Source organism: Pseudomonas sp. WS 5027 (assembly GCF_012985695.1).
GTDB lineage: Bacteria > Pseudomonadota > Gammaproteobacteria > Pseudomonadales > Pseudomonadaceae > Aquipseudomonas > Aquipseudomonas hygromyciniae.
In genome coordinates, this window is record NZ_JAAQWU010000005.1 from 230,687 (window position 1) to 288,357 (window position 57,671).

51 protein-coding genes (2 of these 51 running past the window's edge) are annotated in these 57,671 nt (G+C 60.9%); 37 read left to right on the forward strand and 14 right to left on the reverse strand.

The window, feature by feature from the left end:
• The 12 genes from gspG to HBO09_RS09085 all read left to right on the forward strand — a co-directional run.
• Positions 1-5, forward strand: partial view of a type II secretion system major pseudopilin GspG gene (gspG, locus tag HBO09_RS09030; RefSeq protein ID WP_169992908.1) — the final stretch only. It extends 439 nt beyond the left edge of the window; the window shows 5 of its 444 coding nt (coding positions 440-444); the start codon falls outside the window, past its left edge; its stop codon occupies positions 3-5.
• Positions 6-7: 2 nt separating this feature from the next.
• Positions 8-457, forward strand: coding sequence for a type II secretion system minor pseudopilin GspH (gene gspH / locus HBO09_RS09035; protein ID WP_169992906.1), 450 nt, complete (start codon positions 8-10; stop codon positions 455-457).
• Positions 454-819 (forward strand): type II secretion system protein, encoded by a 366-nt coding sequence (locus HBO09_RS09040; protein ID WP_169992904.1) that lies wholly within the window; start codon positions 454-456, stop codon positions 817-819. Before gspH ends, HBO09_RS09040 begins: the two co-directional genes overlap by 4 nt.
• Complete coding sequence (locus tag HBO09_RS09045; RefSeq protein ID WP_169992902.1) at positions 816-1,406, forward strand: prepilin-type N-terminal cleavage/methylation domain-containing protein; 591 nt, start codon at positions 816-818, stop codon at positions 1,404-1,406. The genes HBO09_RS09040 and HBO09_RS09045 overlap by 4 nt, the downstream gene beginning before the upstream one ends.
• A gap of 14 nt (positions 1,407-1,420) precedes the next feature.
• Positions 1,421-2,530 (forward strand): type II secretion system protein GspL, encoded by a 1,110-nt coding sequence (locus tag HBO09_RS09050; RefSeq protein WP_169992900.1) that lies wholly within the window; start codon positions 1,421-1,423, stop codon positions 2,528-2,530.
• A complete protein-coding gene (gspM, locus tag HBO09_RS09055; RefSeq protein ID WP_169992898.1) occupies positions 2,527-2,958 on the forward strand; it encodes a type II secretion system protein GspM in 432 nt (143 codons plus the stop codon). Before HBO09_RS09050 ends, gspM begins: the two co-directional genes overlap by 4 nt.
• Positions 2,955-3,617, forward strand: a complete 663-nt coding sequence (locus HBO09_RS09060) for a general secretion pathway protein GspN (protein ID WP_169992896.1) — start codon at positions 2,955-2,957, stop codon at positions 3,615-3,617. The genes gspM and HBO09_RS09060 overlap by 4 nt, the downstream gene beginning before the upstream one ends.
• Before the next feature lie 355 nt (positions 3,618-3,972).
• Positions 3,973-5,874: an acyl-CoA synthetase gene (locus HBO09_RS09065; protein WP_169992894.1), complete on the forward strand. Its 1,902-nt coding sequence runs from the start codon at positions 3,973-3,975 to the stop codon at positions 5,872-5,874.
• A 125-nt stretch (positions 5,875-5,999) separates the two neighbouring features.
• On the forward strand, positions 6,000-8,564 hold the full coding sequence (locus HBO09_RS09070; protein WP_169992892.1) for an EAL domain-containing protein: 2,565 nt from the start codon (positions 6,000-6,002) through the stop codon (positions 8,562-8,564).
• A gap of 80 nt (positions 8,565-8,644) precedes the next feature.
• Positions 8,645-9,586, forward strand: coding sequence for a transcriptional regulator FeaR (feaR, locus tag HBO09_RS09075; protein ID WP_169992890.1), 942 nt, complete (start codon positions 8,645-8,647; stop codon positions 9,584-9,586).
• 113 nt (positions 9,587-9,699) lie between these two features.
• Positions 9,700-11,799, forward strand: a complete 2,100-nt coding sequence (locus tag HBO09_RS09080; protein ID WP_170060909.1) for a PQQ-dependent dehydrogenase, methanol/ethanol family — start codon at positions 9,700-9,702, stop codon at positions 11,797-11,799.
• 86 nt (positions 11,800-11,885) lie between these two features.
• On the forward strand, positions 11,886-12,740 hold the full coding sequence (locus tag HBO09_RS09085; RefSeq protein WP_169992886.1) for a transporter: 855 nt from the start codon (positions 11,886-11,888) through the stop codon (positions 12,738-12,740).
• 18 nt (positions 12,741-12,758) lie between these two features.
• Here the strand turns inward: HBO09_RS09085 and HBO09_RS09090 are convergent, their stop codons facing one another.
• Entirely contained in the window at positions 12,759-13,094 is a 336-nt protein-coding gene (locus tag HBO09_RS09090) for a helix-turn-helix domain-containing protein (protein WP_169992884.1), read from the reverse strand.
• Between the two features lie 58 nt (positions 13,095-13,152).
• Here HBO09_RS09090 and HBO09_RS09095 point away from each other — a divergent pair, with 58 nt between their 5' ends.
• The 3 genes from HBO09_RS09095 (at position 13,153) to HBO09_RS09105 (ending at position 16,797) form a co-directional block, all read left to right on the forward strand.
• Positions 13,153-14,244, forward strand: a complete 1,092-nt coding sequence (locus tag HBO09_RS09095) for an NADH:flavin oxidoreductase/NADH oxidase (RefSeq protein ID WP_169992882.1) — start codon at positions 13,153-13,155, stop codon at positions 14,242-14,244.
• 378 nt (positions 14,245-14,622) lie between these two features.
• Positions 14,623-15,792, forward strand: a complete 1,170-nt coding sequence (locus tag HBO09_RS09100; protein WP_169992880.1) for a p-hydroxyphenylacetate 3-hydroxylase oxygenase component — start codon at positions 14,623-14,625, stop codon at positions 15,790-15,792.
• A 63-nt stretch (positions 15,793-15,855) separates the two neighbouring features.
• Complete coding sequence (locus HBO09_RS09105; RefSeq protein WP_169992878.1) at positions 15,856-16,797, forward strand: p-hydroxyphenylacetate 3-hydroxylase reductase component; 942 nt, start codon at positions 15,856-15,858, stop codon at positions 16,795-16,797.
• A gap of 156 nt (positions 16,798-16,953) precedes the next feature.
• On the opposite strand, the gene nfsB is transcribed toward HBO09_RS09105, so the two are convergent.
• The 3 genes from nfsB to HBO09_RS09120 form a co-directional block, all read right to left on the reverse strand.
• Positions 16,954-17,607: an oxygen-insensitive NAD(P)H nitroreductase gene (gene nfsB / locus HBO09_RS09110; protein WP_169992876.1), complete on the reverse strand. Its 654-nt coding sequence runs from the start codon at positions 17,605-17,607 to the stop codon at positions 16,954-16,956.
• A gap of 145 nt (positions 17,608-17,752) precedes the next feature.
• On the reverse strand, positions 17,753-18,646 hold the full coding sequence (locus HBO09_RS09115; protein ID WP_169992874.1) for a glycine betaine ABC transporter substrate-binding protein: 894 nt from the start codon (positions 18,644-18,646) through the stop codon (positions 17,753-17,755).
• 57 nt (positions 18,647-18,703) lie between these two features.
• Positions 18,704-19,867, reverse strand: coding sequence for an L-dopachrome tautomerase-related protein (locus HBO09_RS09120; protein ID WP_169992872.1), 1,164 nt, complete (start codon positions 19,865-19,867; stop codon positions 18,704-18,706).
• A gap of 402 nt (positions 19,868-20,269) precedes the next feature.
• On the opposite strand from HBO09_RS09120, the gene HBO09_RS09125 reads away from it, so the two are divergent.
• Positions 20,270-21,691 carry an FAD/NAD(P)-binding protein gene (locus HBO09_RS09125; protein WP_169992870.1) on the forward strand — a complete coding sequence of 474 codons (1,422 nt, stop codon included), beginning with the start codon at positions 20,270-20,272 and terminating at the stop codon, positions 21,689-21,691.
• 15 nt (positions 21,692-21,706) lie between these two features.
• Here the strand turns inward: HBO09_RS09125 and HBO09_RS09130 are convergent, their stop codons facing one another.
• The 4 genes from HBO09_RS09130 to HBO09_RS09145 are packed head-to-tail and all read right to left on the reverse strand — an operon-like array spanning position 21,707 to position 26,342.
• Positions 21,707-22,975 (reverse strand): HlyD family efflux transporter periplasmic adaptor subunit, encoded by a 1,269-nt coding sequence (locus HBO09_RS09130; RefSeq protein ID WP_169992868.1) that lies wholly within the window; start codon positions 22,973-22,975, stop codon positions 21,707-21,709.
• Positions 22,965-24,446 carry a TolC family protein gene (locus HBO09_RS09135; RefSeq protein WP_169992866.1) on the reverse strand — a complete coding sequence of 494 codons (1,482 nt, stop codon included), beginning with the start codon at positions 24,444-24,446 and terminating at the stop codon, positions 22,965-22,967. Before HBO09_RS09135 ends, HBO09_RS09130 begins: the two co-directional genes overlap by 11 nt.
• Positions 24,439-25,638: an ABC transporter permease gene (locus tag HBO09_RS09140; RefSeq protein ID WP_169993232.1), complete on the reverse strand. Its 1,200-nt coding sequence runs from the start codon at positions 25,636-25,638 to the stop codon at positions 24,439-24,441. Before HBO09_RS09140 ends, HBO09_RS09135 begins: the two co-directional genes overlap by 8 nt.
• Entirely contained in the window at positions 25,635-26,342 is a 708-nt protein-coding gene (locus tag HBO09_RS09145) for an ABC transporter ATP-binding protein (RefSeq protein ID WP_169992864.1), read from the reverse strand. The genes HBO09_RS09140 and HBO09_RS09145 overlap by 4 nt, the downstream gene beginning before the upstream one ends.
• 355 nt (positions 26,343-26,697) lie before the next feature.
• Here HBO09_RS09145 and HBO09_RS09150 point away from each other — a divergent pair, with 355 nt between their 5' ends.
• Both HBO09_RS09150 and HBO09_RS09155 read left to right on the forward strand, forming a co-directional pair.
• A complete protein-coding gene (locus HBO09_RS09150) occupies positions 26,698-27,453 on the forward strand; it encodes a TetR/AcrR family transcriptional regulator (protein WP_169992862.1) in 756 nt (251 codons plus the stop codon).
• A 615-nt stretch (positions 27,454-28,068) separates the two neighbouring features.
• Complete coding sequence (locus HBO09_RS09155; protein WP_178120228.1) at positions 28,069-31,914, forward strand: hypothetical protein; 3,846 nt, start codon at positions 28,069-28,071, stop codon at positions 31,912-31,914.
• Between the two features lie 96 nt (positions 31,915-32,010).
• Here the strand turns inward: HBO09_RS09155 and HBO09_RS09160 are convergent, their stop codons facing one another.
• Together HBO09_RS09160 and HBO09_RS09165 are read right to left on the reverse strand one after the other, a co-directional pair.
• On the reverse strand, positions 32,011-33,072 hold the full coding sequence (locus HBO09_RS09160; RefSeq protein ID WP_169993228.1) for an FUSC family protein: 1,062 nt from the start codon (positions 33,070-33,072) through the stop codon (positions 32,011-32,013).
• Between the two features lie 87 nt (positions 33,073-33,159).
• The gene (locus tag HBO09_RS09165) at positions 33,160-34,785 is read right to left on the reverse strand and encodes an NADP-dependent glyceraldehyde-3-phosphate dehydrogenase (protein WP_169992860.1); all 1,626 of its coding nucleotides are present in this window, start codon (positions 34,783-34,785) and stop codon (positions 33,160-33,162) included.
• A 140-nt stretch (positions 34,786-34,925) separates the two neighbouring features.
• Between HBO09_RS09165 and HBO09_RS09170 the strand changes: the two genes are divergently transcribed.
• Entirely contained in the window at positions 34,926-35,792 is an 867-nt protein-coding gene (locus tag HBO09_RS09170) for a Dyp-type peroxidase (RefSeq protein WP_169992858.1), read from the forward strand.
• A gap of 72 nt (positions 35,793-35,864) precedes the next feature.
• Here HBO09_RS09170 and HBO09_RS09175 read toward each other — a convergent pair whose 3' ends face one another.
• A complete protein-coding gene (locus tag HBO09_RS09175; protein ID WP_169992856.1) occupies positions 35,865-36,386 on the reverse strand; it encodes a DUF3087 domain-containing protein in 522 nt (173 codons plus the stop codon).
• Between the two features lie 150 nt (positions 36,387-36,536).
• On the opposite strand from HBO09_RS09175, the gene HBO09_RS09180 reads away from it, so the two are divergent.
• A complete protein-coding gene (locus HBO09_RS09180; RefSeq protein ID WP_308936072.1) occupies positions 36,537-36,743 on the forward strand; it encodes a DUF6021 family protein in 207 nt (68 codons plus the stop codon).
• A gap of 42 nt (positions 36,744-36,785) precedes the next feature.
• On the opposite strand, the gene HBO09_RS09185 is transcribed toward HBO09_RS09180, so the two are convergent.
• A complete protein-coding gene (locus tag HBO09_RS09185) occupies positions 36,786-37,028 on the reverse strand; it encodes a DUF6555 family protein (protein WP_169992854.1) in 243 nt (80 codons plus the stop codon).
• Positions 37,029-37,188: 160 nt separating this feature from the next.
• Here HBO09_RS09185 and HBO09_RS09190 point away from each other — a divergent pair, with 160 nt between their 5' ends.
• The 5 genes from HBO09_RS09190 (at position 37,189) to HBO09_RS09210 (ending at position 42,116) form a co-directional block, all read left to right on the forward strand.
• Positions 37,189-38,022: an arylamine N-acetyltransferase gene (locus tag HBO09_RS09190; protein WP_169992852.1), complete on the forward strand. Its 834-nt coding sequence runs from the start codon at positions 37,189-37,191 to the stop codon at positions 38,020-38,022.
• 147 nt (positions 38,023-38,169) lie between these two features.
• A complete protein-coding gene (locus HBO09_RS09195; RefSeq protein WP_169992850.1) occupies positions 38,170-38,922 on the forward strand; it encodes an outer membrane beta-barrel protein in 753 nt (250 codons plus the stop codon).
• Positions 38,923-39,076: 154 nt separating this feature from the next.
• Positions 39,077-39,433, forward strand: a complete 357-nt coding sequence (locus HBO09_RS09200) for a c-type cytochrome (protein WP_169992848.1) — start codon at positions 39,077-39,079, stop codon at positions 39,431-39,433.
• A 74-nt stretch (positions 39,434-39,507) separates the two neighbouring features.
• Complete coding sequence (locus tag HBO09_RS09205; protein ID WP_169993224.1) at positions 39,508-40,836, forward strand: D-arabinono-1,4-lactone oxidase; 1,329 nt, start codon at positions 39,508-39,510, stop codon at positions 40,834-40,836.
• Positions 40,837-40,904: 68 nt separating this feature from the next.
• Entirely contained in the window at positions 40,905-42,116 is a 1,212-nt protein-coding gene (locus HBO09_RS09210; protein WP_169993221.1) for a DSD1 family PLP-dependent enzyme, read from the forward strand.
• A gap of 77 nt (positions 42,117-42,193) precedes the next feature.
• Here the strand turns inward: HBO09_RS09210 and HBO09_RS09215 are convergent, their stop codons facing one another.
• A complete protein-coding gene (locus HBO09_RS09215) occupies positions 42,194-43,132 on the reverse strand; it encodes a transporter (RefSeq protein ID WP_169992846.1) in 939 nt (312 codons plus the stop codon).
• 225 nt (positions 43,133-43,357) lie between these two features.
• Between HBO09_RS09215 and HBO09_RS09220 the strand changes: the two genes are divergently transcribed.
• Positions 43,358-44,383 carry an AraC family transcriptional regulator gene (locus HBO09_RS09220; protein WP_169992844.1) on the forward strand — a complete coding sequence of 342 codons (1,026 nt, stop codon included), beginning with the start codon at positions 43,358-43,360 and terminating at the stop codon, positions 44,381-44,383.
• Between the two features lie 87 nt (positions 44,384-44,470).
• A complete protein-coding gene (locus HBO09_RS09225) occupies positions 44,471-45,292 on the forward strand; it encodes an aldo/keto reductase (RefSeq protein WP_169992842.1) in 822 nt (273 codons plus the stop codon).
• A 55-nt stretch (positions 45,293-45,347) separates the two neighbouring features.
• Here HBO09_RS09225 and HBO09_RS09230 read toward each other — a convergent pair whose 3' ends face one another.
• Complete coding sequence (locus HBO09_RS09230) at positions 45,348-45,863, reverse strand: Hcp family type VI secretion system effector (RefSeq protein WP_169992840.1); 516 nt, start codon at positions 45,861-45,863, stop codon at positions 45,348-45,350.
• Between the two features lie 546 nt (positions 45,864-46,409).
• On the opposite strand from HBO09_RS09230, the gene tssA reads away from it, so the two are divergent.
• The 10 genes in view from tssA to tagH are tightly spaced (at most 41 nt apart) and all read left to right on the forward strand, a layout consistent with a single transcriptional unit that may run on beyond the window.
• Positions 46,410-47,954 carry a type VI secretion system protein TssA gene (gene tssA, locus HBO09_RS09235; protein WP_169992838.1) on the forward strand — a complete coding sequence of 515 codons (1,545 nt, stop codon included), beginning with the start codon at positions 46,410-46,412 and terminating at the stop codon, positions 47,952-47,954.
• A gap of 32 nt (positions 47,955-47,986) precedes the next feature.
• Positions 47,987-48,484: a type VI secretion system contractile sheath small subunit gene (gene tssB / locus HBO09_RS09240; RefSeq protein WP_169992836.1), complete on the forward strand. Its 498-nt coding sequence runs from the start codon at positions 47,987-47,989 to the stop codon at positions 48,482-48,484.
• A gap of 28 nt (positions 48,485-48,512) precedes the next feature.
• Entirely contained in the window at positions 48,513-49,988 is a 1,476-nt protein-coding gene (gene tssC, locus HBO09_RS09245) for a type VI secretion system contractile sheath large subunit (protein WP_169992834.1), read from the forward strand.
• 14 nt (positions 49,989-50,002) lie between these two features.
• Complete coding sequence (gene tssE, locus HBO09_RS09250) at positions 50,003-50,422, forward strand: type VI secretion system baseplate subunit TssE (protein WP_169992833.1); 420 nt, start codon at positions 50,003-50,005, stop codon at positions 50,420-50,422.
• Positions 50,412-52,181 carry a type VI secretion system baseplate subunit TssF gene (gene tssF / locus HBO09_RS09255; protein WP_169992832.1) on the forward strand — a complete coding sequence of 590 codons (1,770 nt, stop codon included), beginning with the start codon at positions 50,412-50,414 and terminating at the stop codon, positions 52,179-52,181. The genes tssE and tssF overlap by 11 nt, the downstream gene beginning before the upstream one ends.
• The gene (gene tssG, locus HBO09_RS09260; RefSeq protein WP_169992831.1) at positions 52,145-53,161 is read left to right on the forward strand and encodes a type VI secretion system baseplate subunit TssG; all 1,017 of its coding nucleotides are present in this window, start codon (positions 52,145-52,147) and stop codon (positions 53,159-53,161) included. The genes tssF and tssG overlap by 37 nt, the downstream gene beginning before the upstream one ends.
• Before the next feature lie 2 nt (positions 53,162-53,163).
• Positions 53,164-55,737, forward strand: coding sequence for a type VI secretion system ATPase TssH (gene tssH, locus HBO09_RS09265; RefSeq protein WP_169993218.1), 2,574 nt, complete (start codon positions 53,164-53,166; stop codon positions 55,735-55,737).
• Positions 55,737-57,260, forward strand: coding sequence for a sigma 54-interacting transcriptional regulator (locus HBO09_RS09270; RefSeq protein ID WP_169993216.1), 1,524 nt, complete (start codon positions 55,737-55,739; stop codon positions 57,258-57,260). The genes tssH and HBO09_RS09270 overlap by 1 nt, the downstream gene beginning before the upstream one ends.
• Before the next feature lie 41 nt (positions 57,261-57,301).
• Positions 57,302-57,439, forward strand: coding sequence for a type VI secretion protein TagU (locus tag HBO09_RS28875; RefSeq protein ID WP_262381203.1), 138 nt, complete (start codon positions 57,302-57,304; stop codon positions 57,437-57,439).
• A gap of 15 nt (positions 57,440-57,454) precedes the next feature.
• Positions 57,455-57,671 carry the 5' end (the start) of a type VI secretion system-associated FHA domain protein TagH gene (gene tagH / locus HBO09_RS09275; RefSeq protein WP_169992830.1) on the forward strand. 911 nt of this gene lie beyond the right edge of the window, so only the first 217 of its 1,128 coding nucleotides appear in the window; the start codon lies at positions 57,455-57,457; its stop codon lies off the right edge, out of view.

Here is a 57,671-nt window from a genome sequence, read left to right on the forward strand (position 1 = left end):
TCTAGGCATGCAGCGCAGTCGCGGGTTTTCGCTCCTGGAAATGCTGGTGGTGTTGCTGATCGTCGGCTTGTTCAGCGCCCTGGGGGTGGCGTTCCTCGATGCCGGCCAGGCGCCGATGCGCCAGGCCCTGGCCCAACTGGCCAACGAGGCGCGCAGCCAGGCCGCCCAAGCCCGGCATGCCGGGCAGTTGCTGGGCTTGCGCTGGAATGGCCGCAGCCCCGAGTTCGTGCGCTGGCAGGTCGGGCGGGGTGCGCCTGGGTGGCAGGTCGAACCGTCGCGCAGCGCGCCCTGGCCGACTGGTCTGCAACCTGACTGGCCGGTGAGCAGCGAGCCCCAAGTGATGTTTACCCCATCGGGATTGGCCCGCCCGGTGTCATTGACCTGGCGTTGGGCCGAGGGCCGCCAGCGCTGGCAATGGCAAGCGGACAACACCCTGCATATCGCGACCCTGCCATGAAGCGCCAACGAGGTTTTACCTTGCTCGAAGTCATGGTCGCCCTGGGGATTGCCGCGCTGATGGCGGTGATGGTCAGCCAGTTGTTGCGCCAGCGCATCGCTACCCACCAGGCCGTCGCGCAACATCGCCTGGGCAGTTTGTGCGCACGGGAACTGGAGACGCGGTTCGGCGTGGAGCAGTACTGGCCGCAGATCAATGCGGTGAGCGGCGAGCTGCGCCAGGGGCACGCCACCTGTCACTGGCAACTGACCTTGGGCAATACCGGGGTCAATCGCTTGCGCCGAGGTGAGTTGACGCTGTTTGCCGACCCTGGGCAGCGCCAGCCCCTGGGCCAGTTCAGCCTGTTTCTGGTGCGCCCATGAAGGCTGCGCAGCGTGGCTTGACCCTGGTCGAGTTGTTGGTGGCGATGGCGCTCACGGCAGTGGTCGGGGTGTTGTTGGCCGCCCTGGTCAATGGCTGGGTCAAGGTGCGTGAGCGTTTGGAAGAGCCCGGCGGCGAGCCCCAGGTATTGGAATGGTGCATGGCCCTGGAGCGCCGCTTCGATGCCCTGGTGTTGCGCCAGTTGTACGAGCAGCGCTTGCCCCTGGACTTGTCGTGGCTGGAGTGGCAGCCGAGTCTGGGGCAATTGCAGTGGGTGGCCCTGGCCGCCTGGCCGCCCGCCGACGGCGCATCACGCGTGCAACGCCAGCGCCTGTTGTTCGATGCGCGCCAGCAGCGCCTGGAGCTATGGGTCTCGGCCGACCTGTACGCCGCCGACAAGCCACGCTGGACGCTCAAGGAGTCATTGGCGCCGGTCTCTCGCGCCACCTTCAGTTTTTATCAGGGCACGCGTTGGCTGGCCTTTCCTTCTACTGCTGCCGCCCAGCCCAATCGCGGCGTGCGGATCGAGTTCGAGCATCATGGAGCCCCTTATGTCTGCACCTTCGCCTTGCCCGATACCCAGCCGTGAGTGGGAGCATCGGTATGTTTGAGCGTCTGCGGGCCAAACCCCGGGAATGGTTGCTGGTGCGCCCGCCAGCCACCGCCGAGGGGCCTTGGCAGTGGCTGCACTACAGCGCACAACAGGCTTGCGCAAGCGGCGTCTGGCCGCCACCGCACGCTCTGCTGCAACTGCCGGGCGCCTTGATTATTCCGGCGCTGGATTGCAGCCATTTCTGCCTGCCGGCGCCGCCGGGGCTCAAGCGCCATGAGTGGCCGCAATTGTTTGAAGAGTATGCGCAGCAGCCCGCCGAAGCGTTGCTGGTCAGTTGCCTGTCCCGCGAAGCCGGGCAGTTGGAGTTGTTGGTCATGCAGCGCGAGCAGGTGCAGCACTGGCTGGCCGAGTGTGCCGCACTTGGCGTGCAGATCACCCACGGTTGGGCAGAGGTGCAGTTGTTGCCGAACGCCGAGCCGGGGCACGCGGTGCGTTGGCAGCGCGAACAACTGCTGTGCCTGAAGGCCCACTCCCGGCAATGGTTGGTGTGGCCATCGGTATTGGGTGAGCGCTTGCCCCAGGCCTGGCGCGATCTGCCTGGCGAGACGCTTGCGGGCGACTGGCCGTCGCGCCTGGCGCGCCTGGAGCAACTGCCCAGTGTGCTGGAAGGCTCGCGGCCGACGCGTGTCCGTGCACAGCGAGCCCCTCTGATGAACCGCTTACAGCGGCACTTGCTGTTGGGGTGTGTGGTGTTGGCGACCTGTTGGAGTGCGGTGTATCTGCTGCAGAGCTTGCGCCAGATCGACGTTTGGAAAACCCAGGTCCGGGCGGTGGCCGGGCCCGCCAGCAATCCGCAACAGGCCCGTACGGCGTTGGCGCGGGTGCAAGGCGAGGCGACCGAATGGCAGGTGCGCCAGCAAAAAATCGTGGCCCTGGAGCAGGGACTCTCGGCCTGGTTGCAACAGCAGCCGGGGTGGTCGGTGATGAGTATGGCGTTCGACGGCAAGCATTGGCGCCTCGGCCTGCGCGGTAATGGTCCGCGGCCGGAGCCGGCGCAATGGCAGGCCATTGCCCAACTCGCGGGCGCCCAATGGACCGATGAGGCGCAAGGGGTCGGCGGGCAACTGCACCTGAGTTTTGATCTGGGAGAACAACCATGAAAGCCCGGATGCACGCGTACCTGGCCCATTTCAACCAACTGCCGCCCAAGCGCCGCTATAGCCTGCTGGCCGGCTGGTCCACCGTTGCGCTGTTGCTGCTGGTGTTGCTGACACGGCCGCTACTGGCAGCCTGGCAGGAGGCGCGCCAGTGGCAGGCACTGGCGCAACAGGCCGGTGCGCTGATCCCGCCGGCAGCGTTTTCCAACGAGCAATGGCAGGCGCTGGCGGTGTCGCGCCAATGGGTGTTGACCCGTGTCGAGCAGCAGGGCGATCGCTGGCAATTGCAAGGCGAACTGCCCGGGCCCCAAGCCCTGCAGCAACTGCTGCGCACCGTGCAGGAACAGGGGGCGCGGCCGCTGCAATGGAGCCTTGAGCAGGGTGGCGGCCAGGGGTATGCCTTTAGCCTGGAAGTGGCGGCGCGGCCATGAGTCGCGGGGTCATCACATGGGCCATTCTGGTGTTTGCCCTGACCTTGCTGTTGGAGCTGCCCGCCACCTTTGTCGCCCGCCAAGTGCCATGGCCGGCTGGCTGGCAACCCATCGGTGTCGCAGGCAGTGTGTGGAATGGCCACGCGACGCGGGTTGGCGCCCTGGGCCCGGTGGAGTGGAACCTGCGGCCATGGAGGATGCATGTGAACCTGGGCTTTCAACAACGCTTCTGGGCGTTGTCGGTTCAGGGCTGGCCGTGGAATTGGCAGGCGCAGTTGGCGCCGCGTGCGGTCAACGCCTTGCCGGCACCGATGTTCGTGCTGGACGGCCATTGGGAAGGGCGATTGCAGGTCGATGGCGCCGGAACGGGGTGCCGTAAAACGCAAGGGGAGTTGTTGGGGCAGGACCTTGCCGTGTTGAGCCCATGGCTGGTCAAACTGGGAAACGCTCGGATAGCGCTACAGTGCCGCGATGGGCTGCGGCTATTGGCCGACCTGCAACTGGCTGCCGAACACCACTTCAAGATCGAAGCGGACCCACGGCGCTTGCAGGTGGACGGGCAGATTGAACCGGGTGCCGCTGTGACCCCACTACTGGTCCAGGCACGCTGGTTACAGCCGGCGGCGCAAAGCTTCAGCAAGGTGTTGGGCAGGCCCTGACCCCTGTGGGAACATCGGTATCTACACAACGTTCAGACACTGACGACCCCCCCTGTGGCAAGCCCGCTCGCCACACGACCACCGTGGGCGTTGGCGATGATTGAGTCCACCGCCTGCTGGGCAATCGGTGAGAGTGTGCGTCCGGCCTGGCACAAGTGACCCACTGGAGTTGTTCAAAACCGTGGTCTACGCTGGGGCCATGGATCTGGCCGCGCAACTGAGCAGCGAGTAGAAGGGGTTGCTGGATCCGGGGCTGCTGCGTTTTACCGAGCAGTGCCAGTACACGACGCTGGCGCATTTCCCAGCCCCCATCCCCTGGCGCCCTTTGTAAAAACCACGGAAGAACAATAAACCCATGAACAGTCCTGTTTCCCTTGCCCGGTTGAGCGATATCCAAGCCCTGGAGCAACACTGTCCGTTGGCCCAGCGTGACTTGCCGGGCAGTACCTATGAGTTGTTGCAGCGTGCCGCCGAACGCTTTGCCGATCTGCCGGCCTTGTGTTTCCTGCCAACGGGCAGCATCGAGGATCAGCCTTGGCGCATCAGTTATGCCGAGCTTTTTGCCAAGGTCACGCAAACCGCCAACGCCTTGCATCGCCTAGGGTTGCGCCCCGGCCAGGCCGTCTCTTTCCTGTTGCCTAACCTGCCGCAGACGCACTTTGTGATTTGGGGCGGTGAGGCGGCGGGGATCGTCAATGCGATCAATCCGTTGCTCGAACCTGAGCACATTGCAGAGTTGATCCGGGCTTCCAATACCTCGGTGCTGGTCACACTGGCACCGTTCCCCGGTACCGAGCTGTGGCAGAAAGTGGCGGCCCTGGCAGACTTTTTGCCACAGATGCCCACGATTGTGACGGTCGACCTCGCCAACCGGTTGCCGGAGCCGCAACGCAGCGCCGTAAAGGCCCAGCGGCCAGCGATGCCGGCAGGCGTCCTGGACTTCGATGAAGTACTTGCAGCCGCCCCGGCCGATCATCTGGAAAGCGGGCGGGTTATCCAGCCTGACGATATCGCCTCCTACTTTCACACCGGCGGCACCACGGGCACCCCGAAACTGGCCCCTCACACCCACTTCAACGAAGTGGCGATGGCCGAGATCATTGGCCTGCATGGGCGCTATGTACCGGACGATGTGCTGCTCTGCGGGCTACCGCTGTTTCACGTCAACGGGGTGATGGTCACCGGGCTTGCCGCGTTTCATAACGGCGCGCAGGTGCTGCTCGCCGGGCCCCAGGGTTACCGCAACCCGGCATTGATCAAGGACTTCTGGAGGCTGGTGGAGCGCTACCGGGTCAGCAGTTTCAGTGGGGTGCCCACCATCTATGCGGCACTGCTGCAGATCCCCAATGACGGTATCGACGTCTCCAGTCTGCGCTTTGCGCTCTGCGGTGCAGCGCCAATGCCGGTGGAACTCATCCGCCAGTTCGAAGCCCGCACGGGGCTGCGCATCATCGAAGGTTACGGCTTGACCGAAGGCACCTGTGCCACCGCCTGCAATCCCTATGAGGGCGAGCGTCGTCCCGGTTCCATCGGCCTGCGCCTGCCGTATTGCGAGGTCAAGATTGCGGTACTCGACAGCGATGGCAATTACTTGCGTGATGCCGCCACGGACGAGCCTGGCTCCCTGTGCCTGCGTGGTCCGACGGTGTTCAAGGGGTATCTGCAAGCGGACAAAAACGCCGGCATCTGGCTTGATGGTGACTGGTTCAATACCGGCGACCTGGGGCGTATCGATGCCGATGGCTACATCTGGCTGACCGGTCGCAGCAAGGATCTGATTATTCGCGGTGGCCATAATATCGACCCGCAGATGATCGAAGAGGCGTTGCATCGTCATCCGTGCGTAGCGTTGGCCGCCGCAGTGGGCAAGCCGGATACCAGGGCCGGGGAACTGCCGGTGGTGTACGTGCAGCTCAAGGCCGGCGAGCATGCCAGCGAGGCCCAGTTGCTGGAGCACGCCATGCAGCACATCCACGAACGTGCGGCGGTGCCCAAGAACATCTGGTTGGTAGAGCAGATTCCGTTGACCGCTGTGGGCAAGACCTTCAAGCCCGCCTTGCGCCTGGATGCGATCCGCCGGGTGTTCGAGGAGGAGGTGTGGCAGGTCGCGGCGGCAAGCCGGGTGGAGGTCCACAGTGACGAGCGCCACGGGCAGCGCGTGGATATTCATGTGTCGCAGCTTAGCGCGGTCCAACGTGAGCAATTGGATCAGCGCCTGAGCGGGTTTGCCGTGCGTTATGTGGTGCATTGCGCATAAGGCGGTTTTCGGGCTGTTCGAAGCGTAAAAGTTGTCTATCGTCTATGGGCAGGCAGTCGCGCAGCTGTGTGTGCGTGGTGTGATTTTCGGTGCGGGTGGTTAGGGCGCCTGGCGCCTGGAGCACTATGGAAAAGCTCAAGGTTGATCCAACGTCGTCGCCGGAAGGCAAAGTCTCCAATCTCTCTACCGCAAGGGCTTATCTGCTTGCCTGTTCGTTGCTGTTACTGGCCATGTTTCTGTTGGTCGGGGTGCTGCTGGTTTCGATTGCCGATCACCTGAATCACGATGCCGGCGAGCACAGTCGGATCGATATCGAAAACGCCTTACTGTCTGTGGAGCGTGTCGCTGGCTCTACGGTCAAGGACTATGCGTTTTGGGGCGACGCCTACGTACACCTGCATCAGCAGGTGGATGTGGACTGGGCGTTTGGCCGGCAAAACCTGGGCTCGACGCTATTTGCCGATCTGGGCTTCGAAGGGGTCTTTGTTGTCGATCCCACAGGCCGTACGGTGTATTCGGTGATTGATGGCCAGTTGCAGACCGTTGCCGTACAGGACTGGCTGCACATCCCGATCGAGCCACTGTTGGCCCAGGCCCGGGAGGCCGCCGTCAACAGCCAATCGGTGAGCCGCCTGGTACAGGCCGACGGGGCGCCGGCGGTGCTGGCCGCTGCGGCGCTGACGCCGGGCACTGACCCGAGTGTGAAGGCCGATAGCGGGCCCGCCTCGGTGTTGATCTTCATTGCCAAGCTTGCGCCGCAACGGCTGGCTGCGTTGGGGGCGGACTTTGGTGTGCAAGGCCTGCGGATCGCGCCGCCTGGCGGGACGGCGGCGGACGTCCCGAGCCTGCGCCTCAGGGACAATGCCGGCGTGGTGCAATGGGACTCCGAGGACCCGGGGCACCAGTTGCTGGTGTTGGTCGTGCCTCTGGTCACGGTCGCCGGCGTGATCTTTGCCCTGATGGCCTGGGTGATCCAGCGCCGCAGCACTGCCGCCGCGCGGATCATGGACAGTCACTACGCCATCCTGCAAGCCAGCCGCGCCGCGCTGCTGGTCAGCGAGGCGCGCTTTCGTGATGTGGCCGAGGCGGCATCCGACTGGATCTGGGAGTTGGACACCCAGCTGCGTTTTACCTACTTGTCGGAGCGTTTCGATGTGATCACCGGCCTCCAAGGGGCCAAATGCCTGGGGCTGGCGGCGGACGACCTGCTGGCCTCGGATCAGGGCCTATTGTCCAACTGGTTCAAGGACCACGCCCATCGCCCGAATGCCATCGTGCACTGCAACTACCTGTCTGGCGACGGTGAGCCACGGATCTGCCGGTTGTCGGTGCGCGAGATACCAGGGCAGGGCTATCGGGGCACCGCCAGTGACATCACCGAAGAGGTGCACGCCCGGCGACGCATTGAGTACCTGTCGCAACACGATGCCTTGACGGGGCTGGCCAACCGTACGCGCATGCAGGAGTTCCTCGAAGGCAAGCTCAAGGCGGTGCCGACCCTGGAACAGCCACTGGTGATGCTCAGTATCGATCTTGATCGCTTCAAACCGGTCAATGACCTGCTGGGGCACGCCGCCGGCGATGACGTACTCAATCAGGTGTCGCGGCGCTTGCAGGGCTGCCTGCGCGGTGACGACCTGGTGGCGCGCATGGGCGGCGACGAGTTTATGTTGGTGGTGGCGGGCATGAGCTCGCCGTTGGAGGTCGAAGGCCTGTGCCGGCGGCTGATCGACTGTATCGAGCAGCCGTTTTACATCACTGAGCATGAAGTGTTCATCAGCGCCAGCATTGGTATTGCCATGGCGCCGGCGGACGCGATCCTGGCCGACGAGCTGCTGCGCTACGCCGATATCGCGCTCTATGAAGCCAAGGAAGGCGGGCGCAATACCTGGCGTTTTTATGCGGGCGACATGAACGCGCGGATCATTGAACGGCGCCAACTTGAAGCCGATTTGCGCCACGCGATCAAGAACGGCGAACTGCGCCTGGATTTCCAGCCGCGCTACCGTATCGAAGGCAAGCGCCTGGCCGGCGCCGAGGCCTTGGTGCGTTGGGAGCATCCACGACGCGGGTTGCTGGGCCCTGACGTATTCATCCCGATTGCCGAAGAAACCGGGCTGATCCTGCCGTTGAGCAATTGGGTACTGCACGCGGCTTGCCAGACGGCCGCTGGCTGGCCTGACGACGTGATGATCTCGGTCAACTTGTCTTCTACCGAGTTCCAGCGCGGGCACCTGGTGGCGCGGGTCAAGGCAGTGCTGGTCGATACGGGTTTGAACCCCGCGCGACTGGAGCTGGAGTTGACCGAGAGTGTGATGCTCAACGACGAGAAAGTTGCCTTGAACATCATGCAAGGCCTCAAGGCCCTGGGTGTGCGCTTGCTGATGGATGACTTTGGCACTGGCTATTCGTCACTGAGTTATCTGCGCTCATTCCCCTTCGACGGGCTGAAGATCGACCGCAGTTTTGTCGGTGGGCTGACCGCCAGCGGCGGCGATCAGTCGATCATCCAGGCGATTGTCGGCCTGGGCCGGGCGCTCTCGCTGACGGTGACCGCCGAAGGCGTGGAAACCCTCGACCAGCTCAAGGCGCTGAAGGATGTGCAGTGCGATGAGGCGCAGGGGTTTTACCTCAGCGTGCCGGTGAATGCCCAGGCGATCAGTGAGTTGATCACGGGCCGGACTGGTTAGTCGCTCCATACCACGCTTGCGCTGACCCTATATAGATAATATGTTAACAATATAACTATAAATGGTCTGTGGGAGGGGGTATGCCTGCCTTGTTGAACCCTTGCGTTGAGTTCGCCAATTGGAATCGTGATTTGCGTGCGGTGTGCGGCAATTTCAGCACCGCGCGCTCAGATCGACACAGCCTGTTTATCGGCAGCGTCCATGGCCAGGATGTGTGTGGCCTGGAGTTGGCCCACATCCGTACCAATGCCGGGCTGATCAGCCGCCACCACACCCACGGCGATGGCGACGATGACCGCCACTGCTTTCTGATCCTGCAGGGCAGCGGCCATCAGCGCATCCGCCAGCAGCACCGGGTGATCGATCTGGGGCCGGACGATATCGCCCTGGTGGACTCGGCCCAGGCCTTCGAGATCGAGCCCCAGGGGCTGGTGCAGAACACCTCGGTGCACCTGTCACGCGCCGAGGTTACCCGCCAGCTCGGCCAGCAGCGCTTGTTTGGCAAGCTGGCGCGCAACAGCGTCGCCACCCATATGATTCGTGCACTGGTGCGCTCCCTGGAGGAGGCGCAACTGAGTGAAGGTTATGGCGGCGAGAACGATGGCTCGGCCGTGGAGCAGGCCTTGATCGGCCTGGCGGCTGCCGGCCTGGACGAGCGTGCCGAGGGCCAGCCGGGTTTTGCCTGTGTGGGTCATGATGATATTTACGGCCTGGCCACGCGCCTGGTGGAAGCCTCCCTGCAAGAAACCGACCTTGGCCCTGAGTACCTGGCGCGGCACCTGAATGTCTCGGTGCGTCAGCTGTACCGGCTGTTCGAGCAGCGCCATGAAAGCATTGCGCGCTATATCCAGCAGCGCCGCCTGGAGCGGGTGGCGCAGGACCTGCGCGCCCGCGATTTGCGGCATGAGTCGATCACCCAGATCGCCTTTAAGTGGGGGTTTGTCGACGCTGCGCATTTCAGTCGGGCCTTCAAGCGGCATTTCCAACATGCGCCCCGGGACTTTCGTCAGCAGCCGGTTTAGGCAGCGCTTTGGCAGGGAATGCCAAGGGCTTTGGCAGCCTCAGTCAAGTGGTCGCGGGTGGCAGGCCCTCTAATAGCGTGGCCAGAACCGATTAATGTTGGAGAACAATAACAATGAATACACGGAGCCTGCTGTTGGGCACGCCTCTGCTATTGACCGCGTTTGCCACGCTGGCCTTGGCCGGGCCCGCCCAGGTCGATGGGGCGCGGATCATCGCCGCCGACCAGGAGCCCGGTAACTGGATGAGCCATGGCCGCACCTACGATGAGCAACGCTACAGCCCCCTGGACAGTGTGAATGCCGGCAACGTCGGGCAGTTGGGCATGGTCTGGACCACCAAGCTGGATATCGACAGCGGCACCGAAGCCACGCCACTGGTGGTCGATGGGGTGATGTACACCACCGGCGCCTTCAGCATCGTCTATGCGATCAATGCGGCCACCGGCCAGTTGCTGTGGAAATACGACCCGAAAGTGCCCGCCGAAAACCTCAGCCAGGGCTGCTGCGGCCCGGTCAATCGCGGCGTGGCGGTGTGGCAGGGCAAAGTCTACGTGGGCAGTTTTGATGGGCGCTTGATTGCGCTGGATGCGGGCACTGGCGAGCCGGTGTGGAGCGTCGACACCATCATTGATCGCAGCAAAAGCTACTCCATCACCGGTGCGCCGCGCATCGTCAAAGGCAAGGTGTTGATCGGCAACGGCGGCGCCGAATTCGGAGTGCGCGGTTACGTCACCGCCTATGACGCCGACACCGGCAAGCAAGTGTGGCGCTTCTACACCGTGCCGGGTGACCCCAAGCTGCCAGCGGAAAACGCCGCGATGGCCAAGGCCATGAAAACCTGGGATGGCGACGGCTGGGTCAAGTGGGGCGGCGGCGGCACCGTGTGGGACTCGATGGCCTACGACCCGCAACTGGACCTGCTCTACGTGGGCACCGGCAACGGCTCGCCGTGGAATTACCGGTTCCGCAGCAATGGCAAGGGCGACAACCTGTATGTGTCGTCGATCCTCGCGCTGCGCCCGGACACCGGCGAATACGTCTGGCACTACCAGATCACGCCCCAGGACCAGTGGGACTTCACCGCGACTCAACACATGATCCTCGCCGATATCAAGATTGATGGCAGCGTGCGCAAGGTCATCATGCAGGCGCCGAAAAACGGCTTCTTCTATGTGCTGGATCGCACCAACGGCAAACTGCTGTCAGCGAACAACTTCGTGCCAGTGAACTGGGCCAGTGGCATCGACCTGCAGACCGGGCGGCCGATCCTCACCGGCGCGGCGGACTATTCCAAGGAGCCGAAGGTGGTGCAGCCGAGTTTCCTCGGCGGGCACAACTGGCACCCCATGTCCTACAGCCCGCAGACCGGCTACGTGTACATACCGGCGCAGTACACCCTAGCCGAATTGAAGGCGGCCAAGGCCCCGCAGTTCCTGGCGAACAAATCAGTGGTCAACTTTGGCCTGGATGTGCCGGACCTGCCGGAGGACCCGAAAGTGCTCAACCAGATCCGTGACGCCTGGAGCGGTGAGTTGATCGCCTGGGACCCGGTGACGCAGAAAGCCGCCTGGAAACAACCCTACGTCAGTGCCGGCAACGGCGGCACCCTCGCCACGGCCGGCAACCTGGTGTTCCAGGGCACCGCCGACGGGCGGGTGGTGGCCTATCGCGCCGATACCGGCAAGCCACTGTGGGAGCACCGGGCCAATTCCGGCGTGATGGCGGGGCCGGTCACTTATACGGTCAACGGCGAGCAGTACGTGGCGTTTTCGGTGGGGTGGGGCGGGATCCTGCCGCTGTTGACGGGCCCGCTGACCAATAAGGGCAAGGTGCGGGCCGAGTCGCGGGTGATTGCCTTCAAGCTCGGCGCCACCGGCGAGCTGCCACCGCCCAAGGCCGCGCCGTTGTTGCCGACGACCCGCCAGGTACTCTCGGCGACACCCGAGCAACTGGCCCAGGCGCGTGACATGTTCAACGGCCTGTGCGCCGGTTGCCATGGCTTGAACGCGATCAGCGGTGGGGTGGTGCCAGACCTGCGCTATCTGGACGACAACAAGCACGCGGCATTTCCAGCCTTTGTCAGTGGGGCGTTGATCAATAAAGGCATGCCCAACTTCTCTGACATTCTGCAGCGCGAAGACATGGAGCTGCTGCGCCAATACCTGGTCAAGCGGACCCAGGACTTGCAGGCCGATCTCAAGACGCTCCACTGACCCCTCGTTGAAACCTACGTCTGGCGACTCTCCGTGGAGTCGTCACGGCGAAGCTTTGCCTCCAATAACAATAAGATGGACTCGCCATGAAAACACTTAGCACGTTGACCCTCAGTACACTTTTCGCAAGCCTGGCGCCATTGGCCCATGCCGACGTCAAACCCGATCCCGGCGACTACACGGCCTTGCCCCAGGGCACTGATGTGGTGGTGCTGTACCAGCAGAACCCGCGAGGCGACAAGGTGTACTCCGGCGGCAAGAAAGTCGCCGACAACCTTGACCTGGACATGACCGTTGGCGTGTTGCGCCTGATCCACTTCACCGAGTTCTTCAACACCGGGCTGACCTGGGATCCGCAGATCGTCATTCCTTTCGGCTACCAGAAGATCGGTGCCAGCGACAGCAACCACTCGGGGTTGGGCGACATCACGTTTGGCGGCACGGTGTGGACCATTGCGGATCTGGCCAACAACCAGCATCTGGGTTGGTCGGCGTTTGTCACCGCGCCCACGGGCAGCGACAAAAACCAGGGTTTTGCCCTGAGCAGCAACCGCTGGGCCCTGGATTTCCAGGTGGGCTATATCAAGGGGCTGACCGACAAAATCACCTGGGATGTGATTGCCGAGACCGAGTTCTACGGCGAACAGCGCGCCACCGATGCCAAGAAAGATCCGCTGCTGCAACTGCACAACCACCTGCGCTACAACTTCACCCCAGAGACTTACGCGGCGGTCTCCTATCGCCACAATTGGGGCGCCCGCGAGACGCTCGACCATGAAACCCTGGCCACCAGCCGCAGCAATGGCACGCTGGGCTTTACCGTGGCCACGATGTTGGGCAAGCAGGTGCAGGTATTGGGGCAGTTGATGCATGACACATCGGTGCGCGAAGGGGTGAAGATCGATAATTCGCTGCAGTTTCGCCTGGCGTATTTCTACTGACGAAATCTAGGAGCTGTCTCAATGTTGGGAAAGGATACTCTCGAGCAACCCCGGAAATCGCTCGGCCAACACATCGGCCCGTAACGAGTTCATATGGGTCGTGCCAACGCTGCGCGTATGCACCAGCCCGGCATCACGTAAAACCCGGAAGTGGTGGGACATGCTGGACTTCGGACGCCCGCCGTCCAGCTCGCCACAACTGGCTTCTTCCACCCCGGCCAGGCAACGCACGATGTCCAGGCGCACGGGGTCACTCAACGCATAGAGCAGGCGTTCGAGGGTCAGGTCTTCGGGGGAGGGGTGTTTGAAGGCTCGCATGGCGCGAATGATAACAGGGCTGGCATTGATTACCATAGTTCGATTAAGATCGAACTATCGAATCAGACGTAACCCTCGTTTCAGGAGCATTACCATGGCTGCATTGTTCGAACCCTTTACGCTCAAAGACGTTACGTTGCGCAATCGCATCGCTATCCCGCCGATGTGCCAGTACATGGCCGAAGACGGCATGGTCAATGACTGGCATCACGTCCATCTCGCCAGCCTGGCCCGTGGTGGCGCCGGCCTGGTGGTGGTAGAAGCGACCGCCGTGGCCCCTGAAGGCCGGATCACCCCCGGTTGTACCGGCATCTGGAGCGATGCCCATGCGCAAGCCTTCGTACCCATGGTGCAAGCGATCAAGGCAGCAGGCTCGGTGCCCGGTATCCAGATCGCCCACGCCGGGCGCAAGGCCAGCGCCAACCGTCCATGGGAAGGTGATGACCATATCCCCGCCGACGACGCCCGTGGCTGGCAAACCCTGGCACCCTCGGCGATCGCGTTTGGTGCGAACCTGCCGAAAGTCCCCCAGGCCATGACCCTGGAAGACATCGCCCGTGTGCAGCAGGATTTCGTCGATGCCGCGCGCCGTGCCCGCGACGCGGGCTTTGAGTGGATCGAACTGCATTTCGCCCACGGTTACCTGGGCCAGAGCTTTTTCTCCGAGCACTCCAACCAGCGCACCGATGCCTACGGTGGCAGCTTCGACAACCGCAGCCGTTTCCTGCTGGAAACCCTCGCCGCCGTGCGTGAAGTCTGGCCGGAAAACCTGCCGCTGACCGCGCGTTTCGGCGTTATCGAATATGACGGGCGCGACGAACAGACTCTGGAGGAATCCATTGAACTGGCCCGTCGCTTCAAGGACGGCGGTTTGGATTTGTTGAGCGTGAGCGTTGGCTTCACCATCCCCGACACCAATATCCCTTGGGGCCCGGCGTTCATGGGGCCTATTGCCGAGCGTGTGCGTCGCGAAGCCGGTCTGCCGGTCACGTCGGCCTGGGGTTTCGGCACGCCGCAACTGGCCGAAGGGGCACTGCAGGCCGGTCATCTGGACCTGGTTTCCGTGGGCCGCGCACACCTGGCCGACCCGCACTGGGCGTACTTCGCCGCCAAGGAACTGGGCGTGGACAAGGCCTCCTGGACCCTGCCGGCGCCTTATGCGCATTGGCTTGAGCGCTATCGCTGAGGCACACGACGCTATCGCAGGCAAGCCAGCTCCCACCTTGAGCGCATTCCAACCCGGTCAAGTGTGGGAGCGGGCTTGCCCGCGATAGCGGTGGTTCAGGCGCTACTTTTCCGCCAGGTACACACAGCTATCGCAGACAAGCCAGCGCCCATTGGATCTTGTTCCACCCCGGCCGAGCCGTCGCAGTTTCTGCGACGGCTTTTTTGTGGGCCATGGAAAGTACAATCTTCCATCTGGAACGTGCATTTTGCGCTGCGACCAAGCGCCACATACTGGTCGCGTCATTACGAACGTTCCCGGTTGTTTTACTCTGCCTTTGGCTTGAACAGGGCGCAGGCGCACCAGGAATGGGGATATCCAATAATAAAGAGACAACCCATGAAAAAGCCAAACCCTCTGCTGGAAGACCTCAAGTCAGTCCTGCCGATCATTGCTGCCAATGCCTTCGCCGCCGAGCAAGACCGTAGCGTGCCAGCCGAGAACATCGCGCTGCTCAAGGGCATCGGCATGCACCGGGCGTTTCTGCCGAAAAAGTACGGCGGCATGGAAATCTCCCTGCCGCAATTTGCCCAGTGCATCGCCCTGTTGGCGGGCTCGTGCGCAAGTACCGCTTGGGCCATGAGCCTGCTGTGTACTCACAGCCATCAGATGGCAATGTTTCCGTCAAAGCTGCAGGACGAGGTCTGGGGCACCGATCCGGACGCCACCGCCAGCAGCAGCATCGCGCCTTTCGGGCGTACCGAAGAAGTGCCCGGTGGCGTGACCTTCAGCGGTGAGATGGGCTGGAGCTCAGGCTGCGATCATGCCGAATGGGCGATCATGGGCTTTCGCCGCAAAAACACCGAAGGCACCCAGGATTATTGCTTCGCCGTGCTGCCGCGCAGTGACTACACGATTCGTGACGACTGGTTTGCCGTGGGCATGCGCGGCAGTGGCAGCAAGACCTTGATCGTCGACCAGGCCTTCGTTCCCGAGCACCGCATCCAGAAGGCCAAGGACATGATGGAAGGCAAGTCGGCGGGCTTTGGCTTGTACCCCGACAGCAAGATTTTCTTCGCGCCGTACCGTCCGTATTTTGCCAGTGGTTTCTCCACCGTCAGCCTGGGGATTGCCGAGCGCATGCTCGACGTCTTCCGCGAAAAAACCAAAAACCGTGTACGGGCCTACACCGGTGCGGCAGTCGGCGCTGCGACGCCAGCGCTGATGCGCCTGGCCGAGTCCACTCACCAAGTGGCTGCCGCACGGGCGTTGCTGGAAAAGAGCTGGGATGAGATCGCCGAGCACAGCGAGCGCCATGAATACCCCAGTCGCGGCACCCTGGCGTTCTGGCGGACCAACCAGGGCTACGCCACCAAAATGTGCATCCAGGCGGTGGATCGCTTGATGGAAGCGGCGGGCGGCGGCGCCTGGTTTGAAACCAACGAGCTGCAACGTCTGTTCCGCGACGCTCACCTCACTGGGGCGCATGCCTATACCGACTACGACGTTTGCGCACAGATCCTGGGGCGTGAACTGATGGGCCTGGAGCCGGACCCGGCAATGGTCTGACCCACCACTCTTTACCTATAAGAACAATCAGGGCAGGGCCATCGGCCTGCCCGGGAGTCTTGCATGTCTACTGAAAATCCAAGCAGCGCAGTCGATACCCGCGCATTTCGCCGCGCCCTGGGCAATTTCGCCACCGGTGTCACGGTGGTGACCGCAGCTGATGCCCACGGGCGCAAGGTCGGGGTGACTGCCAACAGCTTCAACTCGGTGTCCCTGGACCCACCGCTGATCCTGTGGAGCATCGACAAGCGCTCGACCAGCCATGAAGTGTTCGAGACAGCCAGCCACTTTGCGGTGAACGTTTTGGCCGCCGATCAGATCGACCTGTCCAACAACTTTGCCCGGCCCAAGGAGGACCGGTTTGCCGAAGTCGAGTACCAGGCCGGCGAGGGTGGGGCACCGATTCTGGCCGACTGTTCGGCACGTTTTGAGTGTGAGAAGTACCAGCAGGTAGATGGGGGTGACCACTGGATCATGATTGGCAAAGTGGTCGCGTTCGACGACTGCGGTCGTTCGCCGTTGCTGTATCACCAGGGCGCCTATTCCATGGTGTTGCCGCACACTCGCATGACCAAACGCGAGGACGGCCAGCCACCGAGCAGCCATTTCCAGGGCCGCCTGAGCCATAACCTTTATTACCTGATGACCCAGGCGCTGCGGGCTTATCAGTCCAGCTACCAGCCCCGCCAGCTGTCCACCGGCCTGCGCACCAGTGAGGCGCGGATGCTGATGGTGCTGGAGAACGACGCAGGCCTGAGCCTGGCCCAGTTGCAACGCGAAGTAGCAATGCCAGCGCGGGAGATTGAAGAGGCGGTCAACAACCTCAAGCGCAAGGCCTTGGTACGCGACGATCAGGATCGGGTCAAACTCACCACCAAGGGCGTCGATGAAACCGAGTCGTTGTGGACCATCGCCCGTGAGCAGCAAGACAAGGTCTTCAGCCAATTCAGCGATGAGCAGTTGGAGACCTTCAAGACCGTGCTCAAGGCGGTGATCCAGCATTGATAATGACGATAACGTCGTAGCCTATCCCCTGTAGGAGCGGGCTTGCCCGCGATAGCGGTGGGTCAGTCGATATTTCTGTGACTGGTACACCACAATCGCGGGCAAGCCCACACACACACAGGGGATATGCGCGTGGCCGGCTAGTTGTCGCCGCGATCAGATAAAGTCGAACAGCACCTGGGCAGGCAACCGGGATTTTGCCAGGCGCGCGTTGAAGTCTTCGGTGCTGCGATATCCCAGGCTCACCACAACTGAACTGGTAAACCCGCGCTCACGCAGGCCCAGTTCGGTATCCAGCAGCTTGCTGTCAAAACCTTCCATGGGCGTTGCATCAAGGTCCAGCGCTGCAGCCCCTAGCAACAGGGTGCCCAGGGCCAGATACGTTTGTTTCTCCATCCAGTGCTGGACGTCCTTGAGGTCATAGCGATGCAAGTTGACAAAATTGCGTCGCCCTCTGTCCTGGCCTGCCTTGGCTTGCTCGTCGTGAAAGCGTCCATCGCTGGCCTCTTGACTGAGCAGGGCCTGCAGGTACTCCTCGGTCATCTGGGTTCGGGTACACAGCACCAGCACATGGGAGGCGTCGAGGACTTTTGCCTGGTTGAAGCCAAAGGCACCTTCCACACTTTTGGCAATGCGTGCTTTGGCGTGCTCACTGTCAGCGACCACAAAGTGCCAGGGTTGCGAGTTGACCGATGAGGGACTGTTGCGCAGTTGTTCCAGCAACGGTTCCAGGGTGGTTTTGGGAATCTTGCGTGAAGCATCGAAGAGTTTGGCGGTGTAACGGCGTTTGGAAAGTGTGACCATGTCCATCATTGAATCCCCATTCTTGGTTAATAAAGCCGCTGGTGTGTTGCCGCAGGTACGCGGGTCGGATGTCCGATCCATCCCTAGGGTGCGGGGATGGACGGGGGCCGTTTTTTCAGAATTCGTCACATGTATCGAATGACACGCCTGTTCAGGCCAGTGGCGCCAACCAGTCACGCAAGGTTTCAGGGTGTCTTGCCAACCAGTCGCTCGCGGCTTCGTCAGCCGACTGTTCGCCGCGATTGAAGGCGTCGTCGAGCTCGGCAACGATGGCGTTCGACAGGCGAATGTTGTCCAGCACCTGGATCTCGGCGGTTGTCAGCAGCGCCAGGCGATCCTCGCGAGCCAGCAGCACGGCGCGGTCGATGCTGCCGAGCAAACCCTTGGGGTCGTTGAGGTCGCGGATGCGATAGCGGTGATGCAGGAACTGTGGATGCCATAGCGGGACGATGCCCCATCGCTGCTGGCGGTACAGGGCTTCAAAGGCCTCAATGCAGTCATCCTGGGTGCCTGTACGAAACTGGTACCCGGCGCGGGTCAAGCCGTACTCGTCCATGATCTTCAGCGAAAACCGAGTAATCCCGGCCCCCGGGCCAATGCCCTGGATCAGCGGGTTCATCCGGGCGCGCACGGCGGGTTTGAGCAGGTCCTCGATGGAGGCCACCTCATGCTCGTTCACGTAGTCAGGCACACCCCACAATGCATAGGGCTGGTAATGCAGACCCAGCTCACGGGTGGGCGTCACCGCGTCGATCGTCTGCTTGTAGATCCCGTGGCTGAACGGAATCCAGGCCGAGGCAATCATGTCGATCGTGCCTTCGCGTAGTCGCTTGAAGTTGTCCTCGTGCAGGGCATATTGGCGCTCCACGGTCAGGCCCATGTGTTGCATGACCTGGGCGACTACCGCAGCGGTGGCGCGGTGGAACGACAGGTCGGTGACACCCAGCCGTACAAGCCGTGAGCCGTTGGCGATGTTGGCCCGGGCGAAGTCTTGATGGGTCACAGGCAGTTTTTTACCCGGACGCCTTGGTGTGGTTTTACCCATGGTTGTTCCTTCACGGTGATTGAGCGGCGTAGGACGCCAATAGGACAGATCCAGTGCCTAGCGCGTGGGCGCCGGCGCGGCATCAATCTTCACCCGCAGCAGGCTGTAGGGTTTCTGGCGCAGATCCTTGCCAGCGTGAAAGATCCCCTGGCGATGCAGTTGGTTGGCCATGAAGTACAGGTAGCCATCCGGGCCGATGGACAGGGTGTCGGGCCAAAGCACTTGTGGGTCGTGGACGATGGTTTGCCACTGCCCGTCCGCCAGGCGTTTGCGCACGCTGTTGTGTTCGTAGTCGCCGGCATACACGGCGCCGACGGCGTCGGCTTCGAGGCCATCGGAGGCGCCTTTTTCCCCAAGGTCCTTGACCGCCATATCGAGCCGCGCTTCGCTGACCGAGGGATCACGCAGCAGTGCGGTCGGTACCGAGTACAGATGGCGGCTGGACAGCGGGCAGAAGTACAACGTCTGGCCGTCTGCCGACAGGGCGATGCCATCGGACGCAACCGCAAACGGCCGGGTGCTGCCGTCGGCGTTGCGCACCTGCAAGACCTGGCCTTCGACCTTGGGCACGAAGCTTGGGTCTACCGAGGTCGACGTGGCGCCACTGAGTCGGCGTATGGCGGTGCCGCTGGCAATGTCCATGATAATGATCGCCCCGGGGCCGCTGAGGGAGGAGTCGGTGATGTAGATCACCCCCTCATCGCCGACCCGAAAGTCAAAGCGCATATCGTTGACGTAGGTGCTGGGCAGCATCACGTTTTTCGGGAATACCAGGGTCTTGACCACTTGATTGGTGGCCAGATCCACGGCCACCAGTTTGGCACCGCCCGGCGTTGGTGATGCGAAGCCGGGGGCGGCGGTATCCAATAGCCAGATACGCCCGCGACCATCGGCCACCACACTTTGCACGCTGATAAAACCCTTGGCCGGGTCCTTCGGATCGGCCTGGTTCATCGCCATGTCAGGGTAGGGCACAACCTTGCCATCGCGCAGTTCAGCGACGGTAAACGGCACGGCATCGCCCCAGCGTGGAAAGTTGACAAAAATCCGCCCGTTTTCGGTAACGCTGACGCCGGTGGGCATGGCGTCGTGGAAGGCGAACACCTGCTCGATGGCGCCAATGGTTTGCTCACTGGGCAACGGCTGGCTCTGGGCGGCATGGCTGTTGCTGGCAATCGTCAAGGCAAGGATCGACCAGATAAAGGGATGCTTGAGGTGCATGAAGAACTCCGGAAATAAGCAGGCAAAGGCGCGTTGCGACTTATGTTGTGCGTTCCCGGTGTATGGAAAAACCCACCAATGGCGCTAACAGTTTCATCGCAATCGAGAAAGTGCAGGGTGTTTGAGCCTTGATTTGCGCCGGTTCACTGTAAATCTGCGGTTGCACGCACTAATGTTGGCCAGCCAACAGTCAATAAACAGTTTGCTGAATAACCGTGTGTGGCATGCCTATTGGTCTGTCGCAAAGTGAGGACTCATGGGGGGTTCAATCTTGGCGTAACTCGTGCAACGGAGTGCGCCTGGCTATATAAATAGCGCATCCACATCGCGCTGAACGCGGCTTGACGCCGGCGCAGGCGATGGCATGAGCATTATTCGGGCAACCAATAAGGGCGTATTTTCATGAGTGAAACCGAACGCGGACAGGCGACAAAGGCCATCCGCAACGCCGATGTGCTGATCATCGGCGGGGGCCTGAGCGGCACCATGCTGGCTGTGCAGTTGCTGCGCTTGCCTGGCACACGGCAGATCCTGGTGATTGAGCCGCGCGCGGAGCTGGGGCGGGGCGAAGCCTATAGCGCGGTGGAGCTGGGGCACACCCTTAATGGCAATGCCGCGCGCATGAGCGTGGACCCGGACAACCCCGATGACTTGACCCACTGGTTGACCGACTACATCGCTGCTGGCGGTTGGCCGGAATCGGACCAGCAACATGTGCCTGTCAGCGAGCTGTTCCCACCCCGAGGGATCTTTGGCCTGTACACGCAACAGCGCCTGGCGCAGGCCCGGGCGCGGTCGACGTCGACGCTGGAACATGTTCGCGCCGAAGTGATCGACCTGCAGGTGGCCCCGAGCGGTGTACACCTGACCCTGGATGATGGCCAACAACTGCAGGGTGCCCAGGCGGTACTGGCCACCGGCATGTTCCCGGCGGCGCGCACACCACAAACCCAATCCAGCGGCTTGAATGCGGCGGCGGTCGACCCGTGGGATGTGCACGCCATGACGCAACTGGACCCACAATCCACGGTGCTGATCATCGGCTCCGGCTTGACCATGGTCGATGCGGTGGTGTCCCTGGAGCTGGCCGGTCATCGTGGGCCGATCGAGATTTTTTCGCGCCATGGCCTGTTGCCTCATGTGCGTCGGCAACCACCGGCCTGGGCGGACTTTCTCGCTGAAGATCACAGCCTGCGCAGCCCGCTGCAGTTAATGCGTGCAGTGCGCCGCCAATGCCAGAGCGCCCTGGCACTGGGTATCGACTGGCAAGCACCACTGGATACTGTGCGCGCCCATATCGGTCGTTTATGGAGCCAGGCCAGCGAACGCCAGAAACGCCAGTTCGTGCGCCACGTTCGGCCCTGGTGGGAGAGCCATCACCATCGCTCGCCGCCGCTGAGCGCCGAGTTGGTGGCACGGCTGCATGGGGAAGGGCGCCTGCGTATCCAGGCAGCATCGTTCCAGGGCGTGGAACCGACAGTGAACGGCGAAGTGACTCTGCGCCTGCGCCGTCGGGGTGAACAGCACACCACCCAGGTCAGTGGGGCGGCGTTGATCAACTCCAGCGGGATCGAATACGACTGGCGCCGCGTGGCCCGCCCGTTGCCCCAGCAACTGTTGGCGCGAGGCTTGATCCAGCCCGGGCCGCTGGCGCTGGGGATTGCGGCCGATACATCGGGCGCGGTGCTGGACGCGCAGGGTGTGGCCAGTGCACGACTCTTTGCCATGGGCCCACCGCTGCGCGGCATGTGGTGGGAGAGCACGGCGGTGACGGATGTGGCGCTGCAAGCTAAGGCGTTGGCATCAACGTTAACGCAACTCTAAATGTGGGAGCTGTGTTTATTTTGGGTTCGCATCCATTTTTACGAAACCGGGCTTGAGTCCGAACACTTCCACACCCTGCGCAGTGGACTGGCCGGTGGTGACCGTTATCCGTTCCACCGGCTTGTCCATCGCCGCCCGGTACTCCACGCTCATAGCCCCGGCATCCCGGCGGATCGCCTGCGCCGGGACGATGATCGCCTGGTCGTTGTTGTAGGTCACGATGGTCAGGCGCGCGCTCATGCCCAGGCGAACCCGTTGTAGTTGTTGCTCGGTCAATTTGGGAATGGACAAGGTCACCGGGAATTGCGCGCTGCCCTGGCTGTCATTGGCGATTGCCAGGCCGCTGACCACGCTGACCGAACCGCTCAGGCGCTCGCCGTCAAACCCGTCGCCCATGACTTCCACCGGCTGGCCCTGATGCAGTTGGTTGATATCCAGTTCCGAGACTTTGGCCACGATTTTCAGGCGTTCGATATTGGCCAGCCCGAACAGCACCTGGCCCTGGCCGACCTTGCTTCCCGCCTGCACCGGTGCGTTGCTGCTTGCGCCGCCCTGCGCGGTGTTGCTGCCCGGTGGGGGCACGACAATCCCGGAAAACGGGGCCTTGACCTCCCGGCCTTCGAGCAGCTTACTCAGGGCCTCGTACTTGACCGTGGCGTTGGTCAACTCCATGTCCGCAATCTGACGGTACTCACCCTTACCCTGGTCCAGGGCTTGTTGCAGTTCACTGCGGGCGGCCGTCAGATCCAGCTGTTGCTGTTGGGCCTGTTGCTTGAGGTCGTCCAATTCGTTGCGCGGGATGATGCCGCGCTTGAACAGGTTCTCGCTTTCAGCCAGTTTGCGCTGTGTGTTGTCGGCGCTCATTTGCGAGGTGCGCAGGCTGCGTCGGGCGCGGCTGACGGTTGGGCTGGCGTCCCAGTCCTGCATTTCCTGCACGGTACGCCGGGCCTTGAGCTGAGCGGAGAGGGCTTCACGCAGTTGCACTTCAAGGGTGGCGGGGTCCATGCGCAACAGGACCTGGCCGGCTTCGACCCGCTGGCCCTGTTCCACCAGGTTGGCTTGCACGTTGCCGTCGAAGGGGGCGGTGAGGGTAATGGTGGTGTCGGGTTCGATCCTGCCGACCAGGCCGATCTGGTGTACCAGGGCGTCATTTTTTACCTCCAGCCATTGCTCGGCGGTGCCGGCCTGGTCGGCGGCAGGTGTTGGGCGGCTGAGCAGCGCAAACCCGCCAGCGCCCAGCAGTATCAGCAGTCCTGCGCCCAGTAGGGCTTTTTTAGTAGTCATTGAGGGCGATTTCCCAACTTTCCAAGGTCATGCCCAGCGTCAGGTCGAGCTGGGTCTGGGCATTCAAATAAGCAATCAGGGCATTGAGGCGCGAGTTTTCGGCGCTGCGCAAGTCAGCTTCGAAACTCAACACCTGGAAGTTGGTGGAGCGCCCGGCGCCAAGTTTGTCCCGCTCGATCTCGATCTTGCGCCGGGACAGTTCCACGGCGCGCTGGGCAATTTCATACTGGCGCCAACGGGTGCCCAGGTCGCGCACCACGTTATTGACGCTGCGCTCCAATTCCTGGCGTGCATCGGTGATCAAGATGGCCTGGTTCTCCACATCGACCCGCGCGCGGACTTCGGCCTGCCGGGTGCTGATATCGCCGATGGGAATGCGCACCTGGACACCGGCATAACTGTCCCAGCGCCGATTGCTGGTACTGCCCGCATCGTTATCGGTGTTGGCGCGGATCTGATTGGCGCCGCCCACCAGGTCGACCTGCCAGCGCCCGGAATCCTTGGCCAGCACCAGATTGAGGTCGGCCTGTTGGCTGCCCAGCAGGGCCGATAGGTATTCGGGCTGCTGGCTCTGCGCCAGGTTGAAAGCTTCGCGTTTGTCGATGTCCATGGGCGATGCTTCGAGGGCTTCAGTGGCACGGATCGGTGTGGCCAGGTCCAGGGCCAGTAGGCGCAGCAACGACAGGCGACTCATATCCAACTGGTTCTGGGCTTCCTCGACCCCCAGTTGCTGCGAGGCAATGTCGGCTTCGGTCTGGACGATTTCGAACTCGGCCATGCGCCCGGCATTGATCAAGGCCTTGTTGACTTCCAGCAGGGTATTGGAACGCTTGAGCGCTTCCTGAGCGATGTTCAGTTGCTCCTGGGCACGTAGCAATTCGCGGTAGGTGGCGATGATCTGGCTGATGGTCTGCGCGACGTTGGCCTTGAGGTTCAAGCGGTTGGCCTGCTCGGAAAGGCGCGACAAGCGCAGTGGTGCGGTGGTGGCGTCCCAACCGGCACCGCGCATCAGCGGTTGGATGATGGCCAGGTCCAGGCCGTCGCTGCGGTAGCGCCCGGCGCGGTTGGCGTTGTTCAGTTGCTGGGTCCAGCCCATGCTCAGCCGGGTGCCGTATTCGCCAAGCAAGCTGGTGGTGGGCGCCAGGTTGGCGTTACGGGCACGGTCGTCGCTGCCTTGGGTGGTGCGGTAGGCACTGTTGAGCACCAGCTTGGGGTTGAAGGCATCTTCGGCCACCCGCAGGTCGAATTTCTGCGCCACCCGTTGCAGGTACGCGCTGCGAATCGCCGGGTTGTTGCGCAGGCCCAGGTACACCGCGTCGCCCAGGGTCAGGCTGGTGAGTTGGGCATTGAGCGAGACACTGCGCTCATAGCCGCTGCGTGTGGTGGTCGGCGCCGAAGGGCGGATCACGATATCGGCCGCCACACACGGCACGCTTACCAGGGCGATCAGCAACAGCAGGGGATTATTCATCGCGCAGTGCCTCCACCGGCTGCAAGCGTGACGCCGAAACGGCCGGGTAAATGCCGAAAAACAACCCCACCAGCAACGTACTGCCCACCCCCAGGGGCAGGGCCGACACGGCCAGGGAAAACTGCCACCCCGACAGCCAGGCGTAGAGATAGGCAGCACTCATGCCCAGTACCGCGCCACACAGCGCGCCGACGGCAGTGAGGGTGACGGCTTCGAGCAGGAACAGGTTGCGGATGTCTCGCTGGCGAGCGCCCAGGGCCATGCGGATCCCGATTTCCCGGCGGCGCTCCGAGACATTCATCAGCATCACATTCATCACGCCGACCCCTCCGCCTACCAGAGAGATGGCGCCCAGGGCCAGCAATAGATAGGCGAACGTGCGACTTTGGCGGGTCATGCCATCGATCATTTGCTGCGGGATCTGGATCTCGACGGTGTGGTCAGTGAGTTGCGCGCTCAAGGCGTTGGTGGCATCGGCGGCGATGCGCTCCATGTCCTGGCCGGCAGCTGCGCGCAGGATCACGCTGCCAATCTGCGGCGCAGAATAGATACGGCGCATGCCAGGCGCCGGGATAAACAGTGATTCGTTGGTTTGCACTGGAATCAGCATTGATCGCGGCTGGTTCTGCAGGATGCCGATGATCAGGAATAGATAGTCGTTGACCCGCACCCGGTCGCCTAGGCGCAGCGGGTCGCCGGGTGTACTCAACGCCTGGGCGATCTGGTCGCCGACCACTGCGTAGGTTTCGCCGTTATCGAACTCGGACAGGAAGCGGCCTTCGCGCAGTGCCAGGCGCATGGCCTCCTTAAGGCCCGGGGTGCTGCCAATCAGGCCGGCGTTGGTGGTGCGACCATGAAACACGACCGGCCCGCTGAACGAGGTAATCGCGCCGATATGGACGATGCCCGGCACCGCCTGGCGCACGGCTTGCAGGTTAAGGCTGGTAGGCATGTGCGCAGTGCTGTTGCCCTTGGGCGGGAACTGCGCCACCAGGGTGTCGGTGCCCATGTCCTTGAAAATCATCGCCGCATCTTCGGCGGCGTTATGCCCGATATTGATCAGCGCGACCACCGATGAACTGCCGATGACGATCCCCAACAAGGCCAGGATGGAGCGCTTGCCCAGGGTTCGCAGGCTGACAAATGCTTCATGCAGCAACTGGCTCAGGCTCTGTTCGACCCGCAGGCTCATACGCACTCTGCCTCATGGACCACGCCGTTGCGTACCAGGATCTGGCGATTCAGGCGTTCGGCGATATGCGCATCATGGGTGACGATGATCAACGTCACGCCTTGCTCGCGGTTCAGGGCCAGCAGCAGATCCATGATCTCCTGGGCGGTGTGGCTGTCGAGGTTGCCGGTGGGTTCGTCGGCCAGAATCACCGCCGGCGCGCCCACCAACGCCCGGGCAATCGCCACCCGCTGGCGCTGGCCGCCGGAGAGGTCGGCGGGGCGATGATGGGCCCGTTCGGCCAGGCCTACCTGTTCCAGCATATGCAGGGCCCGCGCTACCGATTCCTGGCGCGATACACCGCGATAACCCAGGGGCAGGGCAACATTGTCCAGGGCGCTGAGGCGCGGTAGCAGGTTGAAACTCTGGAATACAAAGCCGATCTGCTGGTTGCGGATCGCGGCCAGTTGGTCCGGTGTCGCGTTGAAAATGTCATGGCCGGCGAAGCGATAGGCGCCGCAGTCCGGTAGGTCCAGCAGGCCGAGGATATTGAGCAGGGTACTTTTGCCGGAGCCGGATGCGCCGAGGATGCCGCAGCTGTCGCCACGGGCGATGGACAGGCTGACGTCGTTGAGAATGGCCAGGTGCTGCCCAGCCAATTGATAGCTTTTACCGATGCCTTGCAGGGAAATAAAGCCTGGGAGCGTTGGGGTATCTGTCATCATGACTACGCCTTGCGCTTCGGCAATCCTGCTTGCCCCCTGAAAATACTTGTAACATGTTCAGGGCCTGCTTTGCGGCTGCCAACAGCTGGTTTTTATTCTTTTTTTAAAAACATTGTTTGAATAGTAACTGCGATCCGGCGGGTTCGCCAGCCACAGAGATAGAGCCGTTTTTCTGGGAATAGAGCCGATACCGGCGCCTGGAAAACGCCCGGGCCAACCCTGGGGCGAACGTTTTCGGCGAGACTCACCACGCGTTTGGATAGTATTGCGCACTGTCACTACTTGCTTTCGTGCACCTGCCCCGGTATAAAAAATCAAATTTTTTTTTAAAACATATTTCCTCCGTGGAACTTATATGGTCGCGAAGAAACTCAGCGCTCCAAATGTAACCAAGACTCGACTGCTGGATGCGACAGAGGCTCTCTTCATCAAATACGGCTACGACGCCGTGTTGTTGCGGCAAATCACCGAGAAGGCTCAGGTCAATCTCGCCGCGGTCAATTATCACTTCGGGGACAAGGATTCCCTGATGAAGACGCTATTGATGCAACGCCTGGAGCCGCTCAACGAGCAGCGCCTGGAACTGCTCGCCCGCTGCGAAGCAGAGTCTGACGGCCCGCTCGATTGCGATACCTTGCTCGGCGTTTTGTTCGCCCCGGCCATGGGCCTGGAGCGCAGCGATCCGGCCAGCGGCGAAGGGCGCTCCTTCATCCGCTTCCTGGGTCGGGTCTACAGCGACACGTCGCCGTTTATCCAGGAGTACCTCAAGGTGCATTACCAACCGGTGTTCCAGCGCTTCTTCGAAGCCTTCGCCCTGGCGTTGCCCGACCTGCCGCGCAATGAGCTGGGAGTGCGTCTGCAATTTGCCCTCAAGGCGATTTCCGGGGTGATGGCTGGCACCGAACTGCGCCTTTTGATGAACTCCATGAGCCTGGGACGCCCGGCCACCGACGCGGAAGTCATGGCCAAGCTGATCACCCTGGTCTCGGCGGCCATTCGTGTGCCGCAGCAAAGCCCGGAAGCGGAAACCGCGCTGGCGCGGGTACTTGATACCCAGCGTGCGATTCGTGGACAGTCTGCGCTGCCGACCGGCAGCAAAGTCGCGGGCTGAACCCATCGCACGGATCAAATGGATTAGGCCCCACTACCTCTCGTGGCGAGCGGGCTTGCCGGAACGCCGTATCGCCCGCGTTGGGGTGCGAAGCAGCCCCAAAAACAGTCTCCGTGCAATACTGGTACACCCCATTCGTCCTCCATTGGGGGCGCTACGCGCCCCAACGCGGGGCAAGCCCGCTCGCCACACAAATACGGCCATCTAAGTAAAATATAGTTGTTTAAAATCAATAACTTATTTTATTTTTGATAAGGGTGTAGGCGACTCGGCTTCACCGCCATATCGAGTCGGCTCTATCGCCTGCGCTAGGCTCAACAGGTGCTCGCACAAGTTTGGCGGTGTCGTTCTGATCAAATTACGCGCAAAAAAAAGCCCGCTGGGGCGGCGGGCTTGATATGCAACATTTGTAACGGATGAGGCTTCACCTTACGGTTGTGAATGTGAATAAAACGTGAAAAAAATGTAAGAAAAAATGTAGGCAAAGTTTATCTGTAATACGGCTTTGACCACTCGTCGCTACTGTCAACTTTGACAGCTAGACGCTGGAGCTCCTCGAGCGTTTGATTTCTCCAGTGGCGTGTTCCTTGCGCGCCTTACACCTGGAGAGAAATCATGCCTAGAAAACGAGCCGCTCCCCATCTGAACGTGGAGGCACAGGAAGATCCCGAGGTAGCCCAAGGGACATCCCTCCAAACATCCGAAGGCGCTGATAGCGAACCTTCACTCTCTCCAGATGAACCGCCTCGGGTGGTGGAAGATCTTGACTCACCCTACACCTCGCCTGCACAGGTGGTCCCCGTTGAAGGGGCGGCCTACGGTGTGGGTATCCGCCATCTGGAAGAAGGCCTTACTTATGTCTTCGAGCGTTGGGACCAGATCAATGTGGGGGACACCTATCGGATCTACATGGCGGGGATAGTCTTGGCGGAGGCTGAGGTGACGTCAGAAAACTTAGGCGACAGCCGGTTTTTTGTAACCGTTCCCAGGGAGCATGTGCCGCTGGGCTGGGTGTCGGATGTATTTGGAGAAGTCGAAAGGATTGGTAGCGGACGGCTCAGCACATCCGCGCCCCAGCGTGTGTTTACCAAGGATACCCGACCAGGTGGTGCCGATGAGCGGCCCCATGAGAGTTGGCACTCCAAGTTGCTACTGACGCTATCGGATGTCCTTATTGACTCTGTTGTGGCGGCCCGTGGCATTACCGCCACGATCAAGCATTGGGAACATATGCGGGTCAACGACTTGGTCATGTTCTACTGGGGGGCGCACAGGTTTGATGTTCCGCCGATCACCGAGGACCAGGTAGGACAGGATCTGGTAATTCACATCAATCGAGATTTTTTGCACTGGGCCGACACTGGGCACTTTGTCGTGCAGTTCTATTTGTTCGATGAGGTGCGCAATCGTTCTGGCGAGTTGCAGCCATGGTGCAAGCCGGTACCAGTGGTAGTGGACCTGAAACTTACATTGCTGGCAGAGCCCATCATCATCGAAGCCGATGAGCCAACGATGGTACTGGATGCCGACGCGCTTGGCAGAGCACCGGCGACTGCCGAAGTCGCGGTTTTGCGCGGCGGGCCTTTTAATATTGGCGATTTCATTGTGCTGACGGTCCAGGGTACGACGGTTGACGGCGAGTACGTCCACTTGACCATGCGTCAGGAAGTCCTTCGTCTGAATGTATTCCTTGAGTTCCCGATACATAACGAATTTGTCAGATCGCTGATCCAGAGCACCATCTCTGTGTCGTATGTTCGGGAACGAGTCGGGGAGGATGACCTACCCTCCAGAACGTCCACCTATACGGTGGCCGGGGTTCGTTTTGAGTTGCCCAAACCCTCGGTTGACCAGGCACACGGGCCGTCAATCCCGGCGGATTTACCTTATATCACCACGCGGATGCCAGATTACCAACCGCCAGGCAATGCCGGGGACGCGCTGAAAGTCGAGATCTCTGCCCACTATCCGGACGGCAGTATTGAGCGCCGGTCAAGCTCACGTGTAGCGGGTAATCATCCACGGCTGCGGGATTTCCTTAATCCGGATTACTCCATTTTCGAAGGGCTGCGTGATACCAATATTCACTATGTTGTATCTGATGCTGCGGGAAGCCGTGAGTCGGATCGCTTGTGGGTGCAGATTGGCCGCCCTCCAAGAGACTTGCGCGCCCCGATCATTCAAGAGGCCGTCAATGGCAACATCGACCCTGCGCATCTTGGCAGTGTCGGCACCCTTGAATTGCAGGATGAGTTCAAATCCGGGGACATCGTCATTGTTGAATTTATCGGTTCGCTGACGGGTAGAGAAACTGTTGAATACATTGTGGGCGTGGCAAGCAATCCATTTATTGCTGATGTCGCCCGGCGGTTGTTTCTCGATAATCTCGACGGCACGCTCACTGTCAGTTACTTGCGTCAGCGATTCGACGTCATTCAGTACTCTGAGGCGGTGGTGGTCACGATAGGCACCGCCCTTGGAGAGTTGTTCCTGCCTCAAGTGCTGGAAGCAACAACAGGACCGGACGAACTGGACCCGGCATTGGTCTGGCCAAATGGCGCAACGGTGCGGGTGCGTTATGAGTTCATCAAGCCCACCGACAAAGTTCAAATGTGCTGGCAAGGTCTTCCTGGGCTAGGGAGTCACTTTGAGTTGGTGGAAAACCAGAGTGGGACCTTTATTGACTTCAGGATTCCGACCGCACCTATCGGTTTCAATATCCACCCCAGTGGACGCACCATCCAAGTGTTTTTCAAGGTCATCCGCAACGGCTTTGAAACGCCTTCGCCGGTTCTGATGTTGCACCTTTTACCGCTGGTTCACCCGGCGGGGCCATTGATCGACAGCATTGGCGACAACGCTGTGCTGGAAGTGCCATTGCTCCAGGACTTTGATGAGACCCGTGTCGCCCCCTGGATCTATGCAAGTCAGGGGCAGCGCATGTGGTTGCGCTATGACGGTATCCGCAACAACGGGAATACCTATGTCAACGAAGTTTATCGGGGGCGAGATGTCGATGCGGTAGAGGTCATCAATGGCATCACCAGCGAAACCCCGGTACTGGCTTTGCGTAACTTGCAGGATTGGTCAGAGTTGACGATCCGTTTCTGGGTCACCTTCGACCATAGTGGAGACTTGGCCAATGCCATATTGTTCGAAGTCAGACATCACATGGTCCAACTTGTGGTCAACACGTACCCCCATCCTCGAATCAAAGACTCTGTACCGCTTGACGAGCCAGAGGTGACGATTGATCCGGTGGTTGTGGAAAACAAGTGCCAGGTGCTGGCGAGTTACGAGAACATGAACGTTGGCGGAACGGACCGCATTACCCTGTACTGGATCCTGGCAAGTGGCGTCGTTATTGAAATCGGGACACAGGACGGCCTGGCTGGCGGCACTGTTACCTTTAATATCTCCAATGATGTGCTTGCCCAAAGTGTGAACAGCGTCTTTTCTCTGCAGTACACAACGGAGCTGGGGCGTGGTGGCACGGCTGAGTCGGAGGTGCAAAAGGTCACGGTCGCCACTATCCAGCCAAGTCAATTGCCACGCGCGTTGATCAATGGTGTTGCCCACGGAGGAGCACTGAGACCTTCCAGCATGAGCGGTAATGCCACGCTGGGCATGGCTAAGTGGCGCTTGAGTCGTACCGGGCAGCGTGTCTGGATAACCCTGAGCAGCTCGGGTGTTGCGCCACTGGAGGTCCTGGAGGACTATCCGATCACCTCCATTGAAATGGCCAACGGGCTTGTGAACAAACCCGTATTGCGCAGTTGGCTGCTGAGTCTGCAGAACAATGCAGCGGTCGTGGTGTCGGTGTTTGTGACCTTTGATGGCAGTTCTGATAAGTCCGCAGCCGTTGTATTCCCCACAACTCAGTACACCATCGTACATACCGCGCCGCTTGTCTTCTCGGAAGCGCCGGTCAGTTTGACTGGACGTACTTATCTGATTCCCGGAAATCCCCATGTATTGCCGGCGTTTAATTCGGGTAACTCAATCACCCGCGTCGCCTCGGGAGGTACACCCGGGTATTTCTATTCGTCGAGTAATACCGCAGTTGCAGTCGTGACACAGACGGGGTTCGTGAGCGTGCGGGGCAATGGCTGGGCGACGATCAGTGTTCGCGATAATTCGGTGCCGCCACAAACCAGGAGTTACACGGTATCGGTTGCGGGCGTTGTGCAGTGCTACGGGCTGGGACAAGGGACTTACCCCGATATCATCAATGCGGCCAGCCGCCAGGGGGTACGCCTCGCCAATATCTACGAACTGCGCGACTTGAGCAATGCGTATGGCAGTCAGTGGCCGATGGGGAACGCCTTGTACTGGTCAAGTACCTTCTCGCATAGCTTCCTCTTCTTCAGTTACTACTACGGGAGGAATATAAACAACGGGGGCGAAGCAACAATCAAGCAATGGGTTGGCAGTCAATTCCTGGGGGTAGGGCTCAGGTAGAACCTCTCGAGGAGCCAGAAAGCAATCGCAATAATCGGGGCGGATTTATTTATAGAATAAGTCCGTCCCGCTTCTCCATCTCGGACGTGTTTCTCCTTAAATTCCCCAGCGTCCGGCGTTCTTGGCCAACCGCTCGCGCATCGCCTCTACATTCGCCATCAATTGCAGCGTCAATAACCGATACCCATCCAGTGCGCTGTACACCGGGGTATCCGGCATAGGGTCGCCGCCAGCAATGTGACTTACTCGCTCCAGGCGTTCCGTTATCCCGGATTTCAACGCCCGCGCCATCCCGATCAACTGCACGCGAATCTGCCGATGCTCAGCCTTGAGCGCCAGTTGCATACGGGCCAGTGCCTGCTTATCCCGTGGATCAGGTCGAGTGTTACCGAGAATTTCCAGAGTGCTGATGCACATCCGCAGATGCCGCTGGATCGCATCCAGTTCGGTCATGGAAATCCGCACTTCCTTGGACACCGACGGCATCAGCGAGCGCAGTTGCAGCATCGCTGCATTCAAGCGATTAAGCAGTTTGAGATGCTCATCATCGGTGACCGACTGGCCACTGATGATCCGGCTGTAGATGGCGGCGCAATCACGCAGCGCACTGGCCAGGTTGTAGCGCCAGGAATACACCGCATACAGCGGCAGGGCGAAGGAAAACGCCAGCGCCAGGGCGATGCCGATCAGGATATCCACGGTGCGCCACAGGCCATCGGACAACGGGTTAGCCCCATGGCCTGCAACGATAAACACGGTGATCGCCGACAGCAGCGCGGTGTATCCACCCTTGCCGATGGCGTGGTAGGAAAAGAACCCACACACCACTGACATCAGCAGATAGGTGAGCAGCGGCTGACCCACATACGCCTCTTGCACCACCAGCAACAGGCCGACGCTGGCACCGATCAGCGTGCCATAGGCCCGCTCCACGGCTTTCTTGCCGATATTGCCGTGGTGCTGCAAGCCGCCGATGACCACCAGCATGGTGACCGAGGCCCATTCGCCATGGGGCAGGTTCAGACCGGTGGTGAGCAGGATGGTGGCCAGCAGGCCGATGGACACACGCACGGCGTGGATCAGTTTGGCGTTGCGATAGCGGCGATAGGGATCGAGCAGGGGCCGCAACAGGCGGCGGGCGAAGGGCGGCAGGTTCATCGGGATTAAGAGGGCCTCATCGATAGATGTCATGCAGTCCAATGTGGGAGTGGGCTTGCCCGCTCCCACATTGGAGCAATGTCGAATCTAGAAAATATAGTCGGTGGTCAGGAAGCTCGACGCCCGCTCACGAATGATATCGCTGATCAGCTCTTTGTTGCTGTCCTGGAACTTGGTGGCCACCAGGGTACGTATCGAGAACACCCGCAGCGCGTCATGCACCGACAGGGTGCCCTCGGCCGAGTTCTTGCGACCATTGAACGGGAACGTGTCCGGGCCGCGCTGGCACTGGGCGTTGATATTGATCCGGCCCACCTGATTGGCAAAGGTGTCCACCAGGCGCCCGACTTGCGCCGGGTCGGTGCCGAAAATGCTCAACTGTTGGCCGAAATCCGACTCCAGTACGTAGTCGATCACCGTGTCCAGGTCGCGGTAGGGCACGATGGGCACCACCGGGCCGAACTGCTCCTCGTGGTACACACGCATTTGCGGGTTCACCGGGTACAGCACCGCCGGGTAGAAGAACGAGCCACGGCTGGCACCACCATTGGCGTTCACCACCTTGGCCCCGTGTTGCGCGGCATCGGCCACCAGCCCATTGAGGTAATCCACCTTGCCTACCTCCGGCAGCGGTGTCAGCGACACACCGTCCTCCCAGGGCATGCCCGGCTTGAGGGTGGCGAGCTTCTGGTTGAATTTTTCGATGAAACGGTCGACCACGGCTTCATGCACAAACAGGATTTTCAACGCGGTGCAACGCTGGCCGTTGAACGACAGCGAACCGGTGACAGCCTCATTGACCGCATTCTCCAGATCGACCTCGGGCAGCACGATGCCGGGGTTTTTCGCATCCAGCCCCAGGGCCGCGCGCAGGCGATGGGGGCGCGGGTGCAGCTTCTTCAAATCACTGGCCGCCTTGTTGGTGCCGATAAACGCAAAGATATCCACCTTGCCGCTGGCCATCAGCGCGCTGACAGTCTCGCGGCCGCTGCCATAGATCACATTGATGACCCCGGCCGGGAAGCTGTCGCGAAAGGCCTCCAGCAACGGACGGATCAACAGCACGCCGAGCTTGGCCGGCTTGAACACCACGGTGTTACCCATGATCAGTGCCGGGATCAGCGTGGTGAAGGTTTCGTTGAGCGGGTAGTTGTAGGGGCCCATGCACAGCGCCACGCCCATGGGCACGCGGCGGATTTGCCCCAGGGTGTCCTGTTCCAGCTCGAAGCGGCTGGAGCGGCGGTCCAGTTCCTTGAGGGCATTGATGGTGTCGGTGATGTAGTCACAGGTGCGGTCGAATTCTTTCTGGGAATCCTTGAGGTTCTTGCCGATTTCCCACATCAGCAGTTTCACCACGGCATCGCGCTGTTCGCGCATGCGCCGTAAAAATGCCTCGACGTGCTGGATGCGCTCGACCACGCGCATGGTCGGCCATTGGCCCTGGCCACGATCATAGGCTCGCACCGCTGCATCGAGGGCGAGCAGGGCGGTTTCGGCATCCAGCAGGGGCGTGCTGCCGATAATCACTGGTGTGTCGCCGTCAGCGCCGGCCAACTGGACCGGGCTGCGTACCTGGGCCAACGGGCCGTTCCAGGTGCGCAACTGGCCGTCGACCAGATAGTCGCGCTGTTCGATGGGGGCGGCGAGGCGAAATTGTTCGGGAATGTCGTTGGCGGTGGGAAACAGATTGGCAAGCAGGTGATTGGTGGTCATGTCGCTACCCCTGGAGTGGTTGCACAGCTTGAGTCAGAGATTCCCCCATCCGAGGGCTCTGTTGCAAGGCTTACGCGCATTTCCCTACGCACAGTGGGGCTGTGCCGGGTAAACTACGCGGCTTTCTTGAAGGAGTTCATATGAGTCAGTACCAGCCCGGCATTCTTGCCGCACCGGTGCCGTTGCAGGCACGTCATCTGTTTTTTGCCATCGAGGCCATTGACGCCGTGCCGGCAGCGCTCGACGCGCTGGTGCAGTTGGCCGACTCGGCAGTGGTGGTGGGGTTGGGTGAGCCACTGGTCAAGGCACTCGGCGCGCGCGTCGAAGGCTTGCGCAGCTTCCCGCCGATCTCGGGGCCGGGCGCCAACAACCCAGCGACCCAACAGGCGTTGTGGTGCTGGCTGCATGGCGAAGACCGTGGTGAGTTGCTGCTGCGTAGCCGGGCTTTTGAAAAAGCCCTGGCGCCAGCGTTTCGCCTGGTGCAGATGACTGAAGGCTTCCGCTACAAGACCGGTTTTGACCTGACCGACTATGAAGACGGCACCGAAAACCCCCACGACGATGCCGCAGTCGAAGCCGCCGTCGCCGGCAGCGGCGCCAGCTTTGCCGCGATCCAGCAATGGCAGCACGACCTGGACGGTTTTGCCGCCTTGCCGGCCCAGGAGCGCGACCACATCATCGGGCGTCGCCATGGCGATAACGAAGAACTGGACGACGCCCCCGAGTCCGCCCACGTCAAGCGCACCGCCCAGGAGAGCTTCACACCCGAAGCCTTTGTGGTGCGCCGCTCCATGCCCTGGGCCGAAAATGGCCAGGCGGGGTTGATGTTCCTCGCGTTCGGCCACTCCTTCGATGCCTTTGAGGCCCAGTTACGCCGCATGAGCGGCCTGGAAGACGGGATTGTCGATGGCCTGTACCGCATCAGCACGCCGTTGACCGGTGGCTACTACTGGTGCCCGCCGCTCAAGGACGGGCATTTGGACCTCGGCGCGATCTTCCCCGTCTGACCCCCATGTAGGCGCCCGCTTGCGGGCGGTAGCGGTTTGAGAATCGCCATCGCCCGCAAGCCGGCCCCAGCGTCAGTTGTCCTTCATGGCCTTCAACCATGCCGGATCCAGGCGCGTTTGCTCGGTCTTGATTCCCAGCGCCTTCATCTGCGCCTTATGCTTTTCGATCTCGCCGACCAGTTGCGCCTGTGCGCTGGAATTGGCGTCCAGTTCATGCATCTGCGTCAGCCCCAAGTGATAGAACCGCAGCAACTTCAGCGCCGTCGGATCGTTGGCCTGTGCCCGCTCGGTCACCTTGTGCATCACGTTGGTCACCCGCATCAGATTGCGCTTGAGCTGCCAGCCATAGACCGCCGGCGCCAGCCACGCCTGTGACCAGAGCGGGCCGCGTACCAGGGTAATGGTCAGCACTACCCCAGCCACTACACCACCGATATTGAAGCGGAAGTTGTCGCCGCCGGGCTCGCCAAACACCATCACGGCCAGGGTCGACAGCAGCATGGCCAGGGCGACGAAGATCACCGCGACGATCAACGTGCTGCGGCGGGTCTGCTGGCGATAGGTTTGCGGATCGACAGGTTTGATCTCAAACATGCGGGGTGCAGTCTCCATGAGCTAAGTAGGGGTATTGCGCGGCGCGGCATCTTCTCACGGTTTGTGGGTGGGCGTGAGAAAGTTGAACGATGGCGGCCAGGGTTTTCTCTAAGAAGTGTATGCATCGTGAGCAACGCAAAGGAGATGGCCGTGACTGAACAATCGAAAAAGCCTGGTGGCCCGCACTCGTCGGAACACGCCAGTGATCAGCCCGATTTGGGTTTCGACCCGGATTCCCCGGATGTGGCAGACCCACAGGTAGACCCCGTCGGCCCGGCCATAGCCCCATTGGACAAGAAGCATAAAGCCGGCAAGCAGCCGGCTTATGATCCGTTGGGCAATCTAAAACCCAGATAACGGTGTTAATCCTTGATGCGCATCATCGCCGGGACCCAGCGACTACACGTGCTTGGGTGCGACCCAGGTAACCTCGGTGATGCCGTATTTCTCCGCCCATGGCCGGGTGGTTTTTTTCGTGCGCTCATGGCCATGACGGCCAATGCGCCCAACGTGAGCCACCCCTGCATCACAACTGGCCCAATGCCATGCCTCGGCGTTGTTCATCACCTCTGCCCGCACCACAAAGGACTTGGGTTCGCCGTGAAGCCTGTAATGGATGGTGTAGATCGTTGCCGTGCCCATATTGCCTCCCTGTTTTGATATGGAGTTGATGCAATCAGGTTCAGAAAGGTTCAGAAAGTTTGTGGTGTAACACGCCGACCTATTGCTACAGATCAGTATTGGCAGCGGCACCGGTTACAGGTATTAGTGAAGCCTTCGCCCTACGCCCAAGGAATGCGCCATGCCCCAGGATTCACCGAGCCTGACTCACAGCCGTCTGTACCTGCAACGGCTGGGGTATGACACACCGCCAGCGCCCACGCTCGAGACCTTGGCCCAGTTGCAATTGCGCCATGTCAGCACCTTCGTTTTTGAAAGCCTCTCGACCCTGCTGCAGGTGCCGGTCCCCATTGATCTGGCCAGCGTCGAACAAAAAGTCCTGCTGGACGGGCGAGGCGGCTATTGCTACGAGCTCAACCAGATGTTCCTGGCGTTGCTGCAAGAACTGGGCTTCGACGCACGGGGCATCACTGGCCGCGTGGTGATGGGCGGTCCCCCCGATGCGCTGACCGCCCGCACCCATCGCCTGAGCCTGGTGACAATAAACGGCGAACGCTACATCACCGATGTCGGCTTTGGTGGCATGGTGCCCACCAGCCCCCTGCGGCTGGACACTCAGGCGCCCCAGGCCACCACACATGAACCGTATCGACTGACCTTGAATGCCGACAGCTACATCTTGTGGGCCCAGGTTGGCGAGGAATGGCGCGGGCTATACGTGTTCGACCTGCAGCCGCAGTCGCACTTCGACTACGAAATCGGCAACTGGTATGTCTCGACTCACCCCGACTCGCCGTTCCTGGGGCAGTTGAAAGTGGCCCTGATCGGACCAGGGTTGCGTCGTACCTTGAACAATGGCAACTACGCCGTCCATCACCTGGGCCGGGACAGTGAGAAACGCCAGATTACCGACGTCGACGAACTGCTGGCGCTGCTGCAAGAGGCGTTTGGTTTGCGTCTGCCCGAACATCCACAGCTGCGGCCCAAACTCGCGCAGTTATTGGCCGATACTTAATAGCTGCGCCCGGGAGGCTTGATCCAGAGCCTTCGCTGAAGCGTTTTACCTCCAAATCAAGGCAAATTAATTCGAACCTTTCGCGCAGCAGGGGGTTCGAACCGGTTCCTGAATAATTTGCCCACCCTAAAATGGAGATGTAAAACGATGTCCAAACTATTCGGAAAAATCCTCAAGAACTCTTCGGTCCTGGCCTTGGTAGCAGCACCGGCCGTGGTCTTCGCTGCACCGTCCACCGACCCGATTTCCACCTTCGGTATCCTGGGCAGCTACAACGACTTCAAGCTTGAAGGCGGCAGTGAAAGCGACAAGGACCATATGCCCGAAGCCGGCCTGTTCTATAACTTCGGCAACAAGCTGACCGCTGAATCCGGCTTTATCTACCAGGCCGGTGTGGACGCCAAGTTCGGCAAGAAAAGCGACAACAAGCTCAAGGAAGGCCAGGCCGACCTCGACCTGGGTTGGCGCGCCGCGCTGGATGCGCGCAACTTTGTCGACGTGCTGGTCGGTGGTGGCTACAGCTGGACTCGCTATGAGCCGGACTCCGGCGACTACGACATGAAACTCACCAACAAGTCGCCGTTTGCCAAGGCAGCAGTAGGGTACAACCATCAGTTCGACAGCATGACCATGCGCGTCGAAGTAGGTGCCCGCCACACCATCGACGGCCGCGCCAAGCTCAAGGTCGACGGCATTGGCAGCGATACCGTGGACCTCAAGGACCGCACCAACCCCTACGCCGAAGTCAGCCTGCTGATGAACCAGAACGGCGACCTGCCGGTGATGGCTGGCCTGTACTACACCCGCACGGAGTACAAGCTCGACGCGGATTCCGAAGTGGCCGATAACACCAAGCTCAAGCGCGATGAGTACGGCTTCAAGGTCGGCCTGGCTTTCTAAGCCGGCGGTTACGGGCGCCGGCCTTCTGTCATGGATCGCCGGTCGCCCAACCCTGTCCGCCCAAGCCCCCTTTATGTCCGCCAATACCCTCAACACCGCGCCGCCACTGACTTAGTGTGAACCCAGTTGTTCATACCTAATAAAGAGGGTGGCTATGTGGTCTACGACCTCCCATCGCATCGGTTTGCTGCTGGCCTTGGTTGGCCTGCTGTCAGCCTGTGACGACAAACCGCAACCTGCCACGGCGAGCACCGCCGTCCCCACCGATCCGGCCCTGGCCCGGATTTATGACAGCAGTTGCAAACTCTGCCACGCCAACCCGGCATCCGGCGCGCCACTGACCGGCGATAGCCAGGCCTGGAGCCCGCGCGTCGCCCAAGGCCCGGACACCCTGCTGGACCATACCCTCAACGGCTACCACGGCATGCCGCCTATGGGCCTGTGCATGCAGTGCTCCGAGGAGCAGTTCCTGGGACTGATCGGTTTTATGGCGGGTATTCACATCCAATAACAATGAGGTAGGTGATGGTGCTTTCACGCAGGCAACTGTTGCAGCGTTCGGCGGTGGCCGGCGCGTTCATCGCAATGAGCAGTAACCCGGCGCTGGCTCAGTTGGCCCGGGCGCCGCGCTTGATCCCCTGGCGCAATTGGTCGGGTGCACAAAGCTGCCTGCCCCTTGAGCGCCTGGCGCCCAAGGATCTGGAGGAGTTGGTGCAGGTCATTCGCCAGGCCCCGGGCAAGATCCGCCCGGTGGGTTCGGGTCATTCGTTCAGTGCCTTGGTGCCGACAGATGGTACGTTGCTGTCGCTGAGTTTTTTCAATGGTTTACTCGATCACGACGCCAGTACCCTGCAAGCCACCTTCGCCGCCGGCACACCCATGTCACGCATGGGGGCTGCGCTCAAGGCGATCGGCCAGGCGTTGCCGAACATGGCGGACATCGACTACCAGACGCTGGCGGGTGCCATCTCCACCTCGACCCACGGCACGGGCGTCGGGTTTACCTCGTATTCCGCCGGTGTCACCGGTCTGCAACTGGTGACGGCCCAGGGCGAAGTGTTGGACTGCGACGCCAACCGTGAACCCGAGGTGTTCAATGCTGCGCGAGTGTCACTGGGCGCGCTCGGCGTGACTACCCGCGTGCGCCTGCAAAACCGCGAACCCTACCGCTTGCGCGAACGCCAATGGATCGCCAAGACCGAAGAACTGCTGGAGGACGTGGCGAAAAACACCCAGCAAAACCAGCACTGGGAGATGTTGGTGGTGACGCATTCCGACTACGCGTTGTCCATCGCCCTCAACGAAACCGCCGACGCCCCAACCCCGCCAATTGATCCGGCAGAGGCGGGTGGCAATGAGTTTGTGTCGATCATCGAAAACCTCGACAAATACACCAGCGACTTTCCCGAAATGCGCCGCACGCTGCTCAACAGCCTGCGCTACTTCGCCAGTTTCCAGGAGCGGGTAGCGCAATCGTTCGAGGTCTACGCCAACGTGCGCAATGTGCGTTTCAACGAGATGGAATATTCGGTGCCCGCCGAACACGGCCCGGCCTGCCTGCGGGAAATCCTCAAGCTGATCCGCGACAAGGACCTGCGCACCTGGTTTCCCATCGAGTACCGCTACGTCAAGGCTGACGATATTCCCCTGAGCATGTTTGAAGGCCGCGACAGCTGTTCGATCTCGGTGCACCAGCACTACACCATGGACCACCACAACTTCTTCGCCGCCGTCGAGCCGATCTTCTGGAAATACGCCGGGCGGCCGCATTGGGGCAAATTGCACACCCTCAATGCCCGTACCTTGCAGGCCCTGTATCCGCGCTGGAATGAGTTCGCGCGGGTGCGTCAGGCCCTCGACCCCGGCGGCAAGTTCCTTAATGCACACCTGTCTTCAATCCTGGGAGTTGCCTGATGAATCGCAGACACTTCATGGCCGGCACCCTGGGCGCCGGCGCCTTGCTAGTGGCGGGTGCGGCACTGCTGCGTCCGACTGACCGAGGGTCGCCGTACAGCGAGTATTTTCGCCAGTTGAACCAGCAGCTCAAGGCCCATGGGCCAATGCGCCCGGTGCTACTGATTGACCTGGATCGCCTGGATCACAACATCGACATCGTTATGCAATCGGTGCAGCGTGGTGGCAAGCACCTGCGGCTGGTGGAGAAATCCCTGCCTGCACCGGGTCTGTTGGCCTACATTGCCAAGCGCGCGGGGACCCGGCGCTTGATGTCGTTTCACCAACCCTTTCTCAACCACGACGCGCAAGTGTTTCCCGACGCCGATATCCTGCTGGGCAAGCCGTTGCCGGTACGTTCGGCCGAGCTGTTCTATCAACATCATCAAGGGGCATTCGATCCCGCCCGGCAATTGCAGTGGTTGCTGGACACGCCGCAGCGCCTGCAACAATACCTGGCGCTGGCCCAGGGCCTGGGCACACGGCTGCGGATCAATATCGAACTGGATGTGGGCCTGCATCGCGGCGGTATCAGCGACAACGCAGTGCTGGGGCAAATGCTGGGATTGATCCGTGCGCATCCACAGCACCTGGAGTTTGCCGGCTTCATGGGCTACGACCCGTTTGTGGGCATGGGCGTGCCGGGCATTCTCGGATCGCCCCAGGCGCTGTTCGAAAAGGTCATGCAACGTTACAACGGTTTTGTCGACTTCAGCCGCCAGCAGTTTGCGACGCTGTGGCGTGACGATCTGACACTCAATACCGCTGGCAGCCCCAGCTACCGGATGCATGAGCAGGAACAATTGAGCAGCGAGGTCTCGGTGGGCACGGCGATGCTCAAGCCCACGCATTACGATCTGCCGTCCTTGAGTGAGCATGTTCCTGCGGCCTACATCGCCACGCCAGTCCTCAAAAGCACTGGTGCGGTCAACATCCCGGCGCTGGACGACAAGTCCCGGCTACTGTCGTGGTGGGATCGCAACCAACGCGCCACGTTCTTCATTTATGGCGGCAACTGGATGGCCGACTTCGAGTCGCCTGCGGGGCTGCAAAGCAATGGTTTGTATGGCCGCAGCTCCAACCAGGAGATGGTCAATGGCTCACCGAGTGTTGGCTTGAGTGTCGACGACCAGGTGTTCCTGCGCCCGGCCCAGACCGAGTCGGTACTCCTGCAGTTTGGCGACCTGCTGGCGGTGCGCGGCGGAAAAATCGTCGACAGCTGGCCGGTTTACACAGGGTGAAATGATGCATCCCTATGTAGGAACCACCTGTGGTCGGGGATGGGTGAGGGGACAAGTCCCCTCACCACAGATGGTTCCTACAAGGCAAACGGAATCGTCAGCTTGGCCCACAACATATCGCCTTGCGGCCGGTTCTCGACATCAAACTCCTTGGCCCAACGGATCTCCGCGCTGGCGTACTTGAGAAAGGTGAAGTACACCGCCGGCCCAATCGCAAACACCTGGCCCCGCACCCCATCGTCGACGTCTTCGCCGTAGATATTGGTGACCGTGCGCCCGTACTGCTTATCGTCAGTTGTCTGCTTGAGGTAGTAGCCATTGATACCCAGGCTCAGGTTGTCGGTCACTTTGTAGCTGGCCGAGTAATCGAAGTGGAAAATCTGCCCCGAGCGGTAGTCGGTATCGTGGTTTTCCTGATTGAAGCTGTAGGTGGTCTTGATCGACAGTTCAGTACGCTCGTCAGGCAGCCACGTCACCGACACCAGTGGCTTGTAGGTGTAGAAGTTATTGCTGGTATTGGCCAGGCGGGAAGCATCGTATTCACCGGTAGGCACAGTGACTTCCACCGCGGCGCCCAGTGTCAGGTTTTTGCCCAGGTCCCACAGGATGATCGGTGCGATGGTGGTGTCACCCATGCTTTCGCGCTGGTCAGACATGCCAAACAGCGCCACTTGTTGCTTGAGGTACGGCTGGGCGATGTAGCCACCGAGCCGCCCGCCAAACACCCGCAACGGGCTCAGGTAGTCCAGGCGCGGGATGACTGCATCCGAGCGGATCTTCACCTGTGGCACCTTGCCTCCGAGGGAGCTGATATCCAGCTTCGTGGCTTCATAGTGGTTGTAGTAGAGGTTGAAGGCGAACATGTGGTCCGGCAGGTGATCCACATCCAGTGGCAGGATGTAAAAGCCATCGGTACCAGGACCGATATTGTCCACGCCGCCCTCTGTGGCCAGGGTCGGCAGGCTGACAAGGGCCAGGGCAAGGGGCAGGGCAGCAAGCACGCGGGTCGGGTTCATGTCTGGGCTCATTATTATTGTTGGATTAATGCACCGTCGGCCCTCATCGGAGCCTTGCCCATAGAAATAAGCCCTCGACGCCCCGCAGGGCAGGGTATTGGCGGCCACATAGGGGGGCTTTGCCGGACAGCGTTCATTCAGAGTGCGGCGAGCCTTGCAAGCACCTATGATTGTCAGGATGTTTCTAAAACAATAACCGGGCATAGAGTCGGGAATCGCAGATCCATGCACAGCAAAACCGTTGATCCACACTACGAATTGGCGCTGGTTTCGCCTTTTCTCCTGCAAACCCTGGGGCAGGTCGTGGCGCAAAAGGGCGCCAATGCCGAGCATCTGTGCCGTGGCCTGGGGTTTACCCTGACAGACCTGGACGACCCGGCGTTGCGCATCTCCTACCGCCAGGCCGTGGCGATGATCCAGCGTGCCCTCAAGGTCCTGCCCGATCAGGGCCTGGGCCTGTGTGTCGGCAATCAGAACGTGCTGGGCACCCTGGGCCTGCTCGGGCATGTCATCTCACTGTGCAAGACCCTGCGCGATGCCTTTGCCGTGGGCGAGCGCCACCAACACACCTCCGGCGGCATCGCCACCTCACGCATTCACGAAGGTGCGCAGCAGGTCATGGTCGATGTGGAATGCCTGTTGCCGTTTGCCGAGGTCCAGGTATTTGCCGCAGAAGAGTTCTTCGCCAGCCTCATGATCTACGGGCGGACTCTGGTGGGCAGTGAATTCAAGCCACTGCGCATGGAGTTCATGCACGCGCCACCGGCGTATGCCGCCGAGTACCAGCGTTTGTTCGGTGACGATGTGCACTTTGGCTGCCTGCACAACCGCATGGTTCTGGAGGCCCGGTGGCTCGACGTGCCGTTGCCTAATCACCACCCTCTGGCACTGCGCCAGGCCCTTGGCCTGCTCGAGCTGGAAAGTGCCCAACTACACCGGAAAATGGACCTCATCCAAGCGGTGGAACGTGCTATTTCCCGCGATTTGCAGGGTAGCCAGCTGGAAAAGGTCGCCAGTGACCTGAACATGAGCGGCCGCACCCTGCGCCGTCGCCTGACCGACCACGGGCTGACCTTCGAAGCCTTGCTGGAACAGGTGCGTCGCGCCCGGTGCATGGGTTTGCTGGGCAACCCGAGCCTGTCCATCGAGCGCATCACCCAGGAGGTGGGCTACAGCGATGTACGCAGCTTTCGCCGGGCATTCAAGCGCTGGACGGGGCTCAGCCCCAGCGCATTCCGCAGCGTAGGATGAGGGCGCCGGCGGGCCATGCAATTGCATTGAACCCTATTGCCCGGTCAGTGCCACATTAGAGGAACACACACTTATCTGGAGGTTGGCATGCGCACCATCGATCTGGCGGGTACCCCGGTCCCGGTTATCGGCCAAGGCACCTGGCGTATGGGTGAAGATCCGGGACGGCGTACAGCGCAAGTTGCTGCGCTGCAATTGGGCATCGACGAAGGCATGACCCTGATCGACACCGCGGAGATGTACGGTGAAGGCGGTGCCGAAGAAGTGGTCGGGCAGGCGATCCAAGGGCGCCGGGACCAGGTGTTTCTGGTCAGCAAGGTCTACCCGCATAACGCCAGCAAAGCGGGTGTGCCCCGTGCCTGTGAGGCCAGCCTCAAACGCTTGGGCACCGACCATATCGATCTGTATCTCCTGCACTGGCGCGGGCAATACCCGCTTGCCGAAACGGTTGAAGCCTTTGAGCGGCTGCGCGAAGCCGGCAAGATCGGGCGCTGGGGCGTGTCCAATTTCGACGTAGCAGACCTGCAGGAACTGGCATCACCCGCCTGCGCCACCAACCAGGTGCTCTACAACATCGAACAGCGCGGCATTGAATTCGACCTGTTGCCCTGGTGGCAACAACATAACCTGCCGTTGATGGCTTACTGCCCAATCGCCCAGGGTGGGGAGCTGCTGGCCAGCCCCACCCTCAAGCAGATTGCCCGTCGACATCAAGTCACACCGGCCCAGGTTGCCCTGGCGTGGGTCTTGCGCCAGGACGGTGTCATCGCCATCCCCAAGGCCGTCACCCCCGAACACGTGCGCCTCAATGCAGCAGCGGCCAAGTTGGTTCTCGACGAACATGACCTTGACGCCATCGACCGTGTATTTGGTGCGCCGATACGCAAGCATCCGCTGGCGATGGTGTGATGCGCCTGGGTGAAACGGTAGCGCCTGCCGCTATACCGTTTCACCCTGGCTGGGTTCAACCAGCGACCGGGCTGCGCCAGTCGTCAGAGCCTGAGGTACCCGAAACCTCATGGGTCCAGATGATTTTGCGGTAGGTAAAGTGCACATCTTCGAGGTGGGTGAAGTGCGCATTTCCCGGGTCCTGGCAGTTGGGCATCCGCGACTGGATATCCACGATGATCGCGTCCTCCAACTCGATGGTGAAGTAATGCTCCTGGGTGCCGGCCGAGGATGTGCGATACCACTCCAGGCGGCACTTGACCATTTCCCCTGACGTCAGCGCGCTGAACAGCAACGGTGAAGATTTATCGAATACCTTGCTGATCATCAGCGGCTTGTGCACACGCTGGCCGGTGGGTTGGCCCGACTGCGGATCACGGGGAATGATGACCTGATGCTGGAAGGCCTCGACCAGGATCTGGTCCTCGTGGCCTTCCTGATAGATGTTGCCTACCGAATCCTGGGTGAACGTGCCTGCCGTGATCAAACCTTGCTTGGTGCCGGTGATCGAGAGGTATGCGGGTGTTGGCATGATTGGTTTCCTTGCCTGATAGATAAGTTGGCGCCACAGGGCGCTATTACCCGCTAACAAGAAGTGTGCCGGATAATAGTTGGTCTAATGAAATAAGGGTGTTTCTTGGAAAAGGCGCGGGTAATGGTAAATGGGCGGTATGGTTTGTGGTTTATAAGTTGAGCTTTTTTGCGCAATAGTGCGCAGATAATTGCCTGCTGAGCGTGTCTCGGTATTGAAGGGTGAGTATTTAGTTTAAGTGCGACGTGATTGAAAAGAATGCGCAAGTTTTTGCGCATGTCTGGAAGTTGTCTTTGCTCCTTGAAAACAGGCAGCCTTCCTGTGTGGCGCTTGCGTTGAGTACGCGCGCTTACAAAATTGCGAACTTTCATTATCTTCGTAGGAATCTACTTAACTGTGCCTGAGTGGCTTGCCCAATAAAATTTGGCTGTTATTGTTTGCACTTGTCGCAACACGAAAATGGAATTCAGCAAGTATGGGGTCGGCGTTTTTTATAGCTGTTTGCCATACTTTAATTCAGCATTGATCAGCACAGTGCGGCCCATCATGATTTATTCAGACAAACTTTCTGCGCATTATTTGGAAGTTGCCCGGTCGCCGGTCTCGCTTGCCTGTTTTGCAGGGGCGGACGTCCGTTATTCGTCAGCGTATGAAACGTTGGAAAACGAGTTGGATACGGCCCGGTTGATCCATGGCAACAACCAGCCCGATTGGCAGCAGGTGGTGGACCAAAGCGAGGCCTTGTTGCGTCACGAGTCCAAGGATCTGCGGGTGGTTGCCTGGCTGACCTGGGCCCTTTATCAGCGTGAGTCCTTTTCCGGCCTGTTGGCTGGACTTGGCATGTTGCGTTACCTCTGTGAGCACCACTGGGCGTCGCTACACCCCATCAAGCTGCGTACCCGCATTGCGGCCTTTGGCTGGCTGATGCAGCGCATTGAGCCGGTACTGGCGCAGAACTTTGCACTCGGAGAGCAGCGTTCTCTGTTCCAGTGCATGGCTGGGCATTTGGCGTGTCTTGACGAACTATGGGTTGGGCACCTGGGGGACGATGCTCCGTTGCTGCTGGCAGCCCGCAGACAGCTCGCGGACAAGCTACAGCAGAGCGCTTCGCCACCGTCCGGGGTGAGCGCGGTGGTGGCCCAGGTCAAGCAGGTGGCGACTCAACTGCTGGCGCCCGAGTCGGTGGTGAACAACGAAAAAGACGTGCACAAGCTCCTGCGCGCGCTGCAGGACAACGCTCGACCCCTGTGTGCCTGGTGGCTGCGCCAGAACGCCACCGACCTGCGGGCCTTACGCCTGAACCGTACCCTGGCCTGGCTGGGCATTACCGGTCTTCCCGATAGCAACAGCGATCAGATAACGCCCTTGCGCGGGCTGGTGCCCGACAAGCTCAAGCGCTATCAGGAGCGCTTTGCCCAAGGGCATTACGCCGACCTGCTGCTGGAGCTTGAAGCCAGCCTGGCGAGTGCGCCTTTTTGGTTTGACGGTGTGCGCATGGTCTGGGAGTGCCTGCAGGCGCTGCAGGCCGAACTGGCGATGGTCGAGACAGAGATTCAATTTGCCCTGTTGTTGCAACGGTTACCCGGAGTCGCCCAGTTGCGCTTCCACGATGGCGCGCCCTTTGCCGATGCCGCTACCCGCGGGTGGATCGACACCCAGGTCAGCCGCCACCTGCAAGTACCGGTGCCGGTCAGAAGTATTGGCAGCGCCGGTCCGGCGCCATGGGAGGAAGCCTTGCAGGCGGTTGCCCCGCTACTGCGCAAGGAGGGGCTGAAAGTTGCGGTCCAGTCCTACAAAAGTGCCATGCAGGCTGCGCGGGGTGATCGCGCGCGCTGTTACTGGCGCCTTGGCTTGGCTCGGTTGTGTATCCAGGGTGCCAAACATGACTTGGCCAGGATCCAGCTTGAACAGCTCGAGCAGGAGTTGCAGCACGCCGGCCTGTATCGCTGGGAGCCCGACCTGACCCTTGAGGTGTTGCAACTGCTGTATGCCTGTTACGACGTATTGCCCCAGGGCCATGGCCTGCGCGAGCGCAGGGAGGATGTCCATCGCAAGCTGTGCCAGGTCGATCTTGAAGCTGTACTCCAATAGGTTTTCCCGTCATCAAGCAAAGGAGAAACAACATGGCCAAAGAAGGTTCGGTCGCCCCCAAGGAACGTATCAATATCACGTTCAAGCCGGCCATAGGCGGTGCCCAGGAAGAAGTAGAGCTGCCCCTGAAGCTGTTGGTCCTCGGTGATTTCACCCAGCGTGAAGACACGCGCAAGGTCGAGGACCGCAAGCCCATCAGTATCGATAAGAACACCCTGGATGAGGTGTTGGCCAAGCAAGCCTTGAGCTTGACGTTGAGTGTGCCCAATCGGTTGCAGGAAACAGACGAAGCCGACGAGTTGGCCGTCCAGGTCCGTATCAACGCCATGAAGGACTTCAATCCGGCCCATCTGGTCGAGCAGGTTCCGCAATTGCAAAAACTGATGGCCTTGCGTGAGGCACTGGTTGCGCTCAAAGGCCCCCTGGGCAACACACCGAGTTTTCGCAAGGCCATAGAAAACGCCCTGGCCGATGACCAGGCCCGTGCGCGGGTGCTGGCCGAACTGGGGCTGAACAGCCCTGCCGCATGACCCACTCAGTAAAAAGGACACTGACAACATGACCTCCAGCCCTAACGCGCAAGCGGCCCCTTTAGATACCGGATACAGCATTCTCGACGACATCATCGCCCAGACCCGCCTCACAGCCGATGATGAAACCTACGACATCGCCAAGCGCGGCGTCGCGGCGTTTATCGAGGAGTTGGTCAAGCCACAGAACCGTGGGGAGCCGGTCAAGAAGCAACTGGTAGACCGGATGATTGCCGAGATCGATACCAAGCTCAGCCGGCAAATGGATGAAATCCTCCACCACCCCGAGTTCCAGGCGCTGGAGTCGGCCTGGCGCGGCTTGCAGTTGCTGGTGGATCGCACCGACTTCCGGGAAAACATCAAGATCGAGCTGCTCAATGTCTCGCGCCAAGACTTGCTGGATGATTTCGAAGACTCACCGGAGGTTGTTCAGTCGGGGCTCTACAAGCATACCTACAGCGCCGAATACGGTCAGTTCGGTGGGCAGCCCGTGGGCGCGATCATCGCCAACTACTTCCTTTCACCCAGCGCGCCCGACGTCAGGCTGATGCAGTATGTTTCCAGTGTCGCCTGCATGGCCCATGCGCCATTCATTGCCGCCGCCGGGCCTGGATTTTTCGGCCTGGAGAGCTTTACCGGCCTGCCAGACTTGAAGGATTTGCAGGACCACTTCGAAGGGCCGCAATTTGCCAAGTGGCAGAGCTTCCGCCAGAGCGAGGATGCCCGTTACGTCGCCTTGACGGTGCCGCGCTTTCTCCTGCGAACGCCCTACGACCCGGTGGACGCTCCGGTCAAGACCTTCGCCTATAGCGAGCATGTCGTCAGCAGCCACGAGCATTATCTCTGGGGCAATACCGCCTATGCCTTCGCTACACGCTTGACTGACAGCTTCGCCCGCTTTCGCTGGTGCCCCAATATCATCGGCCCGCAAAGCGGGGGAACGGTGGAAGGCCTGCCGCTGCATCATTTCCAGAGCATGGGCGAAATCGAAACCAAGATTCCTACAGAAGTACTGGTCTCCGACCGTCGCGAATACGAGCTGGCGCAGGAGGGCTTCATTGCCCTGACGATGCGCAAGGGCAGCGACAACGCCGCATTCTTTTCCGCCAGTTCCGTGCAGAAGCCCAAGTACTTCGGGATCAGTGCCGAGGGCAAGGCAGCCGAGCTGAACTACAGGCTCGGCACCCAACTGCCGTACATGATGATCGTCAACCGCCTGGCGCACTATTTGAAAGTGCTGCAACGCGAGCAGTTGGGTTCGTGGAAGGAACGTACCGACCTGGAATTGGAACTCAACAAGTGGATTCGCCAGTACGTGGCGGACCAGGAAAACCCCAGCGCCGAGGTCCGGGGGCGACGTCCATTGCGGGCGGCGCGGGTTGTTGTCAGTGATGTGGACGGCGAGCCAGGCTGGTATCGCATCAACCTCAGCGTACGCCCGCACTTCAAGTACATGGGGGCGGATTTCACCCTGTTCCTGGTTGGCAAGCTCGATAAAGAATGAACCAGGGGCTTGAGATGAGTCAGTACAGCGGTTTCCTTGAGCGCCTTGCACGCACTGCGCCTGCGTTGGCGGGGCGCACGCCATTCGCCTGCGTCGCGTCCTCGGTGGCCATCCACCTGGGCAATATGCTCAGCACTCGGGCGGGCAGTGTGCAGACGCTGCCTGACTATGGCTTGCCGGATCTCAATGACATGCGCCTGAGCCTGCACGAGTCCCTCAGCCAGGCACGCTTTCTGATCGAGCGTTTCATCGCGGCTTACGAGCCGCGCTTGAGTAATGTGCGGGTCGTCCCATTGCCCCAGGGACGCGACCCGTTGGCTCTGGCCTTTGATATCCAGGGTGCACTGAATATCGACGGGGTCATGCAAGACGTGGTGTTCAGCGCGAGCCTGGCAGGCAATGGGCGCGTGGAGGTCTCCACCGGTGTCCGTTAACCACTATTACCAAAGTGAACTCAATGCCTTGCGGCATTTGGGGCGACGCTTCTGCGAACGTAACCCGGCACTTGCCCCGTTCCTCGGGGACAGTGGCCGGGACCCGGATGTAGAACGTCTACTTGAGGGTTTTGCGTTCCTGACGGGCCGCCTGCGACAGAAGCTCGATGATCAGTTGCCGGAGCTTAGCCATTCGCTGATGCACCTGCTGTGGCCCAATTACATGCGGCCCTTACCGGCGTTCAGCATGCTGCAGTTCGCGCCGCTGCTGCGTGCCGGGCCCGCGATCAAGGTGGAGCGGGATACACCGGTGGAGAGTGTGGCAATCGATGGTGAGCGTTGCCGCTTTCGCACCTGTTATGCAACGGATGTGCTGCCCCTGCAACTCAATGCGCTGGATTACTCGGCGCAAGGCGAGGGGGCCTTGCTGAACCTGCGCCTGGAGATGACCGCCGACGGGCATCTGGGTGAACTGGCGCTTGAGCACTTGCGCTTGCATTTTGCCGGGGAACGGTATGTCAGCCAGATGCTGTACGTGAGCCTGTTGCGTCATCTGCAAGACATCGAACTGCTGCTGCTCGATAGTGCGGGTAAGCCGCTGCTTGCGGGCAACGGGCAAGTCCTGTCATTGCCATTACCGGCCACAGGGGTTCGGCCAGCAGGTTTTTCGCAAGAGCAAGCGTTGTTGCCTTATCCGTCGAATGTATTCACCGGGTATCGGCACCTACAGGAATATTTCGCGTTCCCCGACAAGTACCTGTTTGTCGACGTAGGCGGCCTGGATGTGCTGCAAACCTTGCCGGATGACTTGCTCAAGCAGGCCCGGGGTTTTGAGTTGCGCTTCAAGCTGCGCCAGCGCAATCCCGAACAGGTTCTCCCCACACGGGACAACGTGAAGCTGTTTTGTACGCCGGTGGTCAACCTGTTCAAGCACGATGGGGTGCCGATACGACTGGATGGCAAGCAAGACGAGTATCTGCTGCTGGGTGCCGACTATGCGCCAGGCCACTGTGGGGTGTTCTCCGTAGACCAGGTCACGGGATGGCGTCCGGGTGGTTTGGGCTACCAGACCTATGTGCCGTTCGAGTCGTTCGAGCACGACCAGCAGACGGCGAGCTACAGCATTCGCCAGCGGCCTTCGGTGCAACACACCGGCCTCGATACTTACCTGAGCTTCGGCATTCGCCAGTCCCAGGATCAAGAAACCCTGTCCGTCGAACTGACCTGTACCAACCATGACTTGCCGCGCAAATTACGGATCGGTGACATCAATCAAGCCTGCGAGCAAACACCCGAGCTCCTGTCCTTTCGCAACATCACTGTCGCCACCCCTGGCATTGCGCCGCCGCTGGACAGCGGTTTTCTGTGGAAGCTGATCAGCAACATGTCGCTCAACTACCTGTCCTTGAGCGACATCAATGCGTTGAAAGTAGTGCTCGAAACCTATGACTTGCCACGCTACCACGACCGCCAGGCCGAAAAAGTCAGCATCCGTCGTTTGGGCGGATTGCGTTCGATAAGCCAGCGTCCCATCGACCGGTTGCACGGCGGTTTGCCGATTCGGGGTGTGGCAATCGACCTGATTGTCGACCTCCAGCACTTTCTCGGAGAGGGCGACCTCTTTGTGTTTGCCTCGGTCCTCAACGAGTTTTTTGCGCTGTACGCGAGCCTTAACTCGTATCACGAACTGCGTGTTACCAGCACACAAGGAGAGGTGTACCTATGGCCATCCCGGATGGGCCAGCAAGCCCTGCTTTAACCGAACTGTCCCGCACTATTCGCGAGTATTCGCTGTTCCAGGCGGTCTCGCAGGTCATTGAGCGTTTGCGCGATGCCCACCCATCCTTTGACGATGAGGCGCTTTATGAACACCTGGAGTTCCAGGCCAATCCGGGGCTGGGATTTCCCGGCAACGACATTGACCGAGTGACGTTCTTTGTCGAACGCGGGCAACTGCGGGCACGCTTGCGCCTCAACGTATTGGGGCTGGTGGGGGCGAACTCGCCACTGCCGGCATTTTATGCCGAACACGCATTGACCGAGCGCGCGGGCGGTAATCCTGTCGCGGACTTTCTCGACATATTTCACCACCGCTTGCATCGGCTGATGTTGCCTCTGTGGCGCAAGTACCGCTACCGGGCGTGTTTTCGAACGGGGGCCAGCGACCCGTTTTCCGAGCAGATGTTCGCCCTGATAGGCCTGGGCGGTCGGGCCATTCGCAGCGCGACACCACTGGATTGGAATCGCTTGCTGCCCTACCTGGGCTTGCTGGGTATGCGCGCCCATTCGGCGGCGCTTATCGAAACGGTGCTGCGTTACTACTTCAAGCACTCGCAGTTGCTGATCGAGCAATGCGTCAAGCGCAAGGTGGTGATTGCCCGCAGGCAATGCAACCAATTGGCGCGTGGCAGCAGCCGTCTGGGGCAGGACCTGGTCCTTGGGCGGCAGGTGGCCGACCGTGCCGGCAAGTTCAGGGTGCATATCCAGGACCTCGACTGGCAGCGTTTTCATGACTTTTTGCCCGGCGGCGCGAGCTACTCGCCGCTCCGCACGCTGATTCGCTTTGCCGTACGCGATCCTCTGGACTACGACCTGCGCCTGATCCTGCGCCGTGGGGAGGTGCAGGCACTACGCATAGGCCAACGCAATGTGTGTCGGCTGGGATGGACCACATGGATGGGGCAGGCGCGCGCGGATGGCGTGCTGACGCTGACCACTAAACCCGGGACGGATGGATGAATATGATGAATGTGGACTTGCAGCAACTGATTCGCGTGCTGGCGACTGAAACTCGCCATGACCTGGAGCGCGCCTCCGCACGCTGCGTGGCCCGAGGCGGCGCGCAAGTGCTGGTGGAAGACGTACTGCTGGCGCTGCTGGAGCATCCGGAAGGGCTGCTGGCCCGTGCGCTGCGAGATGCCGGCATCGAACTGGGCGAACTGCAAGCAGCGGTTGAGCCCCGGATGGGGCAGGGGACTTCGCGTAATCCGGTGTTTGCACCGTTGCTGGTGCAATGGTTGCAGCAAGCGCTGGTTGTGGCCCAGCTGGAGTTGGCGCAATCCCATGTCAGTGACGCGGCCTTGATCCTCGCCTTGCTGCGTAACCCGTTGCATCACGCGGGCAGTCGCTATCAGGTGCTGTTGGCGCGCCTCGACGCGCAGCGCCTGCTTGAGTTCGCCTTGAGCGACCATGCCCAGGTCAGCGCGGCGAGCGCTTGTGGCCACCATGAGTCGCTGTTGCAGCGTTTCACCCATGACCTGACCCAACAGGCCCGTGAAGGCCGGATCGACCCGGTATTGTGCCGAGACACACAGATCCGGGAGTTGATCGATATCCTGGCGCGCCGGCGCAAGAACAACCCGATCATTGTGGGGGAGGCCGGTGTCGGCAAGACCGCGCTTGTCGAGGGCCTGGCCAGGCAAATTGTCCAGGGTGAGGTGCCGCCGGTACTCAAGGATACGCGCCTGCTCACCCTCGATATGGGGCTGCTGCAGGCGGGCGCCGGCATCAAGGGCGAATTCGAGCGCCGACTCAAGGGCGTTATCGAGGAAGTGAATACCTCATCGGTGCCGGTGATTCTGTTCATTGACGAGGCACACACCTTGATCGGTACCGGTAACTCGCCGGGCAGCGGCGACGCGGCGAATCTGCTCAAGCCGGCGCTGGCCCGTGGCGAGCTGCGCACCATCGCTGCCACCACCTGGTCGGAGTACAAGAAGTACTTCGAAAAGGATCCGGCGCTGGCTCGGCGCTTTCAACCGGTGCATGTACTGGAGCCTAGTGTCGATGATGCGGTGACGATCCTGCGCGGTCTCACCTCGGTGTATGAAGCCAGTCATGGCGTGTACGTGCGCGATGACGCCGTGGTTGCCGCCGCGCAACTGTCGGCACGCTACCTGGCAGGGCGCCAGTTGCCCGACAAAGCCGTGGATGTGCTCGATACGGCCTGCGCCCGTGTGCGCATCGGCCTGGCGACTGCCCCACCGGAGTTGCAGGCCGTGGCTGCCCAACTGGCGCAAATTGGCGGCCAGCATCAGGCGCTTTGCCGCGACCGGGACGCCGGGTTGCCCATTGACCCTGGTGCGCTGCAGGTCCTGGCTGCGCGCCTGGAAACCGTCCACGGCGAACATGAGCGCCTCAAGCAGTGCTGGACGCGCCAGCGCGAGATGGCCGAGCGGGTACTGGCCCTGCGCATGCAGTTGAGCCAGGCCCGTCAGGCAGGGCAGGCCATCGACGTGCTTGAGCAGCAACTGTGCGAAGCCCACAGCTGCTTGCTGGCGGAGCAAACGCCGCAGCGCCTGGTCAGTTTCGAAGTATGCCCACGATTGGTGGCGCAAGTGATCAGCGCCTGGACCGGGATTCCGCTTAGCCAAGTGGCCTGCGAACACAGCGTCAAGGTTCTCGACTTTGCCACCGATCTGCGCACGCGCATTCTCGGCCAGGAACAGGCCGTCCAGATGCTGGATCGCTCGATGCGTGCGGTTGCCGCCGGCGTGAACCGTCCCGATGCCCCCGTGGGTGTCTTTTTGCTGGTCGGCCCCAGTGGCGTTGGCAAGACGCAAACGGCGCTGGCGTTAGCCGAGCTGCTGTATGGCGGTGAGCGGTTCATGACCACCATCAACATGTCCGAGTATCAGGAGAAACACTCGCTGTCGCGCCTGATTGGTGCTCCGCCCGGTTATGTCGGTTACGGCGAAGGCGGGGTGCTGACCGAAGCGGTCAGGCAAAAGCCCTATTCGGTGGTGCTGCTCGATGAGGTCGAGAAGGCGCACCTGGGCGTCATGAACCTGTTCTACCAGATATTCGACAAAGGGCGGGCCAATGATGGCGAGGGGCGCGAGATCGACTTTCGCAACACGCTGATTCTGATGACCTCCAACCTTGGCAGCGACTGCATCATCGACTTGTGCGGCGCTACGCAGCGGCCCACCCCGCAAATACTGCAGGACGCACTTGCGCCCCTGCTCAACCAGCATTTCAGGCCGGCGCTGCTGGCGCGCATGGGCGTAGTGCCGTACTACCCGCTTGACGATGCGGTTATAAATGAGTTGGTAGAAAGCAAATTGCAGCGCCTGGGCCAACGCTTACTGCAGCGGCACCTGGCATTCAGCTACTGCCCACGCTTGGTCGATTATCTGGCAAAACGTTGCATCCGCAGCGACAGCGGCGCGCGGTATGTCGATCAATGGATCGACGCGAATCTATTGCCCCTGGTAGTCGATCGCCTGCTTGAGGCAATGGCCAGGGACGAGCATGTGCAGCGTGCTCACGGCACGCTGGATGGCGACGGTCACGTCATCTGTGAGTTTGCGTGATGAGGGAAAACCCGTTGTCACCGCCGCTGGACGCTGCCGAACAACTGGTGCAATGGCTCTTGCGCCTGGGCATCGATAGTGATCGGGCAAGTGTGCCTGGCGATCTTGTCCATGCCGCCGTGCAGTTGAGCCAGTGCTCGCTCAGCCAGGTGTACCTGTCAGATGAGGCTGGCCACGGCTTGGTCCTGGCTGCCGAACACCGGCGAGAAGAAGGGCCTTGGCCTATCGGCGCAGGCGCAGAGGTCGACCAACAGGGCCAGCAACTACTGCGCTTTGCCCTAGAACATAAGCGCCCCCTGAGCATCTGCGGCCTGCAAGGCAGCATTTATGACACGGCTTTCATTCCATCCGGTCGGGCGCCCTGGCAGTCGCTGCTGTGCGTGCCGATCACCCATCGAGACCTTCCCATCAGGGGCGTGCTGTTATGCGTGACGCAACGCTTCCAGGACCTGCAGGGGTGCGCCGCAGCACTGGGGCAGTTGGGGGCTTTTGCGCTGCGTCAGCGGGCGCTTCTGCAGGCACTCAACTCGCCGGCGCCGGTCCGCCCGGCGCTCGACAGCGTGCTGCGTCCCGCAGGTCTTGGCCTGATAGGCAACAGCCCGGCGATGGATGATACCTGCCGGTTGATCGGCAAGGTGCTGGACAGCACCTACACCGTGCTGCTGCACGGTGAGACCGGTACGGGCAAGGAGGTGGTTGCCAGGGCGATCCATGTCATGGGCCCGCGCCGATCCAAGGCCTTTGTCGTACAGAACTGCGCGGCATTCCCCGAGGGGTTGCTGGAAAGCGAACTGTTCGGCTATCGCAAGGGCGCCTTTACCGGCGCCGACCGGGATCGTCCTGGCCTGTTCGATACCGCCGACGGCGGCACGTTGCTGCTCGATGAAATCGGCGATATGCCAATGTCGCTGCAAGCTAAATTGTTGCGGGTATTGCAGGAGGGTGAAATACGCCCACTGGGTGCCAGCACGGCCCACAAAGTGGATGTGCGGATCATTGCCGCAACCCACCGTGACCTGCGGGCGATGGTGGCCCAGGGTAGTTTTCGTGAGGATCTCTACTACCGATTGGCTCAGTTTCCGATCGAACTGCCGGCTCTGCGCCAACGCGAAGGCGATGTGCGGGAGTTGGCTCGGCATTTCGCCGCCAAGGCCTGCGCCACCCAGCGGCGATCCCCGGTGTCCTGGTCGAACCAGGCCCTGGATCAGCTATCGAGCCACAGCTTCCCCGGCAACGTGCGCGAACTTAAATGCCTGGTGGAGCGAGCCGTGCTGTTGTGCGATGACGGGGTGATCCTGCCGCAACATCTCTTGCTGCCAATGGACTCACCCGCGCCGGCCAGCGACGCAACGCTGCGCCAACGCCTTGAGCGCGTCGAGCGGGGCTTACTGATTGATTGCCTACACAAGAACCGTGGCAATCGCACCCGCACCGCCCGGGAACTGGGGGTTGCACGGCGCACCCTGCTGTATCGCCTGGCGCGGCTGAATATCCCCTTCGGTGACGTCAAGGAGGGGTGCTGAATGTTGCGCTCGGTCGAATTCAATTCAATGGGAGAGGCTTGATGGTTGTTTCTCGATGGCAGCTATTGCGGCTTGGTCTACTGGTGCTGGTGCTAAGTGGGTGCACGGCAAATTACGTGTTTGACGACGATGACTACCGGCCGCTGGGTGACCCGCGGTCCGGCCAGCGCGGGCAATAAGCCAGGAGACCCTGTATGCAGTTGGTATTTGAAATTTGTGGCAATGGGCAAGGCATGCCCGACTCGACCCGCAACAAAATATTTGATGGCACCGGAGGGGTGATCGGCCGTGGCACCGATTGTGATTGGGTCATCCCCGATCCCAGCCGCCAGTTGTCCAGTCATCATGCTTTGGTCAGCTTTCGCGACGATCAGTATTTTCTGACGGACATCAGCAGCAATGGCATTTGCC

Bases quoted from the DNA above. Each gene is read 5' to 3' on its own strand.
- gspH (WP_169992906.1), top strand. From the start codon at position 8: ATGCAGCGCAGTCGCGGGTTTTCGCTCCTGGAAATGCTGGTGGTGTTG.
- HBO09_RS09040 (WP_169992904.1), top strand. From the start codon at position 454: ATGAAGCGCCAACGAGGTTTTACCTTGCTCGAAGTCATGGTCGCCCTG.
- HBO09_RS09045 (WP_169992902.1), top strand. From the start codon at position 816: ATGAAGGCTGCGCAGCGTGGCTTGACCCTGGTCGAGTTGTTGGTGGCG.
- HBO09_RS09050 (WP_169992900.1), top strand. From the start codon at position 1,421: ATGTTTGAGCGTCTGCGGGCCAAACCCCGGGAATGGTTGCTGGTGCGC.
- gspM (WP_169992898.1), top strand. From the start codon at position 2,527: ATGAAAGCCCGGATGCACGCGTACCTGGCCCATTTCAACCAACTGCCG.
- HBO09_RS09060 (WP_169992896.1), top strand. From the start codon at position 2,955: ATGAGTCGCGGGGTCATCACATGGGCCATTCTGGTGTTTGCCCTGACC.
- HBO09_RS09065 (WP_169992894.1), top strand. From the start codon at position 3,973: ATGAACAGTCCTGTTTCCCTTGCCCGGTTGAGCGATATCCAAGCCCTG.
- HBO09_RS09070 (WP_169992892.1), top strand. From the start codon at position 6,000: ATGGAAAAGCTCAAGGTTGATCCAACGTCGTCGCCGGAAGGCAAAGTC.
- feaR (WP_169992890.1), top strand. From the start codon at position 8,645: ATGCCTGCCTTGTTGAACCCTTGCGTTGAGTTCGCCAATTGGAATCGT.
- HBO09_RS09080 (WP_170060909.1), top strand. From the start codon at position 9,700: ATGAATACACGGAGCCTGCTGTTGGGCACGCCTCTGCTATTGACCGCG.
- HBO09_RS09085 (WP_169992886.1), top strand. From the start codon at position 11,886: ATGAAAACACTTAGCACGTTGACCCTCAGTACACTTTTCGCAAGCCTG.
- HBO09_RS09090 (WP_169992884.1), bottom strand. From the start codon at position 13,094: ATGGTAATCAATGCCAGCCCTGTTATCATTCGCGCCATGCGAGCCTTC.
- HBO09_RS09095 (WP_169992882.1), top strand. From the start codon at position 13,153: ATGGCTGCATTGTTCGAACCCTTTACGCTCAAAGACGTTACGTTGCGC.
- HBO09_RS09100 (WP_169992880.1), top strand. From the start codon at position 14,623: ATGAAAAAGCCAAACCCTCTGCTGGAAGACCTCAAGTCAGTCCTGCCG.
- HBO09_RS09105 (WP_169992878.1), top strand. From the start codon at position 15,856: ATGTCTACTGAAAATCCAAGCAGCGCAGTCGATACCCGCGCATTTCGC.
- nfsB (WP_169992876.1), bottom strand. From the start codon at position 17,607: ATGGACATGGTCACACTTTCCAAACGCCGTTACACCGCCAAACTCTTC.
- HBO09_RS09115 (WP_169992874.1), bottom strand. From the start codon at position 18,646: ATGGGTAAAACCACACCAAGGCGTCCGGGTAAAAAACTGCCTGTGACC.
- HBO09_RS09120 (WP_169992872.1), bottom strand. From the start codon at position 19,867: ATGCACCTCAAGCATCCCTTTATCTGGTCGATCCTTGCCTTGACGATT.
- HBO09_RS09125 (WP_169992870.1), top strand. From the start codon at position 20,270: ATGAGTGAAACCGAACGCGGACAGGCGACAAAGGCCATCCGCAACGCC.
- HBO09_RS09130 (WP_169992868.1), bottom strand. From the start codon at position 22,975: ATGACTACTAAAAAAGCCCTACTGGGCGCAGGACTGCTGATACTGCTG.
- HBO09_RS09135 (WP_169992866.1), bottom strand. From the start codon at position 24,446: ATGAATAATCCCCTGCTGTTGCTGATCGCCCTGGTAAGCGTGCCGTGT.
- HBO09_RS09140 (WP_169993232.1), bottom strand. From the start codon at position 25,638: ATGAGCCTGCGGGTCGAACAGAGCCTGAGCCAGTTGCTGCATGAAGCA.
- HBO09_RS09145 (WP_169992864.1), bottom strand. From the start codon at position 26,342: ATGATGACAGATACCCCAACGCTCCCAGGCTTTATTTCCCTGCAAGGC.
- HBO09_RS09150 (WP_169992862.1), top strand. From the start codon at position 26,698: ATGGTCGCGAAGAAACTCAGCGCTCCAAATGTAACCAAGACTCGACTG.
- HBO09_RS09155 (WP_178120228.1), top strand. From the start codon at position 28,069: ATGCCTAGAAAACGAGCCGCTCCCCATCTGAACGTGGAGGCACAGGAA.
- HBO09_RS09160 (WP_169993228.1), bottom strand. From the start codon at position 33,072: ATGAACCTGCCGCCCTTCGCCCGCCGCCTGTTGCGGCCCCTGCTCGAT.
- HBO09_RS09165 (WP_169992860.1), bottom strand. From the start codon at position 34,785: ATGACCACCAATCACCTGCTTGCCAATCTGTTTCCCACCGCCAACGAC.
- HBO09_RS09170 (WP_169992858.1), top strand. From the start codon at position 34,926: ATGAGTCAGTACCAGCCCGGCATTCTTGCCGCACCGGTGCCGTTGCAG.
- HBO09_RS09175 (WP_169992856.1), bottom strand. From the start codon at position 36,386: ATGTTTGAGATCAAACCTGTCGATCCGCAAACCTATCGCCAGCAGACC.
- HBO09_RS09185 (WP_169992854.1), bottom strand. From the start codon at position 37,028: ATGGGCACGGCAACGATCTACACCATCCATTACAGGCTTCACGGCGAA.
- HBO09_RS09190 (WP_169992852.1), top strand. From the start codon at position 37,189: ATGCCCCAGGATTCACCGAGCCTGACTCACAGCCGTCTGTACCTGCAA.
- HBO09_RS09195 (WP_169992850.1), top strand. From the start codon at position 38,170: ATGTCCAAACTATTCGGAAAAATCCTCAAGAACTCTTCGGTCCTGGCC.
- HBO09_RS09200 (WP_169992848.1), top strand. From the start codon at position 39,077: ATGTGGTCTACGACCTCCCATCGCATCGGTTTGCTGCTGGCCTTGGTT.
- HBO09_RS09205 (WP_169993224.1), top strand. From the start codon at position 39,508: ATGAGCAGTAACCCGGCGCTGGCTCAGTTGGCCCGGGCGCCGCGCTTG.
- HBO09_RS09215 (WP_169992846.1), bottom strand. From the start codon at position 43,132: ATGAACCCGACCCGCGTGCTTGCTGCCCTGCCCCTTGCCCTGGCCCTT.
- HBO09_RS09220 (WP_169992844.1), top strand. From the start codon at position 43,358: ATGCACAGCAAAACCGTTGATCCACACTACGAATTGGCGCTGGTTTCG.
- HBO09_RS09225 (WP_169992842.1), top strand. From the start codon at position 44,471: ATGCGCACCATCGATCTGGCGGGTACCCCGGTCCCGGTTATCGGCCAA.
- HBO09_RS09230 (WP_169992840.1), bottom strand. From the start codon at position 45,863: ATGCCAACACCCGCATACCTCTCGATCACCGGCACCAAGCAAGGTTTG.
- tssA (WP_169992838.1), top strand. From the start codon at position 46,410: ATGATTTATTCAGACAAACTTTCTGCGCATTATTTGGAAGTTGCCCGG.
- tssB (WP_169992836.1), top strand. From the start codon at position 47,987: ATGGCCAAAGAAGGTTCGGTCGCCCCCAAGGAACGTATCAATATCACG.
- tssC (WP_169992834.1), top strand. From the start codon at position 48,513: ATGACCTCCAGCCCTAACGCGCAAGCGGCCCCTTTAGATACCGGATAC.
- tssE (WP_169992833.1), top strand. From the start codon at position 50,003: ATGAGTCAGTACAGCGGTTTCCTTGAGCGCCTTGCACGCACTGCGCCT.
- tssG (WP_169992831.1), top strand. From the start codon at position 52,145: ATGGCCATCCCGGATGGGCCAGCAAGCCCTGCTTTAACCGAACTGTCC.
- tssH (WP_169993218.1), top strand. From the start codon at position 53,164: ATGATGAATGTGGACTTGCAGCAACTGATTCGCGTGCTGGCGACTGAA.
- HBO09_RS09270 (WP_169993216.1), top strand. From the start codon at position 55,737: ATGAGGGAAAACCCGTTGTCACCGCCGCTGGACGCTGCCGAACAACTG.
- HBO09_RS28875 (WP_262381203.1), top strand. From the start codon at position 57,302: ATGGTTGTTTCTCGATGGCAGCTATTGCGGCTTGGTCTACTGGTGCTG.